Genomic DNA, 54611 nt, shown 5'->3' with positions numbered 1-54611 from the left:
CGCTCATGACCGTCGTGTACGACGAGCCGAAGTTGCCGGGGAAGTTCCCGATCGGCACGCTCGCCCGGTAGATGTTGCCGTTGTCACCGGCGAAGAACAGGTACATGTTCTGTCCGTCAGCGATCAGGGTCTGGTCGATCGGGCCGGTGCGGGAGTTGGGGATGCTGCCGGTGAACAGCGGCTGCGGCGCCGACCAGCCGTTGGGGTTGGTGGGGTCGCTCGACGTCCGGTAGATGAAGGGCCACGCACCCCACTGGTACGCCAGCACCCAGATGTTCTTGGGCGCGAAGTAGAACAGCGTAGGGGCCACCGCGGCCGGGCTCATTCCGGTCTGGCCGGCCGACGCCATGTCGGACCAGTTGGTGAAGGGCCTGAACATCATCGAGCCGTACGACGATCCCGACACGTTCGACGCGTAGACCAGGTGCTTGCCGTTGTACATCACGTCGGTGAGGTCCTTCACCGCGGTCCACCCGTTCGCCGGCTGCGCCAACGCACCCGTCGACGTCCAGCGGTACCTCGATGGAAGAGCACACGTCCCGCCCGTCGACGGGGCCGTTGTCGGGCCCGGTGTCCCGGACGGGCCGGTCCACTTCTGGTTGGTGCCGGACCAACAGGAGTACAGCTGGATCTTGGTGCCCTTGGCGGTGGCCGCGCCGACGGCGTCGAGGCACAGCCGGGACTGGACGCCGGCGATCGAGCCGTTGGCGTTGAAGTTCCACTGCTGGCCGGCGCCGCCGTCGCAGTCCCGGATCACCACCGCGGTGCCGTTGGCGGTGCCGTTGCCCATGGCGTCCAGGCACTTGTTGCCGTAGATCACCAGCTGCTTGCTTGAGGTGTACGTCCAGCGCTGGTTGCTCTGTCCGTTGCAGTCCCACAGCTGCGCCTGGGTGCCGTTTGCGGTGGCGGAGCCGTTGATGTCGATACAACGACCGGAGGGGACGCCCTTGATCGCCCCGGTACCGGACCCGGCGGTGGCACCGGAAGCGGCCTTGAGGGCGTTCACGACGGCGGTGTAGGCGGCTTTGGGGTTGCCGTTGTTGTCGAACAGCAGGGGGCTCTCGCCCCGGCGCCAGGAGTCGCTGTCACGTATGCCCCACACCGTGATGCCGGTGCACCGGGAGACGGACAGGCAGGCGTTGACCGTGTTGGTGTAGTGGGTGGCCGACGCCTGGGCGATGTCCAGTTCGGTGATCTGGACGTCAACGCCCAGGTCGGCGAAGTTGGACAGGGTGCTCCGGAAGCTGGACGGGGGACCGCCGGTGCCGAAATGGCTCTGGAAGCCGACGCAGTCGATGGGCACGCCGCGGGACTTGAAGTCCTTGACCATGGTGTAGACGCCTTGGGTCTTCGCGTCCGACCAGTTCTCGATGTTGTAGTCGTTGTAGCAGAGCTTGGCCGAGGAGTCGGCGGCCCGGGCGGTGCGGAACGCTTCCTCGATGAACCCGTTGCCCAGCACGTTCTGGAACACCGAACTGCGGTGCTGGGTGGAGCCGTCGGCGAACGCCTCGTTGACCACGTCCCAGGCGTAGATCCTGCCCTTGTAACGGGTCATCTCGGTGGTGATGTGGTTGTTCATCACGCTGCGCAGGGTGTCCGCGTCGTCGATGGAGCTGACCCACGACGGGAGCTGTGAGTGCCAGACCGTGGTGTGGCCGCGCATGCGCTGACCGTGTGCCGTGGCATGGTTGACGATCTGGTCGGCGGCGCCGAAGTCGAAAGTGCCGCGGGACGGTTCGATGGCGTCCCACTTCATCTCGTTCTCCGGGGTGATCATGTTGAACTCCCGGTCCGAGATCGCGGCGTACGTCGAGTCGCCGAGCCTCCCGGCGGCCACAGCGGTGCCGAAGTACCTGCCGGACGGGGCCGCCTGCGTGCCCAGGTTCGCGGCTCCGGCGGAGCTGGGGAGGAGCGTCACGACACCAGCCACCAGTGCCGCGGCTGACAGTCCTATCGTCAATGTCCGGCGACGCCGACCGCGTCGGTGCAAGCCCTTCACGATTCTCCTCGGGGGTTGCGGGTCGCCCTCGGCGCCGTGGTCGTACGCGGATCGGCCGGCACGGCCTGATCCGCCGCGGGACGGGCGCGGTGCGGGACGTGGCGCCGTTCCTGCCCGCCGGTCGCCCGGCGTTCGTGGGTGTGTCGTGTCATCGGAAGGCTTTCTTCAGGAGAAACGTCAACGGGGGAGCCGGGAAACCCTGCCGCCGCCGGCACGTCAGGTAGGCGGCGGGAAGGGGCCCCACGAATTGGAGGCTTTCGAACCCGCGGTCTCGTAACGAAAAATTCGCGCCGCCCGGGCGATCGCTCAGTGATGCATCTCGCAGGCGAAAAACGTTATGGCAAGCCCTGCGGTCTGGTCGTCCTTACCGAAGGGGCGCGATGCCCTGGGGACCCCGTGGTACGCGATCGTGGTGGAGGATCACCGGCCGTCGCAGCGGCGCGACCCGGTCTCACCTACTCAAGGAGCGGTCGCCCAGGGCCTGCGCACGCTGAAGGAGGCCTGATCGGCGAAGGCCCGAGTGCCGTCGGACCCATCGAGCCAGATGCCACCGTCGCGGTGGCGGAGGACTGATCCGGGATAGTTGTGAGCGTGCAGGGTCACCGACCCGGCGACCGCCCCCGGGAGCGGACAGAAGGTGGCGTCTTCACGGAACAGTTCGCTGTCGTCGTTGCCGCTCAGCCGCAGTCGCAGGTTGCGATGACGCAGGTAGCGGCCGTCGGCTGCACGGAAGGTGACGCACCGTGTGTCGGCAAGCCCCCGGATGACCGTGAAGGTGACCCGCTGCCGTGTCTGCGCGCTGCTGGATTCCGAGACGCGGCCGAGCGTCGCGAAGTCTTCGGCATACGTCAGGTACAGGGCGGGGTCGTCCACGGACTGCAGCGACTGTGCGCCCAGCGGAACAGTGCCTGCGACGGCGGACGGGCTCACGGGGGACGGCCCGGCCGAGATAGTGGTGCTCGACGGAGTAGGCGTGGGGTTGCCGGCCGTGGGAGCGGCGATGACACCCGGCTCCCGGTGCGCCGGTTCGGGCCAGGTCGCGTAGGTGGCCGCCCCGGCGATGAGCGCCGCGCCGGCGGCGAGACCCACCAGCGGGTGAGCGGTGGTCATCGCGTGGAGTTTGCCGATGAGCGAGCTGTGCAGACTGCTTCCACCCGTCGCCGTACCGAAGGCGACGGGTGCTGTGGCCAGTCCGGCGGCGTTCGCGGCCGTACCCGACAGCAAACCCTTGGCGGCCAGCGCGGCGATGAGTGCGGCCGGGATGGCCAGCGGCGCGAGGTTGAGGAGCAGCAGTTCGGCGGGAATCCGTTGTGCCGTCGTCGCCGTGCAGACCGGGCAGCCGCGGGTGTGCCGCGCGATCCGTTTGCGCCACACCGATGCGGGGAGGCCGTCCCAGCCGACGACCGTCTCGTCCAACTCCGGACAGCGCGGGTCGGTCCCCAGCGCGGCGACGATCGTCCGGCTCAGTTCCAGCTGCTCGCGCATGCGTTGTAGGCGTACTCCGACGTGGGCGACAGTGAGCCCCGTCGCGGCGGCGATGTCATCACGGCTCAGCGAGCCGGCGCATTCCTGCCACCACAGCGACAGCAGCACCCGATGGTCCGGATCGAGCCACCGGCAGGCTTCGACGACCCGAAGGCGCTCGTCCGACACGTGCAGACGCAGGAGCGTCACGTCTTCAGGTGCGGCGCCGGAGTCGGGGACATGCATTGCCTCGTCGATGACCGTGGTCCGGCCGGCGAAAACGCGTTGCCGGTGCCAGTAGGTGTTGACCTGGCGGAGCGTGATCGACACCAGCCAGGAACGGAAGCTTTCGGGAGCACGCAGGGCAGGCAGGTCGCGCACCATGCGCAGCAGGGTTTCCTGGACGACGTCGTCGACATCGGCATGCCGGCCCAGCGCTCGCCCGACGATGTTGTAGAGCAACGGCAGGTATGCGGCGGTCAGCTTCTCGCGGGCCCGGTCGTCACCGGCCTGCGCGGCGACAACCCACCCCGCGTGGTCCGCATCCATGAGCCCCATTCCCACCTCCCTCGGGCCGGCGATCCGCCGAATACGGCGCCGCGCCCTTGCCCGGATATGCAACCGTGTTTGACCGGCTGACAACCAGTCAGGAGAAAGTACCTCTGAGCTGCGCGGATTCCAGTGTCCAGGTCGGATCCGCTGCAAGAACAGGTGCACCTCCGCGGTGAGCGAGCGTACAGGGCGGGACCAGCGGCCTCCGTGGCCGCCGTCGTAGGAGGACTTCGTCAGGCGGCAACCTTTCGCGGATCCGTGGCGACTGAGGGGTGACACGAAGACGATCACGTCCACGGACCGTCCGATCACACCGCCGCATGCCGCTGCGCACCGCTGACCGAGCGGGTGCGCGCAAGGCAGGGCCGAAGCAAGGAGCTCCCATGAACGAGACGGATCCCGCCGGGCGCGGTCACGGTCGGCGCACGGGCGCGGGCGGTGCCGAGCGGCGTACGCGGGGACGCCATCGCCGGCGTTGGACGAGGTGGGGTCTGGCGCTGGGCGTGCCCGGTGTACTCGGCCCTTACCTGCTGTTCGTGCAGGCCGACTCGGAGGCCGCGACGCCGGATTCCGGCGCCTACTACGAGTTGGTATCGGTACGCAGCGACAAGGTGCTGGACGTGCCCGGGGCGGACACGTCGGACGGTGCCTGGACACGGCAGCAGAGCCGCGTGGCCGGTGCCGCGAGTCAGCAATGGCGGCTGAGGCCCACGGGGGACGGCTACTACGCGCTGGAGAACCGCAGCAGCAAGAAGGTCCTCGGAGTGCGGGATGCTTCCGGGCAGCCGGCGGCCGCCGTCGAGCAGCAGACCGACCACGGTGGTGCCGCGCAGCAGTGGAGGATCGAGGACGTCGGCGGCACGGCGGTGAAACTCGTCTCCCGGAGCAGCGGCATGGTGCTGGACGTGTGGGGCGGCTCCACCGACGAAGGGGTGCCGCTCATCCAATACATCGACAGGGGAAGCACCAACCAGCAGTGGAGGCTGGTGAAGGTATCCGGCCCAGGGGGGTACGTCTGGCACAACGCGCAGATCGTCGGTGGTGGGTTCGTCACCGGGCTGGTCTTCAACCCCGCCCGCAAGGACCTGCTGTACGCACGGACCGACATCGGCGGCGCCTACCGTTGGGACGCGACCGCCGCCCGGTGGACCTCCTTGACCGACTGGATCGGCGGAGCCGACTGGAACCTGCTGGGGACCGAGAGTTTGGCGACCGACCCGGTCGACCCGAACCGCCTGTACCTCGCCAGCGGCACCTACACCAACGACTGGGCGGGCAGCGGAGCGATCCTCCGCTCCACCGACCAGGGCAGGACGTTCCAGCGCACCGACCTGCCGTTCAAACTGGGCGGGAACGAGGACGGCCGGTCCATGGGCGAGCGGCTGGTGGTGGATCCGTCCGACCACGGCACGCTCTACCTGGGTACCCGCAAGAACGGGCTGTGGCGCAGCACCGACTACGGCCTGACCTGGAACCAGGTCGCCGGCTTCCCCGTGAAGGACGGTGCGAGCAGCGGAGTGGGCCTCTCCTTCGTGACCTTCGGCCCGTCCGGCAGCCGGACGATCTACGTCGGGGTGGCCGACAAGACCACCTCGCTGTATCGCTCCACCGACGGCGGCAGCACCTGGCAGGCCGTGCCCGGCCAGCCGACGGGGCAGCTGCCGCAGCACGGTGTGCTGTCCGGCGACGGTTCGCTGTACCTGACGTACACCAACGCGCCGGGCCCGAACGGAGTGACGGCTGGTTCGGTGTGGAAGTACACGCCGACCAGCGGGGGTTGGAAGAACATCTCGCCGTCCAGCGGCGGGTTCGGCTTCGCCGGCCTGGCGGTCGATCCGCAGCGCCCCTCCACGGTCATGGTCACCACCCTGGACCGCTGGTGGCCCTCTGACGAGATCTACCGGTCGGCCGACGGCGGCGCCTCCTGGAAGGCACTCGGCGCGACTTCGGTGCGGGACGACTCCGCAGCGCCCTACGTCGGCACCGGTATCGGTCACTGGATGGGAGCTCTGGCCATCGACCCCTTCGATTCCGGGCACGTGCTGTACGGCACCGGATCGGGGATGTGGGGCAGCCGCGACGTGACCGCGGCGGACAGCGGGCGGGCGACGCACTGGACGATCCCGGCCGAGGGCCTGGAGGAGACCGCGACTCTCGGACTGATCAAGCCCCCCGGTCTTCCCCTGATCAGTGCGCTCGGCGATGTCGGCGGGTTCCGGCACGAGGATCTGACAAAGGTCCCCTCCAAGGCGCTCTCCCGACCGTTGTTCACCAACACCACGGGAGTCGACTTCGCACAGTCGAATCCGCACTTCATGGTGCGGGTCGGTCTCGGCGGCGAGCAGCACGGCGCCTATTCGACCGACGGGGGAGCCGACTGGGCACCCTTCGCCGCGGCCCCGGTGCGCGACGCGGGCGGCGGTTCCGCGGCCGTCTCGGCGGACGGCGCCGTCGTGGTGTGGACCCCCGCGGGCCAGGTTCCGTTCTACTCGGCCAACCGGGGCTCGGCCTGGGCGGCGGTCTCAGGTCTGCCCAAGGACACGCCCGTGGTGGCCGACCGTTCGGCGCCGGACACCTTCTACGCCCTCAGCGGCGGCACCCTGTACGCCAGCACCGACGGCGGGAAGCACTTCGGCGCCCGGGCCACCGGCCTGGGCACCGGGCAGCTCAAGGCGGTTCCGGGCATCGCCGGTGACCTGTGGATCGCCGGTGGGGGCAACGGACTCCTGCACTCCACCAACGGTGGGAAGAGCTTCGGCAAGCTCGGCGGCGTGGAGCAGGCGACCGCCGTCGGCTTCGGCAAGCCGGCCCCGGGTGCCGGGTACCAGGCGCTCTACCTCAGCGGGCAGGTGAAGGGCGTCGCCGGGCTGTTCCGTTCCACCGACGGCGGCTCGGCCTGGGTCCGGATCAACGATGACCAGCACCAGTTCGGTGGCAGCGCCATCAACGTCATCAGTGGTGACCCCGACGCCTACGGGCGGGTCTACCTGGGCGGCTACGGTCGTGGCGTGGTGTACGGCGACCTGTCCTGATCGCCTCGGTCCGTGGGCGTGCGGCGGTCAGCGCCGTTCCACCCACGGGCCGGGGAGGCGGCCGTACGCGGGTACCGGAGTGCGGGCCCGGTGGGGTGGATAGCGGAGGTCCCTCGGCCGCCCGGACCTGACCGAGCACACCGGCGCCCCGTCCGGAACCACCGGCGGAGCCGGCCCTGATGCCGGCGCCAGCGGGCGGACCCGCGGCCGGAGGCCGGTCAGCGGAGCCGCGTGGGACCGCGAGGCGTCGACGGTCAAGGTCCCGTCCGTCCGTCGGCGGACGGGACTCGCCTCTCAGACGGCGCCGGTTTGCGCGACCTCCGCGACGTCGGCCACCTCGGCAGCGGCAGGTCGCGGCTTGCGGACGAGCGGGACCGTCGCGCACGCGGCGAGCAGGGACGCGACGGCGACCGCGTACCAGCCGTGCCGGAACGCGGTGACAGCGTGTCCGGGGGCCGGGGTGCCGAGGATGCCGACCAGGATCGCGACGCCGAGGACCGCGCCGAGCTGGCGGCCCATCGAGGTGACGGCCGAGCCGGTGGCGAAGCGGGCCGGCGGCAGGGCCGCCGCCGACGCCCCGGTCAGCACCGGGAGCGTCATGCCGACGCCGAGGCCGGTCAGCATCATGCCGGGCAGGAGCGAGGTCGCGTAGGCCGAGCCGGTGTCGAGCGTCGCGGCCCACCACAGGGTGCCGGTCGCGAACAGGAAGGTTCCCGCCAGCGCGATGCGGCCCGCACCGAATCTGGCAACGGCGGGCCCGATCCCCAACGCGACCGGCGGCACCAGCAAGGGACCCGGCGCGATGGCGAAACCGGTGCGCAGTGCCGAGTAGCCCCACTCGCCCTGGCACCACAGCACCGCGCCGAGCAGCATTCCGGCGAACGCGACGGTGAAGAGCGTCAGGGCGGCCGCCGCGGAAGCGAACGCCGGAACCCGGAGCAGCGGCAGCTCGACGATCGGCTCGGGATGGCGGGCCGAGCGCAGGACGAACCAGACGCCGAGCAGCACCGCGGCGGCCAGGCCGCCGAGGGTGCCGGGGCTCGTCCAGCCCCAGTCAGGCGCCTTGACCAGGCCGAGCGCGAGCGTTGCGATGGATCCGGTAAGGAGGACGGCGCCGAACAGGTCGGGCAGCGGAGCCTTCGCCGCCCCGGCGCGTGCGGGCGACGGCAGGACCTTGACGCCGAGCGCGAAGGCCGCGACCCCCACCGGCACGTTGACGATGAACACCCAGCGCCATCCGGCCTCGACCAGCAACCCTCCGGCCACCGGCCCGAGCCCGGCGGCGATCCCGCCGATCGACGCCCAGGCCCGCACCGCCCCGGCGCGCCTCTCGGGCGCCGTCGTGTCGAGCAGCAGCGCGAGCGACGTCGGCATCAGCAGGGCGGCGCCGGCGGCTTGCACGAGCCGTGCCGCGACCAGCGTCCCGACGTCGGCAGCGAGTGCGCATCCGACCGAGGCGAGGGTGAACACCGCCAAGCCGGTCAGGAAGACCGGCTTGTGGCCGGAGCGGTCGGCGACGCGGCCGGCGACTACGAGGAGTGCCGCGAAGACGATCGCGTAGCCGTTGAGGACCCAGGAGAGGGAGCCGAGGCCGCTGCCGCCGAACGAGCGGCCGATCGCCGGGAGGGCCACGTTGACGATGAAGAGGTCGAGGTTCGACATGAAGACCGCGGCCGCGACGGTCGCGAGCACGGCTCGGGATGCTCGGGACGGCCCGTGTGGGTTTGAAATTCCAACTATCATGGGCCGGAGGCTAGCCGCGTGAGTTTGAAAACACAACGGACCCGGGGGATGATGGAGACGTGACCTCGAACGCGAAGCAGGGCGAGAACGCGGTTCCGCACCCCGAAGTACCCGGCCGGCCGTGCTCCGTGGCCGCCGCGCTGCAACTCGTCGGCGAACGCTGGGCCCTCCTGGCCATCCGGGAGATCTTCTACGGCAACCGGCGCTTCGACCGGATCGTCCGCAACACCGGCGCCCCCCGCGACCGCCTCGCCGCCAGACTGCGCGCACTGGATGAGGCGGGCGTCGTCGAGCGCCGCGCCTACAGCGAGCGCCCGTTGCGCTTCGAGTACCACCTCACGGAGGCCGGCCGGGACCTCGCACCGGTGATGCGCGCGCTGCTGGCCTGGGGTGATCGCTGGGCGGTGGACACCCCGCCGGTCGCCTTCCGCCACCGTGGCGGGCCCGGCTCCGAGCACGACGCCGAGCACGACCTCGACCTGACGTCGACGTGCCGGACCTGCGGTGAGGAGGTCGGGTCGGGCGGTCTCACGATCGACGTGCGGGCACCCGGATGGGATCAGGCCGGGCCGATCGAGGACTCCTGAACCCGACAGCGATCAGGAGCGAAGCCCTGCGGACGCATCGTTCCCCATGGGGAGCCGGGACCGTTCCGCGCTCGATCCCGTGGGCGCCGGCGATAGGAGCCGTTGTCCGGTTCGCGGCCGGCGAGGCGGCCGAGCAGGTCCTCCGGACGGTCCAGGCCGTCCACCTCATCCCGGCGGTTACCTCTTCTTCTCCCCGCCCTTCCCCTTGTCCTTCTTCCCTTTGCTTTCCTTGTTTCCGGCCTGCTGCTCCATGTTCTTGGCCGCCGGCCCGTGACCCGTTTGACGGGGTTCGTCGGGCGTCGAGGCGGCAGCATCGGCAGCGGATGCCCGGTTCCGGTCCTCGGCGACCAGGGTCTCGGTGCCCGGGGTGGTGGCGGCCGGGCTCGTGGCCCCGGGTCCGGAAGGAGCGGGCGGCGGTGTGGGTGTGAGCGACGGACGCGCGGCCGCCCGGGGAGTCGTCGGTGGGCTGTCGGAGGGCGCGTGGGAGGAGTCGGTCGCCCCTACCAGGAGCACGGACGCGCCGATAACGCTCGCGGCCATCACGACGACTCCCGCGGTACGGCGGGACGGGCGGCGCGAGTGCTTCCCCGGACCGTAGTCGCGCGGAAGGCGGCTGAGCGGGACGGGGGCGCGGTGCGTGCCCGATGCCGACTTCGCCGGAACGGCGACGGAAACCGGATGCAACGCGACGCCCGGGGGCGGCTTTCGCACCGCCCCGAGGCTTTGCAGGGTCAGGTGTACGCGCGCGGCGTCCGGCCGTGCCCGCGGGTCCGGATCGGTCATCGCCGTCAGCAGCCTCCCCAGATCGCCGGGTATCCGCTCGGGTACCTCAGGGGAACGCAACAGCGGGGCGACGCCGAGTTCGGCGGGCGTGCCCACGTACTCGCGGACACCGGTGAGCGCTTCCAGCAGCGTCAGGCCGAGGGCGTAGATGTCGCTCGCCATGCCCGCCCCCTGGCCGCGGAGCTGCTCGGGAGCCATGTAGGCGAGGGTTCCGACGAGCGTTTGCGGTGCGCTGCGGGAATGGTCGTCGACGGCACGGGCGAGCCCGAAGTCGGCCAGGAAGGGTGAGCCGTCGTCACTGAGCAGGACGTTGGACGGCTTGATGTCGTGGTGGATGATGCCGTGCGCATGGACGTGGTCAAGGGCCGACGCGATCTCGGTACCGAGCCGGATGACGTGTACGGGGCTCAGAGGACCGGCGTCCATACGGGTGCGCAGGGTCATGCCGGGTATCAACTCCGTCACCATGTAGGCCCCTTGTCCGTGACGGCCGATGTCGTACACGGTGACGAGGGCGCGGTGCGAGAGCCGGGCCAGCGTCTGAGCCTCGTCACAGAAGTCATCGGCGGTGACGGTGTCGGCCCCGGGGCGGAACAGCTTGACCGCCACCTCTCGTTCCAGGACCTGGTCGACACCGCGGAACACGTCCGCCGTCCCGCCCGAACCGATGAGGGCCCGAAGCCGGTAGCGGCCTCCCAGCAGGGAGCCGAGTGGGGTCTGCGCTGTGTGGGCCGAACCCGGTCGCGCCGACATGCGGGACCTCCTCTACTCGCCGCCAATACGCCGCGCCTACCCCACGGACGACGGGCTACGCGGTCTGGCGATACCGGCGAACGGCAGCTCGTGCCGGGCGGGCGACTCCCCGGGCTTCGCCCGAGGGAGGGGCGACGCGGTCGGCCGGGACCTCGTCGCGGCCTCCTGAGCCTGACAAAACGGACGGTTCACCGCCGGGCTTCCGGGCTGATGCGGATGGTACTGGGAGGCGTGTGGGTGTTCGGGGGGACGCACGTCAGAGTGGTGAACGGGGCGGGATGGCGAGTGGCGGCGTTGTAGGGGTGACGTGGTTTTTCTAGTGAGACGAGGAGTCTCCTGTGCCCTCTGCGGTGTCACCTGAAGTCGAGTCCCTGCTGCGGCGGACGCTCGGAGAGCGCCGGATCGGGCTGGTGGCCTGGCGGCTGCTCGTGCTGCAGATCGCGCATCCCGTCGTCGCGGCCGGAATGGACCGGTACTCCACCTACCGCGCGCACCCCTGGCGGCGGATCGAGCACACCATGGAGAGCGGGAGTCGGTTGTTCTTCGCCGGGCCCGAAGAGCGGCTGTTGGAAGTGGCGCGGCTGGCCCGGACGCACCGCCGGATCCGTGGGACGGACGCGGCCGGACGGGCGTACTCCGCCGAGGACCCCGAGGTGCGCGCCTGGGTGATGGTGACGCTGTACGAGGCCATGACCGCCATGCGCGAGCTGAGTGGCGATCCGCTGTCGGCGCGGGAGCTCGACGTCCTGTACGGCGAGTTCCTGGAGGTCTGCGGGGCGCTGGGAATTCCCCGCGCAGCGGTCCCGGCGAGCGCCGCGGAGGTGGCCGCGTACGTCGATCGGCATGTGCGGGAGGTGCTGGAGTACGGCGACGAGGTCCGCCACCTGCTCTACGAGATGCTGCGCGAGGCGCCCGTACCGCGGCGGCTGGCAGGGCTGGGGCCCGCGTGGCCGGTGGTGCGGGCGGCGATCGCGTGGACGCTGACCACCCTGACCGTCAGCGATCTGCCGCCGGCCTGGCACGAGCGGTTCGGGACGTCCCGCGGGCGTGCGGGCGCCGTACTGTCGTGGACGCTGCACCACGGACTGCGTCACGCCATGAACCTCGCCCCGGACCGCGTGCGCTACCGCCACCGGTCCGAGGCCGGCGGCGCACCGCCCGCGCGCGTGCCGCGGCCGAGGGGCGTCGACTCCCGTCCGGCCCGTCTGGAGACCTTCTTCCGCCAGGTGCTCGACCAGACCGGCAACGGCCGGGTCGACTCCGCCGACCTCCAGGCCATGGTCCACACCATGTGCTGGCGGCTCGAACTGCCCGTGGAGCGGGAAGACGCCGTGTACGCCGCGTTCGAGGGCTGGTGGCAGCAGTTGCGCCAGAGCTCTGACGCCGACGGGGACGGCGCTGTGACGTGTGCGGAGTTCGTCCGCGCGATGCTGGCCGGGGTGGACGAGGACCCCGGGTACCTGGAGAGGGGGTTGGTACCCGCGGTGCGGGCGCTTTTCCGGGCGGCCGATACCGACGGGAGCGGGTACCTGGGTCCGGACGAGTACCGGGTGCTGTTCGGCGGCCCGCGAGTGCACCCGGCCGAACTCAACGACGGCTTCCGGGAATTGGACGCCGACGGGGACGGGCGGATCGACGAGGAGGAGTTCGTCGCCGCGTTCGCCCAGTTCTTCACCGCGCGCAGCGAGGCAGTCGCCGGTACGGCGCTGCTGGGACGAGCCTGAGCGGGGGAGCCGGGCGGCGGGCTTACGGGCCCGCCCGCCCGGCTCCGGCGGCACGAGGCGCCCGGCGCGCACCCACAGACCTGAGGCTCCTCGGACGCGGTGCCCTATGACCGTCCCTTCGGACCGTGGTCGGGCATGATCGTGCCACGCGAGCCCGCTCGGCCGGGAACGTCCACCAGGGGCGGTTCGCCCCAGTCGGCGGTCAGGGCCGCGCGCAGTGCGGTGGCAGGGCCGGCGCCGATGCGCTCGGCCAGAACCTCCTCGATCACGGAGATCGCGGCCAACGCACGCCGGTGCACGCGACCGCCTTCGGCGGTGACGCGGACCAGGGTGCTACGGGCCGAGGCGGGGTCGGGCACCTGCTCCAGCAGCCCCATTCCGATCAGGCTGTGCACGGCTTGGTGGGCCGTTTGCCGGGTGACGCCGACCCGGCGGGCGAGTTCGGCGATGGAGGTGCCCTCGTCGTCGAGTACGGCGAAGACGGCGGCCTGGGCGGCCGTCACCGGCTGTTCGCCCGCGGCCCGCATGGCGGTGAGCAGCGCGTCCTCGCACCAGCGCCTGGCCCGGGTGAGCAACTGGGGGAGGTTCGGGGCGGACTCGCTCATGGCTCCTCTGACAGTGGGGGGCTTGAGCATAGCGATCCGAAGGACCACCCCCGAAGTGTCAGGTAGCCTGACGATAGACATCGCTTCCCGCACCTCCGGAGGTTTCCCGTGACGGTGGAGTTCACCACCCGTTACCGCTCGCGCTCGCACATCCCCGCAGAGCCGGGCGTGCCCTACTTCATAGAGAAGGGCCTGGGCGACCGCGCCCACCTGATCACCGACCTGGTCACCGTCTACGCCGGCGGCGAGCAGACGGAGAACAGCTTCAACTTCTTCACCGTCGAAGGCCCCAAGGGCGAAATCATCCCCACCCACACCCACGCGGACACGTACGAGGTCTTCTACGTCACCGACGGCGCGGTACGCCTCTTCGTCGAGGACCTCGAAGGCCAACAGCACGAAAAGCTCCTGACCAACGGCGACTTCGGCTTCGTTCCGAAGAACTGCCCGCATGCCTACCGCATCGAGCGCCACCACAGCCGCGTCGTCGGCGTGGCTGCCGGTCCCGGCATCACCTTCGAGCGGTTCTTCGAGAACCTCGGTGCCCCGACCGAGGAGCTCGGCCTCCCCCACCGGCCGGCCCTGCCCACGCCCGACGCGTTCCGCGCCGCCGAAGAGGCCTTCGACGTCCGCTACCTCCCCCATCACCGCTGGCACTCCGCGAGCCGCGCGGTGAACGGCAGCCGCTGACGACGACGGTTCGACGGGCGGACCGGCCATTGCAGTGGATTCGCGACTGACGCGACTTCACCTGTCGGCGGCCCCGGGCCGAGGGCGCGGTGGACCCGATGGTCACGGCATCCATCGATGCCCACCGCATCTTCCGACGCCCCGTACGGGATGCGTGCTACTTGTCGGCGGTGAGCGTGCCGGCGGCGCCCCAGCTGTCCGTCGGGACCTCGTGGATCCATACCTGGACCGTCTCGGCCGGGATCTTGTACGCGTCCACGAAGGCGTCCGTGATCTGCTTGACGAGCTCTCGCTTCAGCTGGACGTCGCGGGGACCCTGCTGAACGGTGACGATGGGCATGGCGTAACTCCTCTTCCAGCGGCGGCTTCCCGGCCTTTGCGGGTCGCTCACCGGCGTGACCCCAGTCCACCCGATCGGTGGAGCCCGACCAAGGAGCAGACTGCGACCGCAGCAATCAGCTTTCGTGATCGCTGCTGTTGGGGAGGGTCGTGAGCGTGTTCAGGAGCGCCTGCAGACCGGCGGAGGGAGTGTCACGGCGTACTGCGAGGCCGATGGGCAGGGCCAGGCCGGGGGCCCGGAACGGGCGGAAGGCGACCCGGGGGCTGAGCAGTACGCGTGCGTGAGCCGCGTACACCACCGTCCACATCGGTAGGGGGCCGGTGCCGATGGTGGCGAGGATGTCCTGTAGTGATCCGGTGACGGGACCGGGCACCGGCTCGAAACCGGCCGAGTGGCAGGCTCCCACGACCAGGTCGACCAAGACCGGGTTGTTGCGGCGGGCCGTCAGACAGAGCTGGAGGCCGGCCAGGTCGGAGAGGGACACTTCGCTCTGGCGGGCCAGCGGATGGACCGCCGGCAGGGCTGCCACCAGGGGGTCGGCCCCCAGGTGCAGGATGCGCAACCCTGGGGCGGGCTCCAGAGAACGCACGAAGGCGGCGTCAAGGCGACCGTCCGCGACCTGCTCCAAGCGGTCGCGGAACGCGGCCGAAACCAGCTGTACCGTCGTATCGGGGGCCTGGGCGGCCAGGTGTCCGAGCACCCGGCTCAGGTGGTCACCGAGGCCGGTGCTGGTGCCGATGCGCAGGCTCGTCTGTTCGCGCACGGCGGCCCTGGCGCGTTCGGCGGCGGCGAGCACGGCGCGTGCCTCCGGCAGGAGCCGCTCTCCCGCGCCGGTGAGCCGTACGTGGCGCGGCGAGCGGTCGAAGAGGGTGGCTCCCAATGCCCTTTCCAGCCTTTGCACTTGCTGGCTGACCGCTGACTGCACGATGTGCAGTCGGTCGGCGGCGCGGCCGAAGTGCAGTTCCTCGGCGACGGTGACGAAGTAGCTCAGCTGCCGCAGTTCCATCTCCCGACTCTATCCGTGGGCCGCCGCCGAGCACTGCCGCCGACCAGCCTTCGCCATGCACCGCTCGCCGCACTGCGCCGGCTTTCCCGGCGCCGAGGTAACACGGGAGCGGCCCCTCGTGGTTGCCGATGGACACGCCCGCGTGGTCCGGAGAAGCCGGCGGCCGTCTTCGACTCGGCGGTGACCTGGGACTAGGGTGGAGGCATGACGGCTTCCCCCGAAACCCACCGGCTGCTGTACGGATGCATGGGACTGGGTGGTGACTGGGACGACACCCCCTACGGCTCGGCCGACGTGGAGCGCGCGGAAGCGGCGATCGAGGCCGCGTTGGACAGCGGCATCACTGTCTTCGACCACGCGGACATCTACCGCCACGGCAAGGCCGAGGCCGTCTTCGGAGAGGTCCTCGGCCGGGCGCAGGGCCTGCGGGAGAAGATCGTCATCCAGACCAAGTGCGGTATCCGTCTCGGTGACAGTGTCCGCCCCGGCATCTACGACCTGCGCGGGGAAACGATCCTCCGCAGGGTGCAGGAGTCCCTGGAGCGCCTGCGTACGGACGTCATCGACGTGCTCCTGCTCCACCGGCCCGACCCGCTGGCCGACCCGCAGGAGGTGGCGGCCGCACTGACGTCCCTGCACCGGCAAGGACTCGTACGCCGCTTCGGCGTCTCCAACATGGGCGCGCCCGCCATCCGGGAACTGCAGGACCACCTCGATCTCCCCCTGGTCGCCAACCAGCTGGAGATGAGCCTGGCACGAAGGGACTGGCTGGAAGCGGGCGTCCTCGTCAACACCGCCGCCGCCGCAGACAACGGATTCCCCCTCGGCACCCTGGAGTACTGCCGTAAGAACGACGTCCGCCTCCAGGCGTGGGGCGCGCTGGCCCAGGGCCGCTACACGGGGCGGCCGAGGACGCCGGACGACGAACGCACCGCACAACTGATCGCCACCCTGGCCGAGGCCAAGAACACGACGCCGGAGACGGTCCTGCTGTGGTGGCTGCAGCGGCACCCGGCACACATCGCCCCGGTGATCGGCAGCACCCACCCGGCCCGCATCCGCGCCTGCGCGGACGCCGCAGGACGTGAACCGGACCTCAGCCACGCAGAGTGGTACGAGCTGTGGCTGACCGCACGCGGAAACCCTCTTCCCTGACCGCGCCCAGCACGCTTGTGGCCCGACCCTCACTCACCACGGAGTCCGGCGGCACAGCCGGGCCCCGAGGTGTGGCATCAGGGGGATCGGGTGGAGTGTGAGAGCGGTGGTCAGGGCCTGAGCTGTCAGCCTACGAGGATGAGTGAATCGGGTGAGGAGTCCTCCGCGCTGTCGGACGGACAGGTCGTCGAACGGCTCGTGCCGGTGTGGCTGCGGGAGGCGCGGGTGCACGGTTCCCCCACAGCCGAGGAAGCCGGGAAGGACTGGGAGCACCACCGGCGTCTGTCGGGCGAGGCCGCGCGCGAGCTGGCCGACTGGGTGACGGCTCGTGTCACCGATACGGCATTCAACGAGGAGGAGGGCCCGACTCAGACGGGACCCACCCGCATCAGCGTCTCCGACAAATCGGCGGTCCACCGCTGGCTCACCGCCCAGGGGCACCGCCTCTGAGCGGTCGTCCATGCCGAACTCCAGGGCCGCTTCCCGCAAGGCCGGACACCAGGCTCCGTCACGTCCGTTCCCCTCCGGCGCGCCCGTACGGACCGGATCGCTCAGGGGATTCCGCGACGCCCGCATGGGGTGGCGCTGCGCGGGCAGACGTGCCCCACCTTCTGGAAGGAGCAGTGATGCTTGGTATCGCAGCCGCGGTCTTGTTCTTCATAAGCTTCCTCATCAACGCGGCGGAGATCTCGACGAACCACGTGTTCTCGTCCGGCAACTTCATGGTCCTCGGCCTGATGCTGCTCGCCCTCCACGTGGCCGGCGTAGGCAGCGCTTGGGCCACCCCCACCCGTGGCCGACGCCGCTGAACCTCGCAGTGGCCGCCGGAGTCGGTGACTCGGCATCAACCTGCCGGAGAGCAGGAGACAAAGGGGACCGGGGATCGGTCGTGCCCTCGGCAGACGGCGGCGCGGCCGATCAGCGGTTGTCGTAGACGCTGAGGCCGCCGTAGGCGGACAGGGCGCCGGCCAGGTCACCGGGTGCGTGCCGCAAGGTGGTGTTCAGGAAGGCGAGCGTGGTTGCGGCGACGACGTGCTGGCTCTCGGTGCGGCCCAGAGAGCCGACTACCGAGGGCACCGGCGGCAGGTACAGGGGGGCGTCCGTGAAAGTGAGGTGCGCGGCGCCCGGGATGGTGAGCCGGTAGCTCGTCGCGGTGCTGAGCCTGAGGACCTCGGTGAGGCGGGGTATGTAACGCGAGTCGGTCTGCGGGCCGATGGCTTGGGTGAGGGCGAGCGCCGGCTGGTGGAAGGGGCGCGGATCGGGGTCGCGGGGGTAGCCGTCCATATTGATGACGGCGGCGAACCGGCTGTCCTGGCGAGCTGCTTGGAGGGCTGCGCCGCCACCCAGGGAGTGGCCGGTCGCCGCGGCCCGGCCGGTGTCCAGACGTCCGGTCAGCGGGCCGGCGAGTTCACCTCGGTCCAGACAGTCCAGCTGAGTGAGGACGAAGCTGAGGTCTGCGGCCCGTATCCGCGTGGTTTCGGCAGCCCGTTTGTCGTCTTCGTCGTCGTCGCCGGTCGAGGCGATCTCGGTGTCGATCGTCCGGCCGTCGGTCAGGACGACGGCGGCGGAGTCGTAGGGGTGGTCCAGGGCGGCGACCACGTAGCCGTTGGCGGCCAGTTCCTCCGCCCAGGCGGTGTTCTGCGTGCGCACTCCGCCCAGGCCGGGGGAGAACAGCACGACGGGGAACCGTGCGGCCCCGTCGGCCACCGGGGCGTCGAAGACCGAATGGGTGTGGGCGCGCGGAACACCGTCGACCAGGAAACCGGGCAGCCCGGCGTAGTGCGCGAGGGCGTCGGAGACGGTGCGTGCCTCCTGCCGGGTGCGGCCGAGGTACTGGGCCGGCTGCGCGCCTGTGGGGCTCTTCCGCGCGGGGTACCAGAGCTGGACGACGACCGTGCGCCGGTCGTCGGGTGTGGCGGTGGCGGTCTCCGGACGGTTCGGGTCGGTCCACTGCATCACGCGGGTACCGACCGCGAAGCTGCCCGTCGGTTCGGGGAACACGGGGACGGGACAGGACCAGGCGGCCACCGGACCCATCGTGATCAGGCCGACGCAGACCGCCGATCCCGGCAACGCCAGCCACCACCGGGCCCGCCCCACCGGCCGGCCGAGCCGGCGTCGCAGCACGGCAACGACGGCGAACGGCAACACGAAGGCGGCGCCCGCCAGTACCGGGACCATCTGCCACCGCAGCCCCACCACGCTCAGCACGAGCACGGACAGCACGAGACCCGAGCCGGCCGCGACGGTGACGGTAGGGCGCGCCGCGGCAGGAAGCCAGCGCGCCGCCACCAACGCGACGGCGCCCAGCAGCACCAGGATTTCCAGGGGGGACATGTGCAGTCCCGTGATGATTTCGGTCACCCGGCCATCCTTGGCGCGGGACGACCCCCACCACATCACTCCCGGGTCGCCGTCGCGTGCAACCGAAGTCGCAGTCCGAGGCACGCCCTCTGCGACCAGAGTCGCATCGTCTGTGCGGCGGCGCCGGCCGTGCACCAGCACGTGGTCCCTTGGGGGCCGGTGGGCGAGGCGACCGGGCGGGAGTGCCGGCTACGAGGCCCCGGGTGGGGTGCCGGCTACGACGCCTCGTCCACGGCCAGGGCGGTACGTGCCAGCCCGCGCAGCCAGGCATGGGCCTGGTCGGTGTCGTAGCGCTGATGCCACGACAGGTAGACGCGTGCCGACGGGAGTTCGAGGGGGAGAGGGAGTACGACCAGGCCGAGGTCGGCGACCGCGGAGCGCGTGGTGGCTTCGGGGACGCTGATCAGCAGATCGGAGCCGCGCACGAACTCCAGCGCGGCCGCTTCGGTGGGCGCACTCGCCACTACGCGGCGGGCGAGGCCGAGCCGCCCCAGCGCGTCGTCGAGGCCATTGCCGAGGTTTCCGCGTCGCGAGACGGTGACGTGTTCGGCGGCGGCGTACCGCTTCGCGGTGAGGGTCCTGACGCGGGTGAGGGGGTGCCCCTGCCTCACGACGACGACGAGGCGGGTCTCGCCCACGCTCTCGCTACGGATGTCCGGCGCGCTCGGGGGGTTCGCGTTCGCCTCCAGGTCGACCTCGCCGCGCCGCAATCCGGGGGTGTCGATACCCGCTTCCGCGACGAAGCGCAATCGCACGCCCGGTGCCTGTCCACGTACCGCCGAGAGCAGTGCGGGGCCGCTCGCAGCGACCAGCGAATCGTGCCAGCGGAGCGTGAACGTGCGCTCCAACGTCGCCAGATCGAGTTCACGGCTCGGAGCCAACACCCCCTGGACCCGGTGCAGCAGCTCGTGCACCTGCTCCCGGACGGCGAGCGCATACGGGGTCGGGGTCATCGTGCGGCCCGTGCGCACCAGGATCTGGTCCCCGGTCGTGCGCCGGATCCTGCCCAGACTCCGGCTCATCGCGGGCGCGGTGACATGCAGGCGCGCGGCCGCCCCGGCCACGCTGCCCTCCTCCAGGAGTGCGTCCAGCGCGGTGAGCAGGTTCAAATCCAATTGCATGCGAGTAATCCTAGCCGTGCTTTACATGCAGTTGTTGTTAATCGTTGTGCTGGATACCTTCGAGGAAGAGCGCACGACGGAACGCACAGCGCGGCCGCGACCGGCTCAACACCCCTCCTCAGACTGGAGCACCACCATGTCCACAACGCTTCGGACCACCGGCCTCGCCTCCTCCGACGCCGACCTGCTCGCCCAGACCGCGGACACCGTGCGCGCGGCCGGTTCGGTGCTGCGCGAGCGCTTCGGCGAGGTGGCCGGCTACCGCACCCGCGAAGAGCTGATGAGCGCGCTCGCCACCAACGACGAATCGGTCCTCGCCATCCTGCGCCCCCGTCTCACGAGCCTGCGCCCCGATGCCGGCTGGGTGGAGGACGAGTTGGACGGCGGGGCGCTGCCGGCCGGCGAATGGTGGGTCGTGGACCCGGCCGAGGGCAACGTCAACCACCTGCACGGTCTGCCGGAGTGGGCGGTGACCGCCACCCTCGTGCGGGAGAACCAGCCGGTGCTCACCGCGGTCCACGTACCGCTGACCGGCGAGACCTACACCGCGCTCACCGGCGCAGGCGCCTACCTCGACGGCCGACCGCTGCACGTCTCCCAGACCGCGGACCTCGGCCTGAGCATCGTGGCCACCAGCCAGGCCCGGCCGGACGAGGACGAGACGGTGGTGCGGCGCATCGGCTCCTCGATCACCGCGATGCTCTTCGACGCGCTCGTCGTGCGCACCGCCGTGCCCGCGACCCTGCACCTGCTGGACGTGGCCACCGGCCGCATCGATGCCTTCTGGCAGTACGCCGGCGCCCGCGCGGACCTGCTGCCCGGGGCGCTGCTGGTCACCGAGGCGGGCGGACGGATCTCCGACGCCGAGGGGCGCCCCTGGACCCCCCTGAGCCAGAGCCTCCTGGCCGCCGCGCCCGGCGTCCACGCCGAGGCCGTCGCCACCCTCTCCCGCTGACGTCGCACCACAACCCACACGCACGGAAGGACCACATCATCATGACCACGATCGCAGTTCTCGGAAACGGCCGCGTCGGCAGCAGCCTGGCCACAGCCCTCACCCGGGCAGGGCACGAGGTAACCGTGACGGACCGCACGCCGGGCGCCGCCGCCGACGCTGCCCGCACGGCCCGGATCGTCATCAACGCCACCCCGGGGGACGGCTCGCTGGACCGGCTCGTCGCCCTGCGGGAGGAACTGCGCGGCAAGATCCTCGTCGACGTGTCCAACGCCACCGTCGACGGCCCGGACGGACTGCCCGCCCACCTGCTCTACCCCGGCTCGAGCCTCGCCGAGCAACTCCAGGAAGCGCTGCCGCAGACGCGCGTCGTCAAGACGCTCAACACCATGCTCTTCCCGGTGATGACCGCGCCCGCCGTGCTCACCCAGGCGCCCGACGCCTTCCTCTCCAGCGACGACCCGCAGGCCAAGGAGACCGTCCGTGACCTGCTCATCGACCTCGGCTGGCGCAAGGAGTGGATCGCCGATCTCGGCGGCATCCAGACCGCCCGCGCCACGGAGGCCGCGATCCTGTTCGTACCGCACGTGATGCGGTCCAACGGATTCGAGCCTTTCGCGATCTCGATCGCCCGCTGACCGGCCCACAGATTCACCGCTGTCCTCGACCGAGGGGATTTCAGCACAGGTCGCCGTGAGCGGGGGCGTGAGCAACGCCGCGAGACTACCCGCGTGCCCCCGCGCGCCCCCCTGGGAGGGATGGCCATGGGCCGGGAGACCCGTCGACCATGGGCGTCCGCTGCTCGGCGGGAACACGCGGCACCGACACTTCGGGGGAACCATGGCGAGACGCTGGCTGATCACGGGATGCTCCTCCGGGCTCGGACAGGCCCTGGCCACCGCCGCCGCGCAGGCCGGCGACGAACTGGCGGTCACCGCGCGCAAGACCGCCGACCTGGAGCAACTCGCCGCCGCCTGGCCCGGCCGCGTCATTGCGATCCCGCTCGAACTGAGGGACGCCGCCTCCTGCGAGCAGGCCGTACGCACGGCCGCCGACCGTCTGGGAGGCATCGATGTCCTCGTCAACAATGCCGGTGTCGGGCTGTTCGGCGCCGTCGAGGAGGTCTCCGACGCGGAACTGCGCGACCAACTGGAGACACTGGTCGTCGGCCCGTGGCGGCTCACCCGGCTGGTGCTGCCGCTGATGCGGGCCCAGGGCCATGGCCATGTCGTCAACGTCTCGTCCGTCGTCGGCCGGATGGCCTTCCCGGGGCTGGCGGCCTACGTCACCGGGAAGCACGCCCTCGAAGGAATGAGCCAAGCCCTTGCCATCGAGGCCGCACCACACGGCATCCGCGTGACCGTGCTCGAACCGGGCATGTTCGCCACCCGCTACGGAACCTCCATGGCCGAAGCCCACCACCGGGTCCCCGCCTACGACATCACCAACCGCGAGATGCTCGAAGGCGCCCGCGGCTTGGCGGAGAACCCGGAAACCGGTTCCCCCGAGGACTTCGCGGCCCAGGTCCTCGACATCGTCCGGGCCGACGCCACGCCCCTGCGCATCCCCATCGGCGACGACGCCTACGGCTACCTGGACGAGGACCACCGTGCCTACCTGGCCGAGTTCGCGGCTGCCCGCGCCCTCACCCAGGCCCCACCGACCACCACCTGACCCACCCACCATCCGGGACGGTCCATCACGTGCCGGAAGAGCGCGGCCGAAGCCGACCTGGGAACGATGCCGCAGGAAACCACAGCCACAGCGGGCACGGAGTGCGACGGGGATTGGGACAACTTCGTCGTCGTACTCCGACGCCTGCATTCGCTTGCGGGCGCGACGGGGTGATTCAGCGATGAGGCAGGGCGGCCCGGCAGCGGGGGCAAGGGGGTAGGGGAGGTACGAACGGCAAGATCGGTGGCGGTGCCGGCGGCAGGGGAGGCGCCGCGACCGTGTCGAACGGCAAGTCCCACGGCGCCGGCGGCCACGGCGGCGCGGGAGCGCACGGCACGTCAGGCGGGAGCGGCGGCCTGGGAGGCAAGTGGGAGCCCAACGTCGGCAACGCCAAGGGCGGCAAGTGGAAGGGCCTGGACGGCGGCTACGCACGCTCCGGTGGCAACGGCGCCAAGGGCACCAAAGGCGCGATTGGGCCGTCATCAGCACCTGGTAACGACCGTGTCCGGGAAGGCGGCGGCCATCCGGGCACGGCCACCCGGTCACAGAGGCTTCAACGGGGAAATGGATTCCCGGCAGGGGCCCTGATCGACTCATCCCGCACGGACATCAGCCGGCTAGTACTCCAGTGCGGTTTCGTGATCTATCCGCTGGCTTCGTGGGCTGAGCGTCGTCGGTAATGGCTGCGCCGGGCTGTTGCCTGGTGGCGTCTGCGCCAGTTCGACCAGTGCAGCAGTCTGGCAGGGGACACGACTGGTGGGTTGAGGACGGCGGTGAACAGATGGCGGATCTCCGGAACGGTCAGCGAGACCGGGTTGCTGCCCCGGGTGCGGTGATGTGGGTCGGCTGGCCGGTCGGGGGCGGCATCGGCGGCGACGGTGGCGAGGAAGGCCAGCGCGAGCATGGCGAGCGTGACGTGCCGGTGCCATGAGGTCCAGTTCCTCAGCTGGTAGTGATCCAGGCCGACTTGGCCTTTGGCGGCCTGGAAGCACTCTTCAACGCTCCAGCGGCTGCCGGCCACGCGGACGAGTTCGCCCAGGGGCACTGCGGCGGGTGACCAGCACAGGTAGAAGGCGAGTTCCCTTGTGGCGGGGTTGCGGCGGATCAGCAGATGACGGTGTTCGCCGGTGCCAATATGGATCCACGCCCAGTCGTAATAGCGTAGGCCCTTCGCGCCGTTGCCGGCGCTTTGCTGGTGCCAGGCTGCCTCGGGCAGGCGGTCGGCGACCGTATCCGCGCGAACCGGTGTGCGGCCGGAGTTGATCCGGACCCGGATGGAGCAGGCGACAGCCAGAACGTAGCCGGTCCCGTGAGTCTCCAGGACTGCACGAAGCTGCGGGTCCTGTCCGTATGCCTCGTCGCCAGTCACCCACGGTGCGTCCACCCCGGCGTCCAGTGCGGCGGCGATCATCTCACAGGCCAGGCGGGTTTGGTCGCGAACTGCACCGCGTCAGGTATCCCGGCCGCCTGGCGGCGCTCGGGATCGGTGCACCAGGAATGCTCAGGCAGGTAGAGCCGGCGGTCGATCAGCGCCCGCCCCCGGCTGGTTGCATAGGCGAGGAAGACACCGACCTGGCTGTTCTCGATGCGTCCGGCGGTGCCGGTGTACTGCCGCTGCACGCCCGCCGAGGACCGGCCCTTCTTCAGGAAGCCGGTCTCGTCGACGATCAGAACGCCACCATCGCCACCGAGGTGCTCGACGGCGTACGCGCGGACTTCGTCGCGGACGGAATCAGCGTCCCAGCAGGCGCTTCGCAGCAGACGCTGCATCGGTCCGGGACGTGCGTGACCAGCCCGTTCGGCCAGTCGCCAGCAGTTCTTCCGCTCGACGCCGGACAGCAGCCCGAGCAGGTACGCGCGGGCTGTCGCCTGCGGTTCCACGCGTCGGAACCGGCCCACGATCCGGGCCATGGCCTGGTCGAACAGCGCCCGCCACCGGACCGGGTCTCCGCTATGGCCAGCAGCCACCGCACGATCTTCAGGAGTCCACACAACCCCCGATGATCACGCGGTGGCCACTTTCGCTCCAGGCCGGTCCTGGGCAGTGCCGAACTCCTTGCTTCGGCCCGACGGCCCCTGATCGACACAATGAGCACATGGACAGCGAACCTCTGCGGATCCCCCTTGATCAGCTTCGGACGGCCTTCGAGCTGGCACTGCAACACATCGAAGCGTCAGCTGGCAGCGCAGTGGCACTCGAACACGACTACTTCTGGTCCATTCCGGGCGACGAACTCTACGACGTCCCGAACGAACCGAAAACGATCACCATCGGGCAGCTCTCCGAGTCGTGGCAGCACCTTGAGGACCTCCTTGCCGACCCGAACCGGGCCGTGGGCCACCACCTGGTCTGGCTCGCCGATGTTCTGCACGCGATCGGGCAGGACACCGCCCAGTAGCGACCACACGCGCGACGTGACGTGCAACTACGAAGTCACACTGGAGTACTAAGACAGCGTTTCTTATGGCGTGATCGTTCGTTGAATCGTGCATGGCGGATCTGATTGAGCGGCTGGTGCCGGATGAGTTGTGGGTGTTGTTCCGGCGGGTGGTGCCTCCGACAGAGGTGATACGTCCGCAGGGCGGCGGCCGGCGCCGGGCGGGTGACCGCGAGGCCCTGGCCGCGATCGTCTTCGTGGCGACCTCGGGCTGCACGTGGCGGCAACTGCCGCCGGTGTTCGGCCCGAGCTGGCAGACGGTCTACCGACGCTTCGCCCAATGGAGCCGGGCCCGGGTCTGGGCCCGGCTCCACCGCGTCATACTCGACGAACTCGGCGCCCGCGGGGAACTGGACTGGTCCCGGTGTGCGATCGACTCCGTCAGCCTCCGGGCGGCAAAAGGGGGCCACTGACGGGACCGAATCCGACCGACCGAGGCAAGTTGGGATCGAAGATCCACCTGATCGCCGACCGGAACGGACTACCTCTCTCGCTCGGCATCTCCGGCGCGAACATGCACGACAGCCTGGGCCTTGAACCGCTCGTGCGCGGGATCCCGCCGATCCGGTCCCGGCGAGGACCGCGTCGACGCCGACCCGGCGAGCTCCACGCAGATAAGGGCTACGACTACGACCACCTGCGGCGATGGCTCCGCAAACGCGGCATCCGCCACCGCATCGCTCGCAAGGGCATCGAGTCCTCAAAGCGGCTCGGCCGCCACCGCTGGGTCGTTGAGAGGACCGTGTCCTGGCTCGCCGGCTGCCGCCGACTCCACTGCCGCTACGAACGCAAGGCAGAACACTTCCTCGCCTTCGCTGGCATAGCAGCCGCCCTCATCTGCCACCGCCGCCTCACCAAATGAAACGACCTCTTAGACCATGTCCTACATGGCTGGTTGCCCGTTGTGCTCGTCATGGGGAGTGGACGGTGGGGATGGATCGTTCCGGACGGGCTGTGGGAGATAGCGAAGCCGTTACTACCTCCTGCTCGCGTGCGGCCGCAGGGTGGTGGGGTCGCGAACATCGATGATGAGGCGGTGTTCGCCGCGATTGTCTACGTGCTCGTCAGTGGTTGCGCCTGGCGGGCGCTGCCGCCGTGTTTCGGGGCGTCGAAGTCGACCGTGCATCGCCGGTTCCTGATCTGGTCCAGAGCCGGGGTCTGGGGCCGGCTGCACCAGAAGGTGCTCGAGCTCCTGGATGGCCACGGTCTGGTCGACCTGTCTCGGGCGGTCCTCGACTCCGCTCATGTCCGCGCTAAAAAGGGGGCGAACTTGCAGGTCCGAGCCCCATGGACCGGGGTAAGTCCGGTTCCAAGATGCATGTCCTGTCCGACGCGGCAGGACTGCCCTTACGCGTCGGACTCTCCGCGGCCAACACCCACGACAGCCTGGCCCTCAAGCCGATGTTGTCCCATTTCCACATGGGACACGAATCCCACGCAGCCGATTCCAAGCCCCAGCGCCTGCATGCCGACAAGGCATACGACATCCCTGAACTGCGGAAATGGCTCTGGGGCAAGCGCATCGGCGTCCGTATCGCACGGAAGGGCATCGAGTCCAGCGAGCGACTCGGGCGACGCAGGTGGGTCATCGAACGGACCATGTCCTGGCTCACCGGCTACCGCAGACTCAACCATCGCTACGAACGAAAACCAGGCAACTACCTGGCCTTTCTCGGCCTCGCCGCAGCCCTCTGCTGCTACAAACGGCTCCTCAAACTGACCATGTAGGACACGGTCTTAGCCCCTGGCGGCCACCGCAACCAGTCGGCGTAAGGGCGCCTTCGGTACGCAGTCCGCAGGCAGAAGCGGTCGGCCGCAGCGTTGGTCGTGAACTGCCCGTGGACTTGAGCGTAGCGGGCCAGAGGTCTCCGAGCGGGTCCCTGAGTGCTTCTGTGAATCGCTCGGTCACACCACCAAGCCGCCGCCCGCAACGACGTGGCCCAACGGTCAAATGGCCGAAACCACCACCGAGTGTGACCAAATCAGACCAGGAAGAAGCTTAAAGTTTGAACAGCACGCCGCGCCACGTCCAGCCCGCGCCGAGGACCACTTGCTGTAGGGGGATCCTCATGTCCTGGGTGGCGAACCGGAATGTTTCGACTTTATGTGGGCGGCCGTCCGCCCCCTGCTGCTTCTCCCACTGCCGATACACCTTGTGCGCCGGTCCGCGTCCGTACTGTCTGCGGGCTGCGTCGGCCGTGGGCTCCCACATCTCCTCAAGGACACGGACTTCGTGCTTTGCGGGGTTCAGGCGCATGCGGGTTTTGAGGGTCAGGTCCAACGGCAGGTGTTCGAACTCCGCTACTACGTCAGCGCGTTCCTCGGGGGTTCCTTCTCGCACGAGGAACCTGACGTTCGGGCCGTTGATGGCGAGGAGTGCGGCCCGCACCTCCGGCCACGGCAGCGCGGTGACTCCCCTGCGGGGATATTTGGTGCCGGTCAACTTGTCCGTGAAGCGACTCATGGTTACGCCCCCGCCCCGCTTCCTGGGCGCACGGTGCGCACGAATTCCTGGAATTCAGCCAGGACGGAGTCGTGCTGGTTTGCCGTGGTGGTCAAGGCCAGCCGGATCACCGCGCGCTCGTGTGAATCCGTGACGTCCTGCAGGGACAGGTAGACCTGGGACTGGATGAGGTCGCGACGTGCGTCTCGGATGCTGGCTGAGAAGGCCAGGTGCTGGGTCAGGGCCGGTCCATCCGGTGGGCCGACCTCTCGGCGGTGGGTGACCTCCACCGCCGAGTCGGCGGCGTGCCGCAGTCGCTCCACTGATGCGTCGGCGAGGTCGGCCAGCGTTTCGGCCTGCGTTGGGATGCCGCCGTCGATGGTGATGTTGGCGGCGAATCCTGCATCCGGGTGCGGATGCACTGCGGCGAAGGCCACTTCGTCGGTGGCGACAGCGTTCGGCTTGGCCGGAAGCCAGCCGTAGGGTAGGCGGAATTCGATCGGCACGGGCAGCGTCGCGGGCATTGGGAGCCCTCCTTCCATAAGGTTGTGCATCAGTCGAACCAGCCGCCAACCGCGTGGGCCGCATCGCCCAAGGCGTCGGCGGCGTCGTCGACGGCGTTGGATACCTTGTGGGGATCAATGGTAATTTCGAGTCCCACCTTGCCGCCGAGAAGTGGGGAAAGACCCGCGTCGCCGTCGATCTTCCACACGCCGGTCTTCTCGTCCTTCTTGTAGCCCCACCACGCCTCTGCGCCGGGGCCCGCCCACCCTTCGGCGTTGACACCGACGCCGATCCCGAACGCCTCAGCGCCCCCAGCGAGGGTCCCCTTGGCTCCCGCGAACCCCTTGGCGCCGATGGTGACCTCTTCCTTAGTCGCCTTGGCGGTGACACCGGCTTCGGCGCCGGCGAATCCCTCGGCCCTCACGTATTGGCCGACATAGCCGTAGTCGGCCCGGCCCTCAGCCAGTCCCCGTACTCCAGCTGATGCCTCAACTTTGGCGGAGGCGCCCTGGTCGGTGAATCCGTAGTTGGCTGTTGCTCTGCCTCCACCGTAGGAGTCGGCGATCCCGGAGAGCTTCAGGTCCCCCTCGGTCAACGTTGCGGCGACGGCGCCCACGGCCCTCGCGTCTATGACTGGGCGATTTCCTCGCCTATGCCGGCCGGCGCGGCCGCACCCTGATCGACCGCCGCCTCTACCTCCCCACGTCATGGACGGAGGACCGGGCGTTCGGCGCAGCGGTGGCAGAGGCCGTAGCGGGTGGGCAAGCGTGCCAGCGGGCCGCCGGCATCGACGACACGGTCACTTTCGACACGAAGGTGGTGATAGCCAAGGCCGCGGTTTCAGCTCACCAGCCCACAACCGGGCCTCGGCAGGGCAGCCGAAGCTGAGAGCCCCAGGATCCGGTGACGGCTCCACGCGGCCAGCGCGAGAATACATGACCACACTCCACCTGTAATGGTGGCAGCCCACGAGCCGACGGCCGTCTGTGCGGCGGCGAGAGGGAACGGCGCCAGCATGATCGTCGGCAGGATGACTGCGAGCCGGTTTCCGATGTCCAACTGTTTGTAGACGACTGTCAGGACGATCAAGGCAGTCGTAAGGGCGAGAGGGATCGCCGCCCAGTCCCACCAGGTCCAACAGAGGCCGTCTACTCCCTCGCATACCTTCTTCTCGCGATGCTCGACCCAGAAGAAGCACTGCACGACACCGTAGGCTAGAACCGCACCGGTAACAGCCGCTCCGAACACTTTTGGCATCACAGTCCGTGGCTCTGCGTGTGGGGTGTACATGCTTGGAGTCTTCTCTCATCGGTGGCCTGGGGCCTGAGTACACGTACTCAGGCCCCCCTAGTCATTTGTCTGTCACTTGCCTTGCAACGTCTGTTCCAGGGCATCCGCGTAGAGACGAGCCCCGGAGGGCTTGGGATGGAAGGACTGCATGGACGGCACCGGAAGGTCGTTGTCCGCCCGCTCCCGCCCGGTCATCACGATGCCGTGAATACTCTCGGGGCTACCGCAAATGGCCTTGGTATCGAAGTTGCTCCGCGGGTCGGAGAAGACCGCCCACGATCCAGAATCCTGAGCAGCTCCCTTCATCTCGGTGGCGAGGGTGTCGGCCAGGAGGCGCACCCAGTTGTATTCGCCGTCCTCATAGGCATTGGGAAGACAGCTATGGTCCTTCTCCACCAAATGCGGGTAGCCCATGAGGACGACCTTCGCGTTTGGCGCCTTGGCGTGGATGGCATTCAGGGTCTTGGAGATCTGCGGCCGTACTGAGTCGTGCAGCCACTTTGGCGCCCAGTCCCTCAGGAGACCCGTCGTACCGCCTGTCTTGTTACCGGTAGCGGGATCAACGTTGTCGAGCTCCGCATACCGGCACGTGGTGAGAGACAGGATCGGGACGTCGATGCACTTCGTGATGATCTCGCTGAAGCGGGCGTCGTTGCCGCCGATGCTGAGTGTCACCAGGCTGGTGTTCTGGTCCAGGTATCCGGCTTCGACCTGTGCCACCTCGCTGGACTGGCCCTTGGCGAGGATGTTGTAGGTGCGTGCTCCGGAGCACGCTATGAAGTGGTATTCCATCTCAGGGTCAAGATTGTCGGCCATGGCTCCGATCGAACCCGAGTTACCCGGAAGCTTTGCCTGCCTCGACCATGCCAGCTTGGATCGGTGACACTTGTCGATGCCTTTGTCGTTGAGCTTGTCGATGCGGTCGGTGTGGATTGGGACGGAGGACGGCCTCGAAGCACGTGTCGCCCCGGCGGAGGGGATTGCCTTCAAAACGGTGGCCACGGGCAAGATCCGCCGCACCACCGCGCGCCGGTGGGACCGGGCAGGTGTGGTGTTCCGGCCAGGCAGGAGCTCGGCAGGTTGAGAGGGGCCGGACCCGAGGGACGGTCGAGTCCAAGGTCCGGCCCGCCAGGCATCGGGTGTCCTCTACCTCTGCGTGGGCCAGGGAATGTCGGTCTCGGCCGGCTGGTCGTAGGCGACGTCGTCGACGTTCCAGCCGTACAGGGCCCTCACCTCGCCCATGAACCAGTGGGCGCCAGCGCGGGAGGATTCCAGGCTGCGCTGCGGGTCGGCCCACAACGCGCGGACCTGGTCCTGGACGCGGCCGTCGAGTTCCCAGCCGTCGAGGCGGACCCGGCCTTCGTTGTCGAGGACTAGGGGGGTGCGTCCTTCGAGCTGGTCCCACAGGTCAGTGGCCTGCTGGGCCGTCGTGCGGAAGCCGTTGTCGCCGAGGACGGTGCGGAGGAAGGCGGTGTAGAGGGCGATGGAGGGGATGGCGCTGGAGGCCTGGGTGACGGCCGCGCCGGCCACGACGGTGAACGCACGGCCCTCGTTCTCCTTGAGGAGGAGGGAGTCATTGAGGTCGCGGGCGGTCTGTTCCAGGTGTTCCTTGGCTGCGCCGATGGTGCCCTGCCGGTAGACCGGGGCAGTCACTTCCGAGCCGACGTAGGTCAGGGCAGCAGTGGTGAAGCCGGGGGCCAGGAGCCGGCGGGCGGCCAGGACGTGGACCCACACCGACCAGTCCTCGCCGCCCATCACCGCGACCGTCGCGCGGGTCTCTGTCACGGTGCCGGGTTCGATCCGCGTCCATGAGATGGCGGGCTCGCTGGCGGAGAAGTCGAGCGCGGGGGCTTCGTAGGCGGCGCCGAGCGGTTTGATAACCGAGTGGTGGACTTCTCCAGTGGCCGGGTCGGTGCGGCGGGGGGCGGCAAGGCTGTAGATGAGGTAGTCGACCGGCCCGTAATGCTCCTCCAGCAGGTCCGCGACGTGGGATTTGGCGTCGATGGAGAAGGCGTCGGTGTTCACGAAGCGGATGTCGTGCCCGTCGGCGGCGGCGAGGTCAGCGGTCGCTGCGGTGCGGTACCAACCGGCGCTGGCGGTGCGACGGCCGGTGTCGGGGGTCTCGAAGGCGACGCCGATGCCACGGATGCCGTGCTGGCGCAGTCCGGCCAGGAGCGTGGCCAGGCCGTAGCCGGCGGAGTGTCCGAGGATGAGTGCGACCGGGCGGCGACCGTCGCTGCGGGCGGGGATCGCCTCCCACATGCGGTGCACGGTTCGGGCTGCGCCGTCGGGGTGCGCGTTGACGATGAGGAACCCGCGTTGCTTGGGCTCGATCTGACGAAGGCTCACGGGGTATCCGTTTCGTCCGGGGCGAGGCGGGCGAGGAGGGAGCGCAGGTCCGCGATTGTGCGCAGGCGGCCGGTCTCCTCGTCGGGGATGATCACGGACAGTCGGGATTCGAGGGCGGCGATCAGCTCGGCGAGGGCCAGGCTGTCGATGCCGAAGTCCTGCTCCAGCCGTCCGGTATCAGGGATCGTATCCACAGGACCGCCGCAGGCATGTGACAGCGTGTCACGCAGAATGCGATCGCTCCTTGTGGGTTGCGGCATTGACAGCTCCTCGGTGCTCACGGGGCGGTCTCCTGGGGTCGTCGCAGCTGGGTGAGGAGCTGCTGTTCGGGGATGATCGGGAGCGGCTTCACGGCGGGCATGCCGGTGACCTGGCGGAATATGTCGCTGAGGAGTCCACAGGGCGCAAAAGCCGCCGCATGCCGTGGTTTGGGTGAACTCGTCCGGCACCAACCCGTGCAGCGAGGCACTGCTGGAACGCCGTGGGCGGGCGCGGTCGGTAGGGACCGTCGGCGGGTTCTTGAAGGCTCAGCGCTCGACGTTGATCGCGAGTACGGTCAGGACGTGCTGGACGTGCGTCTTCGCGAGGCCGCGGTAGCGGCACCGGCGTCCGCGGTGGCCGTCCACGAACTCCTCGATGCTGCCCTCGGCCCCCGAGCCCAGCTCGTAGAGCCGGCGCCAGTCGACCATTTCCATAAACTATGAATATAAAAGCGCTATGCTTGGAGCATGAGTCGTCAAGACACCACTCCTGGCGCGTCCGCCGCCATCGGGGCAGCCCTCTACGGCCTGGCCACCAGGGCCGCGAGACGCCTGCCTCGGGACATGAGCCTGACGTCCGCCGCCACCCTGGCCACCCTGGACCGGACCGGCCCGCGGCGCATCACCGATCTGGCCGCGGTCGAGGGCGTCACCCAGCCCGCGATGACCGCCCTGGTCCGGGTGATGGAGGAGTCCGGCCTGGTCGAGCGGCGGGGCGACGCGTCCGACAAGCGGGTCACGCTGGTGTGCCTGACCGAGGCCGGCGCCTCCTATGTCCGGACGCGGCGCCAGGCGGGCGTCCACGCGTTCGAGCGATTGATCGGCGAGCTCACCGGCGACGAGGTCGAGGCGCTGGTGGCGGCCCTTCCGGCGCTGAAGCATCTGGCAGAGCTCGAAAGCCAGGACCGCGAAGGGCCGAAGCAATGACCGGGCAGCCGGTCGGCGGGGCAGCGGCGAAGGCGTTCCCGGTGGCGCGTTCCGAGGCGCGGCTGCTGGTCCCCGCCCTGATGTTCATCGCTCTGGTCGTGGCGGCGGTCGCCAGCCTCGGGACGCCGCTCATCACCAGCGTGGCGACCTCGTTCCACGTCTCGCTCGGCAGCGCACAGTGGACGCTGACCGTCGCGCTGCTCAGCGGCGCCGTCGCCACGCCGGTCCTGGGCCGGCTCGGAGCCGGCCCGCACCGGCGGGCCACGATCCTCGCCACGCTGGCGGTCGTCGTCGCCGGCAGCGCGCTCACCGTGCTGCCGCTGCCGTTCGCGTGGCTGCTGGCCGGCAGGGCGGCCCAGGGCATCGGGCTCGGGCTGACGGCGCTGATGATGGGCGTGGCCCGGGACCACCTCCCCGAGGAGCGCAGCGCGGCCGTGATCGCCCTGATCTCGGTGGTCTCGATCATCGGGGCCGGCGTCGGCTACCCGGTGGCCGCACTGCTCGCCGAGCTCGGCGGGGTACGGGCCGCCTACGGCCTCGGCCTGGTCGTCACCGCCGCCGCCCTCCTGACCGCGTGGCGCTCCATGCCCAAAGCCCCCGAAGGCCGCTCCGCCCACGTGGACGTGGTAGGCGCGGTCGTCCTGGCCGCTGCGCTGCTCCTGGTGCTGTTCCTCGCCGGTGAACGGAATCTGTGGAGCCGGCACCTCGCCGTGGCGGCGGGCCTCGCCGTCGTCGCGGTGGTGCTGCTCTGCGTCTGGGCCGTCATCGAGCTGCGCAGCACGACGCCCCTGGTCGATGTGCGGGCGGTGCGGCACCCGGCGGTCGCTGGGGCGAACCTCGCCATGTTCGTCGGCGGGATCGGCATGTACCTCCTGCTCACGCTCATCACCCGGTACGCGCAGACGCCGCACGGCGTCGGCTACGGCTTCGGGCTGACGACCTTCGTCGCCGGGCTGGTCCTCATCCCGTTCTCGGTGCTGGGGTTCGTCGCCGGCACGCTCACGCCGCGGGTCCGGACGCGGATCGCCGACCCCCTGCTCCTGGCCGGCAGCGCCGTCGTGGTCGGTGGCGGGTTCGCCCTGTTCGCGGCGGCCCGGTCGGACCTGGCCGAACTGTTCGCGGCGATGGGCGTGCTCGGCTTCGGCGTCGGCGGCTTCTCGGCCGCGATGCCCGGCGTCATCCTGGCCGTCACCCCCAAGAGCGAGACGTCGAGCGCCATGAGCTTCAACTACGTCGTCCGCAGCGTCGGGTACTCCCTGGGCAGCGCCATCGGCGGCCTGATCCTCGCCGCGGGCACCGGCCCCGGCCACCTCTTCCCCGACGACAGCGCCTACACCTCAGCGGCGCTGGTGGGCATCGGCGCGATGGCGATCACGACCCTGACAAGCCTCGCTCTCGCCCGCCGACGCTCGTCCGAGACCAACCCGTAAGTCAGATGCACTCATCCCAACACTGGAGGTTCCATGCCCAAGGGCTACTGGGTCAGCGTCTACCGCACCATTTCAGACCCTGAGAAGCTGGCTGCCTACAACGAGTTGGCCGCTCCGGCCGTCAAAGCCGGGGGCGGGCGCGTCCTGTCCAATTTCGGTCGAGTCGTCGCCCACGAGGCCGGAATCACCGAACGCGTCGTTCTGATCGAGTTCGAAAGTTTTGAACAGGCGGTCGCGGCATACGAGAGCGAGGCATACCAGAAGGCGCTGGTGGCCCTCCCCGACGGCTTCGAGCGCGACTTCCGCATCGTCGAAGGCATCGACTGACCGAGGTTCAGTCGGATCTTCACTGAACCCTCTCAGGCCCGGTGCACGGGGAGGACGCCCGTGGAGGCGTCCTCCTGCTGTTTCGGGACGGGAGCCAGGGATGTGCAGCTCAACGTGCTCAGCTCGCGGCGGAGCCGCTGGAGCTCGTCGTCCTTGGCGGCCAAGACGGACAGGAGGAGCCGTTGTCGCTCCTTGAGCTGGGTGAGCTCGGTGTGTGTGCGGGCGAGTTTGCCGGTGAGCCGCTGGTTGAGGTCCTGCAGTCGGGTGATGCGGGCCTCGCGGGGGTCGGGCTGCTGGCCGGCTGCCCAGGCGGCTGCCCGCCGCTTCTCGAACTCGTCCTTGAGGTGGCCCCAGGTCCGGTAGAAGGAGGCGCGGGAGATGCCCGCCTCGCGGGCGAGCGTCTTGACGTCGCAGGCGCCGCCGGGCGGGATCTGCCCGGCCAGCAGTCGGTCGATGGCCGCGCGGATGCGCCGCTCGGTCTGGTCGCGTTGCTGGTGGCTTACTGATCGTTTCAGAATGAAGCGCTTGGCCAGAAGTGTTGGCTCCTGCGGCTCGCATAGGTTGGCAGGTCTCATCCGACGCACCGCCACGAGGATCAGCCCATGTACAACAGCACCAGGATCCGCCTGATAGAGCTCAGCGACGCCGCCCCGATCGCCGCGCATAGGGTGCGGGACTTCGAGACTTTCCGGCCATGGGAACCTGCCCAGCCGGCCGACTTCTTCACCCCGAAGGGTCAGGCGGAGCGGATCGACAGGCTGCTGGCCGGATACCGGGCCGGCACGGTCTGGCCGGGCGTGGTACTCGCCGACGACCAGGTGATCGGGCAGGTCACCGTCGGAGGCATCCTGCCGCAGCCCCACCTTCGCCGCGGTTCCGTCGGATACTGGATCGCCAGCGTCGCCCAGAATCAAGGGCACGCCGGGCGCGCCGTCGGGCTTGTACTCCAGGTGATGACGGACGAACTCGGGTTGCACCGCGCTGAGGCGTCCACCAATCTGGAGAATCTGCCGTCGCAACGGGTGCTACGCCGCAACGGGTTCAGCCCGTACGGCGTCGCGCACTCGTCTATCTTTCTCGACGGGAGCTGGCGGGACGGGCTGCTGTGGGAGCGGGTCCTGGGCGACTGACTGATCGTTTCACAACGAGTCCGTAGGCGGCGAAGGCATATGAGACTGCAGGCCAGTTCGAGTAGGCCCTGATGGAGGTCAGCACGTCTTTCGTAGCGGATGCGGAGTCGTTTGAACTGGTGAAGCCAGGCGAAGGCGCGCTCGACTACCCAGCGGACTTTGCCCAGTCCGGAGCCGTGGGCGGTACCACGTCGGGCGATCACGGGTTTGATGCCGCGTTTCCACAGCAGGCGGGCGTACTTGTCGAAGTCGTAACCCCGGTCTGCGTACAGTCGCCGGGGCTTGCGCCGAGGGCGTCCCCACAGGCCCCGGATCGAGGGAACCGCGTTCAGCAGGGGCAGAAGCTGGGTGACGTCGTGCCGGTTTCCGCTGGTGAGCGTGACGGCGAGCGGGGTTCCGTGCCGGTCGACGATCAGGTGGTGCTTGGAGCCGGGGCGGGCCCGGTCGACCGGTGAGGGACCGACGTGGTCCCCCCTTTGAGAGCCCGGATGTGAGAGCCGTCCACGGCACAGTCGTCCAAGTCCAGCAGGTCGGCGCGGCGCAGCTCGCCCAGCAGGGTGGCGTGCAGGCGGGGCCAGACACCGGCATCGGTCCAGTCCCGCAGTCGACGCCAGGCCGTCACACCGGAGCAGTCCACACTCTCTGCGGGAACGTCACGCCAGGCAACACCGGTCCGCAGCACATACATGACGCCAGCAAGCGCCGTTCGGTCGGGAACACGCAACCGTCCCGGATGGCGACGGCGCCGCTCGGGAGCAGGGGGCAACAGCCGAGCCACCCGCTCCCACAGGTCGTCAGGAACAAGATCAACACGCACCCCGGACACCCTGCCGACCAAGATCGCCGAGCGCAAGACCCACAGCTCAACTCATTCTGAAACGATCAGTTACTGATCTTTTCGTAAGTTCGGTGGGTGTGGTGGCCGTGTGGGTGGGAGGCTGTCGGGGTGGCTTATCGACCTTCCCCCTCGGTTGCCGGTTCCTCCCTTCCTCCGTTGTCACGGCCTCAGTTGGCGGAGGCGCGTCGTGTTCGGGCGGTCGAGTTGTTCGAGGACGGTGTTTCGAATGCGGAGATCGCGGGGGCGGTGGGAGTGTGCGGCGTTGGCGGTGGGTGTGGGAGCAAGGTGGTGCTTCGGCCTTGCGGAGACGGGCAGCCACCGGACGCCCACCCAAGCTGGACGACACCCAGGTCGAGACGATCCGGGCCGCGTTGGAGCAAGGTGCCCAGGCTCATGGTTTCGAGGCCGACCTGTGGACCCTGGAACGAGTCGGTGAGGTCGTCACCCGGGCAACGGGGGTGGTGTTGTCGAGGGCGTCGGTGTGGCGGCTGTTGACCGGCCGGCTCGGATGGAGCCTGCAACGGCCCGAGCGGCGGGCGGTCGAGCGGGACGAGTCGGAGATCGCCCGTTGGATCGCTCACGAGTGGCCGCGCATCAAAAAGGGGCCATGAACACACGTGCCTGGATCGTGTTCCTCGACGAATCAGGCGTCTCCCTGCTGCCTCAGATCCGCCGCACCTACTCGCCCCGAGGTCGGACGCCGCTGTTGCGGCACCGGCTGAACTGGAAGCGCGCGTCGATGGCCGGGGCCTTGGGATACCACTCCACCGACCCCGATCGAGGGGCCCGCCTGTGCTTCCACCTCAAGCCCGGCAGCTACGACACCGCCGCCCTCATCGAGGTCCTGGAGCAGATGAAGCCGTTCTACCGCGGCGAGCGAGTGGTCCTGGTCTGGGACGGCCTGTCCGCCCACTGGAGCCGGGCGATGCGGGCCTGGGTCGCCGAACAGGACTGGCTCACTCTGGAACGATTACCCGCCTACGCTCCCGAGCTGAACCCGGTGGAACTGCTGTGGTCCTCGCTCAAGAAACGGGAACTCGCCAACCTCGCCGGAGACCATCTCGCCGATGTCGCCGACGCCACCGAGCAAGGCATCCACCGCATCAACACCAACCCCCGACTGCCATGGTCGTTCCTCGCCCACACCGGCCTGACCATCCACCCACCACACCCACTGAACTTACGAAAAGATCAGTAGGGGGTCAGATCACAGGAGGCCGGCCGAGTTGGGTCATACGCCACACTGTCCGCCATCGCATGGGACGGCGCGGCGGGCACGTGGTTCGCATGCCCTCGAAGAACCCGGCCCACCAGGCTTTCAGCCCTGCCATCGGGGGCCGCTGGGCCAGGGTGTACGCGGCCCAGGAGGCGAGGTAGACCGGCACCAGGATGGCGGGCAGGTGCCGTTTCGCCAGCCAGACGCGGTTGCGTGCGGTGTTGCGGTAGTAGACGGCGTGGCGGGACGCCGCCGTCCTGGGGTGGGTCAGGACCATGTCCGCGCGGTAGTCGATGTCCCAGTCGGCGTCGAGGGCGCGCCAGGCGAAGTCGGTTTCCTCGTGGGCGTAGAAGAACTGTGCGGGGAAGTCGCCGACCTCGTCGATGACGCTCATCCGGATGGCATGGGCGCCGCCCAGGAAGGTCGTGACCCGTCCTGAGCGCAGTGGATCGGCGCCGCCGAGGCGGGGAACGTGTCTGCGCTGGGAGAGGCCTTCCTCGTCCGCGATGCGAAAGCCGACGATCCCCAGGCGCGGGTTGGTGGTGAAAGCCTCCCTGACCAGTCGCAGCGTGTCGGTCTGGGGGAGTAGGCCGTCGTCGTCCAGGACCAGAACGATGTCGACGCCCCCGTGTTCGCGCAGCCACCGCACTCCGGCGTTCCTGCCTTCGGGGATGCCCAGGTTCTGTGGTAGTTCGACGGCCGCGACCCCGTCGGGAAGGGGAGGCAGGGTTACTCCCTGACCGAGCACGACGACCTGCGCGGGATCCCCTTCTTGGGCTGCCACCGAGTCGAGGAGGGCCTGGAGTTCCTTATCCCGGTCTCCCATGGTGAGGATCACGACGCCGACGGTGGGCGTGTTCGTACGGGGGTGGTTCATGCGTGGGCTCGCAGCAGGTCGGTGGCGCGCTGGCTGAGGGCGTCGGCTCCGGGGATTCGGCGTTGTCGGTAGCCGGCCGCCGCGGATTGGATCGATCGGATTTCCTTGCGGTTCCGGTCGGAGGCCACGCCGTCCATGAAGTCGAGGGAGCGATTCCACAGGGCCACGGCTTCTTCGTGCCGGTGCTGGGCGGCGACCGACTTGCCGAGGTTGACCATGGTGAGGCCGTGCACGCGCTGGTAGGTGCCCGGCACCCGTCCCTTGAGCGCCGCGCGGTAGTGCTTCTCCGCTGCCCGGTGGTCCTTCATCTCGGTCAGGGTCTTGCCGGTGTGCGAGGCGAGGGTGGCCGAGACGGGCCCGGAGGCGGCCGCGTACGAGGGCACCTGGTCGTTGCCGGCGAGCATCGCGTCTTCGGCCGACACCAAGGCCGCCGCCGCCTTCTCGCCCTCTCCGCCGGCTCCGTACGCCCTGGCGCACGTGACTCGCAGGAGTGCTTCGGTCTGGCGGTCGACCTTGCCCGAGGAGCGCCGAAGCGCTTCCTCCGCCAGGCCGATGCAGGAGGCGGGGTGGCCGAGGTCGAGCGCCTGGTGCGTCAGGGCCCGCATCATCCACGCACCGTGCCCGTCCGGATCGGACTCGCAGGCCAGTTGGAATCCGAGCAGGTAGTAGCGTTGGGCTGCGCCTTCGCGGCCCAGGTCGTGGTGCTTCCAGCCGACCAGGCACGCCAGAGTCGCCGCCGCCCCGAAGGCGCTTTGCCGCACCGATGTGGAGCCGAAGCGTCCCTCCAGCATGGGGATGACCGTGTCGGTGAGATAGGCGATCACTGTGGTCAGCCCGTGGCCGCCGCCGAGGCGGTCGTCCACGGTGCGGAAGGTTTCGGTGAGCTGCCGGACGGTGGCGACTTCTTCCGCACCGACGCTGCCGCCGCGTTCGGCCGCCCTGAGTGTGGCGGCGACAGCTTCGTGGTCGTAGGTGAGCGGCAGACCGACGGCAGCCGTGGCGAAGGCGGCGTTGAGGAAGTCCCTGCGACGGAGCATCACGAATCTCCCGAGGTCTGTGGCGGTGGCCAACGGATCGGCCCCCAGGGCTTCCCCGATGCCTGCGCAGCCTAGACCGATCTCGGCGAGCGTGACCTTCCGCTTCATCCGTCTGGTGAGGGCCTCGGCGATGTAGGCGCGGGTCTGGCCGGTAGGGGTACCGCCTGTGACCCAGGAGTGGACGGCTGAGCGGGAGGTGTGCAGTTCCGTCCCGGCCTCGGCGGCGATGGTGCGAATTTCCCTGGCCAGGGACTCGTACGTGCACCCGGCCTCGGCGATGACGTCCGCCAGCGCGATGTTCGGATTCCGGCTGTCCGACAACTCGCACCCCTTGAACCGATCTTGAACGGATTGAACGGACTGCTCCAGTGCCCACGGTACCTGCGCACTGTGATCACCGCTTCACTGATTGCAAGGCCGGCCGCCCGCCACGTTCCACCCGAACCCGTTTCTGGAGGCATCGTGCACCACCGCTCAGACCTCGGTGCTCTCACCGGCGCCACCGTCCTGGTGACCGGCGGCGCCGGTCTCATCGGCTCTCGCATTACCGCTCAGCTGCGCGACCTCGGCGCCCGCCCGGTTGTCCTGTGCACCATGAACGCCTACCCCGAGCAGGTGTACACCGACCTGTTCGGTGTCCGGCTGGGGGACTTGGACGTGGTGCTGGGAGATGTCCGGGACACCGTGCTGGTACGGAAACTCGTCGCGGAATCGGACTACGTGATCCACGCCGCCGCCCTGGCGGACGTCGCCGCCTGCACCCGCGACCCATTGGCCGCCATCGACACCAACGTGGCGGGGACCCAGAGCGTGCTGGACGCCGTCGCCGCGACCGAGCGCGTCCGCCGGATGGTGTTCGTCTCCTCTGCCAGCGTCTACGGCGACGGGAACCCCGAGGAGACCGACAGCCCCGACCTCCTGACCATGCGCCAGTTACTGGAATCCGTCCACGGACGCATCCCGCCCCAGTTCCACGAGTTCACCCGCACGCGTCCCAAGTCCGTGTACGGCAACTCCAAGGCTTGGGGTGAGGAGCAGACCGCGCTGGTCCTCGGCCAGGTCGGCACCTCCTACGCGATCGTCCGGTACTTCTCCGTCTACGGCGAACCGCAGACCATCAAGCCCGACTCCCACTCCTGGGTCGTGGCCTGGTTCACCGCACGGGCCCACCTCGGTCTCCCGCTCCACCTCAATGGCGGCGGCAGGCAGGTGCGGGACATGGTCCACGTGGACGACATCGCTGAGGGCACCTTGCGGGCCCTGGTCAGCCCTCGCGCCCACACCGAGACCTTGAACATCGGCACCGGCGTCCCGACCAGCGTCAGGCAGGTCGCCGAGCTGGTCCAGTCCCACTACCCGAACACGCCGTTCCTGGAGACGCCGCTTCCCGCCGGCGACCCCCTCGGCGGGTACGCGGCTATTCGCCGGATGGAGAACATCCTGGGCTGGAAGCCGAAGGTCACCATCGCCGAGGGGGTGACCCGATACGTGAAGTGGCTCCAGGACACCCCGGCCGCCGCCCCGGAATGGCTTAGGAGGGAGCACACCGCGGCTTAGACGACCGGGGAAGCCCCGGCTGGTCAGTCACCGGACCATCCGCCAGCGCATCGGGCGCCGGGGGCCGCCGGACGTCCGGACACCCTCGGTGAAGCCCGCGCACCAGGCCCTCAGCCCCGCCACGGACCTGGTGCGGTGCCACGGTCAGCGCCACCCACACGCCGAGGTCCACGTCCTTCCGGGACCCCATGAACGGCGAGCTAACCCCCGACGGACCTGAGCCCCGAACCGTACGAAAGGCCACTGCAATGGAACGGATCATCCTCGGCGACTACGTCACCGCCCCCACCCGGGGGGCCATCGCCACGACACCGTACGGCAGCCTGGAAAAGTTCGAGCTCGCCGACTTCCTGGCCCAGTGGACGGGCCTGCAGCGCGAAGCCCTTGTCACACTGGGGGAGGACCGGCGCATCCATCCCTCCGCGTTCATCCACCCCACAGCGATCCTCGGCGACGACGTGATCATCGGTCCGGATGTACAGGTCCATGAGTTCACGACTGTGCGCAAGGGCAGCGTGCTGTGCGCCGGAGCCCGGGTCGGCTTCAACTGCGAAGTCACCGCCGCGTTCGTCGGGGAAGGCGCCGTGCTCGGGCACCGGATCGGCATCAACCGAACGATCCTCGGGGCCCGAGCCCACCTGTCCGCCGGAGTCACCGTGGCCGCGATCAACATGACCTCAGACATGCGGAAGCCCGACCGAGAAGTGATCATGCGGACCGGCAGTGGCCTGTACCGGTCAGGGACCACGCAATTCGGAGCCGTCATCGGCGACGACACCCAAACCGGCAACAACATCAGCATCGGGCCGGGTGTCGCCATCGGCCGCCGCTGCCAGATCACCAGCGGTGTAACACTGGCCATCCGGACCGTCCCGAAAGACTGCACCGTTACCGCCCCCCACACCATGGAAACCAGCGTCCGCCGGCGCCGGAGCACCTTCACCCGCTGATCCACGGCTGGTCACCCTCTTCCGGCCCTTCGGAGAACACGGCACCAGGGCCGCCCCGGGCGGACCCTGCCGGCTTCCTGGCGCCGCAGCATGGTCACCAGCTTACGAAATTGACGCGGGCTGAGCCCTGTGAACGGAGTTATCCAGGACGGCTCCGACGCCGTGATCACACCAGCCACCGCGAGATCATCTCACCCGTGACCAGCAGTTACGTGACAGCTCTCAACCGATCCCGGTAGCCGTCGAGGCCAAGGACAGGACCAGGGCGCCCACCGCGCCCACAGCGCCGTAGAGCCGCAGCTTGCGCCGATCATCGCATTGACGGACGTACAGCGCGGTGGCCCCGGCGAAGGCCAGACCACCGACGATGAACCATGGCCCCCACAGGTAGAGGTACCAGCCGGTCAGCGCAGCCAGATCTGGCTCAACAGAGATGACACCAGCCTCGACCAGCACACCGTGGACGACGAAGAGGCCGCCATGCCAAGTGAGCAGGATCGCTGCGACACCGCCGCAGAGCACCAAGAGCCGGCTGATCCGCGAGCCTCGCGGTCGCGTCAAGCCGATGCCGACCAGCGCCCCGAAGAGCTTCAGGAAGCCAGTTATCACCAGGACAGCCAGGAACCACGGCACTCCGTCGCGAGCGAGCTTCACCAACGACGGCGACACCGTCGACTGCGCGCCGAAAGTATTGCCCGTCGCCCAGACGAAACTGGGTACCGCGAACAAGAACCCCCACGTCGCAGCGGCGTATCCAGGCCACTTGCTCAGACGAAGGCGGACTGCCCGGCGCGGGACGGGGCGCACTGTGTCTTCCGAGGACCGCATGATTGGCATGACTCGATCATGATCCGAACGGCGACGACACGCGTCATCCGCACAGAGGATCCGCCCTCCACCACGAGAGCTACCTCTCGACGCCCGAGCTGCGAGCGGGCCGACGGACCCGGAACTGGCAACCTCAAAGATCAGTTACGGGACAGCCCTTACGACCTTGGGAGCGATTGAGATCGGGGCGTGCCGGCCTGGCGGGTCGGCTGGTGAGTGATCAGCAGGAGGTCGGTCGGGCGAGAACCAGTTCGGTGCTGGGCTTGCGTCGTGTGGGCCTGCGGGCGGAGCGGTCGGAGACGAGGGCGGCAATGGCGAGGTGGGTTTCGGGGTAGGTCTCGCGCCGACCGGTGAACCGCTGCAGTGGCCGCCACTGCTTGTACTCGGCGTTGGTGTGTTCCACGCAGATGCGCCTGGACGATTGGCGGCGGCGCTGCTCGCGCCAGGCGTGGTGCTCGCCCAGGGGCGAGTCGTCCTTCGGCTTTCTCGGCGGGGCGTCGACCTGGTCGCGGAACTCGTTTGCGAGGCCCCGGTAGCCCTCATCGACTTTGGCCTTGAGCTGGGGGTGCTGCCGGAACTGTTCGGCGATGCCCTCGGTGCGAACCGCGGTCTGGTCGTGCATGCGGCCGGGACGGACCACACCGCTGAACAGGGTGCGGCCCTGGTCGCCGCTGAAGGTGGTGGTCTTGATGGTGTTCTGCTTCTTCTTGCCGGACACGAAGGCCTTGCGGCCCGGCCGGCCTGCTTTCGGGCGCCGGACCTGGACCTCGGTGCCGTCGATCCTCAGCTCGACGTCCTCGGCCGCCGCGTAGGCGAACAGGTCCTCCAGCGTGCGCAGCCGGATGCCGGGCCGGTCGGGGACGGCGAACCCACGGGACGCCAGCAGCGGCCGTACCTCCCGGATGGCGTTGGAGAAGGTGGAGCGGTCCACCCGGTACAGCTCGGCGAGCGCAGCGTGCGGCAGCCCGAGCTGCAGGTGCACCAGGGTGACCAGCAGCCGGTTGGTGAAGACCAGCTGCTGTTTCGGTCCGGCACCCGCGCTCCGGCGCCGATCCCCGCCGCGCCGCTGGCGCAGCGCCGACTCGCGGGCGGCCTGCCACTTCGGGGCGAGTTCTTCGAGCAACTCGCCGAAGTGTGCGCGGGAGACTCCGGACAGGGCAGGATGGGAACAGGCCGCACGGGCCCAGGCTTGCCTCACAACTCGCCCAACCCGTGCGGCCGTTCTCAGGTCACGGGCTGACCAGTCGAGTCCGTCGTAGTATGCGACAGCGCTAGGGTCGTCGTATGACCGTCGACCCAGCTCAGAACATGGACCCCGCGTTGCTGCCCAAGGCTGAGTTCGCCTTTCCGGGTCCCCTGCGTGACCGGCTTGTCGCGACGATCCTCGACGGCTCCAAGACCGCGACCACCGCACTGCTCGCCCAGTACGAACATGAGGGGGAGCCGCTGCCGTCCGTCGGCCGCCGTTCGGTGGTGGTCGACTCCGATGATCGCCCGGTGGCGATCATCGAGGTGACGGAAGTGCGCGTCGAGCCTTTGGGGAAAGTGGACATCAGCCACGCGGTGGACGAGGGCGAGGGCTACACCACAGTCAAAGACTGGCGGGCAGAACACGAGCTGTTCTGGCACAGCGACGAGATGCGACAAGTACTCGGAGACCCCCGCTTCACCGTGCACGACGCCACCCCGGCGGTCCTGGAACGCTTCCGCGTTGCCGCCCGCCTGCACCCCTCGGGCTGATCAACCACTATTGCGCTCCAGGTCGTTAGCGTCCGAAGTGCTTCTGCCACTTTGTACGGCAGTCGACGGGGTGCTTCAGGGCGGGGTCCAGGAGGTGGATGCCGTCGTGGAACGCCTCGAATCCGACCGACTCCCACACCTTCGCGATCTTGGCCTGAGCTGCTTGGTAGCCAGGCTTGTCGTTCTCGAAGTCCCCGTCGGTTGGTGCTGGCTCGCAGGCGACAGCGCAGCATCCATCGGCCAGGCGGCGGATCGCCTCGGCGGCGGCGAGGGCGCCGATCCCGAATCCGCGCCACGGTGGCTCGATCCGCACCCGGTCCATGATCAGAAGGTCGCCGGCCGGCACCTCGATCCGCTCTTCGAACGCAGGTGACCAGTGCAGTCCGGGCGTCATTGCATCGGCGGGGTCGGTGCACACCGAGACGATCTTCTCGACGTCGCCGGTGTGGGAGTCGGCGGCTTCCCAGGCGGGGTCCCTGGTGTAGTCGCGGATCCGGACGAAACTCATCTCACCCAGCGGTGTGCCGTCCTGGAAACGGCACAGACTGGCGTCGGGCGGGCACTGCGGACAGTCGTCCTCTGAGTGGTAACGCAAGATGGCAACCGACCACACCTCCAGCGTGTCCTCGAACTCAAACGAGAGCGCAGGGTGTTCGAATATGTAGCGCAAGACGATGTCGCTGCCGTCGAAGGGTAGATCACTGGCCGCCCGCCGCGGGATGTAGTCCATGGCGACACCGTAGAGGTGGCCTGTGGCGACACGGAGGGGAACAGCCAAGTTCCTTCGCCTGGAGGACCTCTCCGATGCGCCGGCTCGTTTCCTGATCTTCTGCAGCCTTGATCGCCTGCGCTCCCCAGGCAGGTCCGCTCCCCCACGACGCCTGTTGGGACGCTGCCGTCAAGGCACACGGTGAGCGGGACGGCACCCGCACGCTCATCGAGGTCCTCCTCATCGGCCGACACCTGCCGCACGAACTCGCCGCCACTCTCAAGGCTGACGCGCTGACATCGGACGCCGTTGCTTTTGAAGTCGCAGTGGCAGCAGAGGCGGGGAAGTTGTCGGTCAGCGTGGAGAGCAGGCGGTTGAAGCCCGAGTGCGTTCACAGACCATCGGCAAGTAGTTGCTAATGTGGCAAGTGTATGCCGGGCTGGCATGTTCAGGGTTGCCCGGTGACGACGGGAGGGATTGCCGTGCTGGAACAGGCCGATGCAGTAGATTCGTTGAAGGGGGTCCGGCGGATTGAGGGCGCCGTGCGGGAGCGAAGCGGCTGGTACGCCGGCTACCTCTGGCTCTTTTCTTTGTGGCAGCTCGTCCTCGTTCCCGCAGTGCTGCTGTGGCACGGGCGGACGGGGACACTTGTCAGCACAATGGCGAATGCTTTCGTGGTCATGGGGTTGTCTCTGTTCGCCACGCGACAACCGGTGGTACTGCGCGGCTACGGGGGCAGGCACCTCAAGGTGATCGGAGCCTGGGCGGTTGCGTACATCCTGAGCTTGGTGCTCGGATACACCATCTTCCTGGACAGTGCCGCCTTCGCGGCCGTGGCGGCCCTCGCATGCGCATTGCCGGCTGCTGCGAACGCCTGGCGGAAGGGGCGCGCTCTATGACGTCGGAGGTATCGGCGGTTGTCGGGCAGGTCCCTCATCCGCGGCACGGCCTGGCACCCCTTCTGGCCTCGGCCGTGCGTCTGTCGATCGTCGCGGCCCTCGCCGGCGTGGAGAAGGCCGAGTTCGCCTACGTGCGTGCTCTGGTAGAGATCACCGACTCTGCTTTGTCGAAACAGGTCTCGCGCCTGGAGGAAGCGGGTTGGGTGACGGTCGAGAAGGGGCAGGTCGGACGGCGGCCGCGGACTTGGCTGTGTCTGACAGAGGAAGGGCTGGCCGTCTACCGGCGCCACGTCGCCGCGCTCGCGGCGATCGCTGGCCCGCTGCACTGATTTGGGGACAATCGCAGGCCACGGGGTGGCCCGCAATCGTCGGGCCCGAGTAGCCCTTGTCGGCCGCCTCAGCGTCAGATGAGCTATGAAGGCGGGTGTGGCGGGGTGGCTCCTTTGGTCGAGGAACCTGCGGGCCGGGCCTGCCGCACTTCCCTCACGCGCAAGCGTAACGGCGGGCGGGGATCGGGCCGCCTGTGCGGCTGCGGGTGCGGCAAGCCTGTTACGACTGGACGTGCGGATTCTGCGTACTACGGGCCGGCCTGCCGTCAGAAGGCGTATTGGCTACGGCAGGCCGACCGAGCCTCGATCCGGTCAACGGCTCGAACGACCAGCACGGACAGCCGTAACGCCGTCACAGCGGATTCGTCATGATTATCGGGGCGCCACCCTCACGTAGACCGGACAACTGGCACGGCGACGGGTGCGGCTACCCGCGCCACGAGTACCCGGGGATACCGACCGTTTGACCCGCCCCGCCCCGGCGTCTACTCCTCGCCGGGTCTGGGGCTCCACACGGTGGGGCCGCCGCCGCGCCACTCGATCAGGCGCGGGTCGTCCAGGTCGACGTCGTCGGGGTCGAGGCCGGCCCGCCGAAGGAACTCAAGAAGATCACCGGGGCCGAGGGCGCGGCCGAGGAGTTCGCCGTCGCAGCGGACCCGGCGTCCGCCCTGGGCGTCGGGTGGGTAGACGATGATGCGCGGGGCGGGGTTCATTCCTTCACCCTGCTGCGAGGTGGTCATTCCAGCATTCCGAGTGCGGTGTCGGGGCGGCATTGAGGGCAGGCGGGGACGCCTTGGGCGAGCAGGTCCCGGATCTGGTCGGCGGTGGCGGGGGCGCAGCGTTTGCCGGTGTCCCAGCACGTTCCGACGTGGACGCGTCCGGGAGGCCGGCCGGCGCCGATCTCACGCTCGACCAACCACGTGGGCGGCTCTGCGGGCGGGCGGCGCCGGGCGGCGGCTTCCTCGGCGGCTTCGGCCGCGTTCAGCGCCCGCTCGGCGCGGCCGAGCTCGCCGCGCAGGTAGGTGACCAGCGTCCGCAGACGCGGCATATCCGGAGGCAGGACGGACATGGTTCAGCCTCCGTACTGCGCCTGCCGCAGCGCCCTGCAGGCCGTGCACAGCGGGTTCCCGCCCGTCCCGTACCTGCATGTGGGGGCGTGGCACCGGGCGCAGGGTCCGGCCTGGCTCGGCGCCCACGTGACGAGCTGCGGGCGGGGCTTGGGGGTGTGCTCGGGCTCGTTCATGCCGTCTCCCGTTCCGCGGGTGTCGGAGTGTGGCTGCGGGCGGCGCGGCGCAGCTCGACGCCGCCGGCCCGCCATCCGGCGGGGGCCGTCCAGTACGAATGGGTGTACAGGCGCCCGGACAGGGCGATCAATCGGCGCCGCAGCGCGGTCAAACCGGAGGCGGGCGGGGCCTCGGCGAGATCGGTGTAAGTACGCAGCCACGCCCTTTGGAGGGCGAGCAGGTCATCGGGGAAACGGAACGGTTGCCTCACCTCTCTATTGCAACACGTGTTCGAATATTTGCGCGAGGGTCCGACCGGGTCACGACGCGGATGTGCGGTCGGCGGCGTGCTGGCGGTGGGTGCAGGAGGCGCAAGGCGGTGATCGTGGGGCGGTCACGGCGTACGCGTGGCGCAGCTCGGCGGCCGGGGGGGGGCTTGCGGCCCGCCCGTCGGGCCGTCGCGCTCGGTTCGGGTGAGGCTGGTGCTGAGTGCCGTGCGAGGGCGAGGAGGCCAGTCATGCTGCGTCCGCCGGTGGAGCCGATGTTGGCGCAGGCCGCCGAGGTGGTCCCGCCGGTGCGTCCGCTCGCTTCGGGGGTGGCGTATGAGCAGAAATTCGACGGTTACCGGGCGCTGCTGTTCACGCCGACCGATGCGGGTGGCCGGCTGCTGGTGCAGACCCGGCGCGGGACGCTGATCCAGGACCGGTTTCCCGACCTGGTGGCCGCCGGCGAGCAGCTGCCTGCCGGCCTGGTCCTCGACGGCGAGCTGGTGGTCTGGGACAAGGCAGCGGGCCGGCTGTCCTTCGAGGGACTCCAGCGCCGCACCGCCGCCCGCGGTCGCACCGCGCGCGAGCTCGCCGCGTCCCTGCCGCCTACTTCATCGCCTTCGACATCCTCCAGGCAGACGGCATCGAGGTGCTACGCCATCCGTATCGGCAGCGCCACCTGCGACTCGAAACGTTGTTTTCCGCCCACGGGCTCAAGACGCCGTGGACGTTGTGCCCGATGACCACGGACCTGATCACAGCGCAGAAGTGGCTGGAGTCCTGGACCGATGTTCCCGGCCTCGAGGGCATCGTGGTCAAAGCCATGGGCCAGCCCTACCGGCCGGGATACAGGGGCTGGTACAAACTGAGGCGGCGGGACACCACCGAGGCGATCATCGGCGCCATCACCGGCACCCTCACCCGCCCCCACATCCTCCTCCTGGGCCGCCACGACAGCCACGACCGGCTACGCCCCATCGGCCGCACGGTCCCCCTGCGCCCGGAAGCGGCCCGCCTCGTCGCCGCAAGCATCACCGCCGCCGACGAAGGCCACCCCTGGACCGGCATGCGATTCGCCTCGACGTGGGGCAGCCACGACGCCCTGGACGTCACCCTGATCGACCCCGAGCTGGTCGCCGAGATCAGCGCCGACACCGCCATCGACCACGGCGGCATCTACCGCCACCCCGTCCGCTTCAAACGCCTGCGCCTGGACCTCACCGCGCGGGACGTACCCCGGTTCGAGGCGGACACAGCCAGATCCGCAGACTGAGGCAGCACACCTCCCCACAGGCAGCGTCTGGCGTCTGCCGTCAGGACGGCATCGGGCCGTCGCAGTCCGCCGGGGCCCCCAGACGTGATCCGAGACGGAAACGCATCTCGCCCGCGGCCCGGCGAACCTCCTCCGAGCGGGTCTCACCTTCAAGGGCGCCCAGAGCATCATGATCGCTCTGGCCTCGTCCTCGGTCAGCAGCTTGAGACGGGTTTCGGTCACGGCATCGAGGAGCGCGTCGAGGAAGTCTTCGTCCATGCCACCACAACGCCCCGCAACCTTCGTCGTCACAGGCATGCGGGGCCGACCGACCGTGGGGGCGGCCTGCCAGCCGTCGGGCGTTCGCCCGGCCGGCCCCCTGTGGCGGTGGAGGTACCGGTGATGGTGCGAGGCTGGATTGAGAGCCTTCGCAAGGAGATAAGTAGATGCGCCCTATTTGGTCCGGTGCGATCAGTTTTGGTCTAGTAACGATTCCGATCAAAGTATTTCCGGCAACCGAGTCGCAGTCGATCGCGCTGCACCAGTTCCACACCGCCGACGGGGGCCGGATCCGGTACCGGAAGGTCTGCGAGGTCGACGGCAAGGAGCTGACCCAGGCAGAGATCACCCGCGGATACGAAACAGCAGCGGGCACTATCCCGGTCACGGACGAGGACCTGGACGCATTGCCGCTGCCCACGGCGAAGGCCATCGAGATCGTGGCCTTCGTGCCCACCGAAGCGCGCGGGTTCGCGGATTCCCTCAAGAGGAAAGGGGAGAACCTGTACGGCCACCCCAGGATTCAGTGCTGGGGCATGTGCAGGTTCGATCGTCGCTCCTAGGGTCAGAACGTGTCCTGGCGATCACGTGCAAGCCAGAGGCAGAGGGTTGCGGCGGTGGCAGTGTCGGCATGTGCTGAGCCCGCGTTCGCCGTGGATGGGCCTGGGCGACACCCAAGGCCCGATCCACCAATCCGGTCATGTTCGATGGCGGCGCGGAAACCGGCATGACCGCTGAGGTAGCACCGTTCAATGAGGCCGCAGACGCGCCGCTCCAGCCGATTCAGAAGGTGGGAACCGGCAGCGGTGGCGCACCGTCGTGTTGACCGTGAGACTCTCCCTTCCCCAGAACCAGGCCGAACGGCGCGGTCTGCGCCTATGGCACATCTGGCTCGTCCTCCCCCTGGTCTTCATCACCGCAATAGCCATCGGGGGCGCCGCCTTCTACGCAGGGTGGGACCTGCTCGGCGCCAGAGGGCTCAAGCCCGAGCCAAGCCTCGACTCCAAAATCCTCTTTGACCTGGTGAAGCTTTCCTTAGGCGTGGTCGCCGGGGCCGGCGCCCTCGTCGCCCTGGTCGTGGCCTACCGGCGCCAACGCGTCGACGAGGACGGTGCGCTGCGGGACTCCACCCGCCTGCACACCGAACGCTTCACCACTGCTGTCTCCCAGCTCGGCCAAGAATCCGCCGCAGTCCGCCTCGGCGGGGTGCACGCCTTGGCCGGCCTCGCAGACGACGCCCCCACCCGCGACCTACGCCAAACCTGCATCGACGTCCTGTGCGCCTACCTCCGCCTGCCCTACACCAACCAGGCCGACCTGGAACCCGGCGACACCCAGGGCCGACACGACTACCTGGCCATGCGGGAGGTACGGCACACCGTCATCCGGCTCATCCGTGACCATCTCCGCCTGGAACCTGGGCACAAGCACTCCTGGCAGGGCCACGACTTCGACTTCACCGGAGTCGTGTTCGACGGTGGGAGCTTCACGAACGCGGTGTTCTCCAGCGGCACGGTCACCTTCGAGGGTGCAACGTTCTCCGGCGGCCTGGTCGACTTCGATGGCGCGCGGTTCTCTGGCAGCAAGGTCAACTTCTTCCACGCTATGTTTTCCGGCGGCACGGTCGACTTTGGCAATGTGTCGTTCTCGCACGGCGCGGTCACCTTCCACGGGGCCGACTTCGCGGGCGCCACAGTCACCTTCGACAGTGCGCTGTTCGACAGCGGCACGGTCGACTTCACCCACGCAGAGTTCTCCAGCGGCACGGTCACCTTCGATGGCACTGCCTTCGGCACCACAGTCCCCTTCAAGGACACGCGCTTCTCAGGCGGCGCGGTCACCTTCAAGCGCGCCCTGTTCATGGGCGGCGAGGTCACGTTCGAGGGCGCAACGTTCTCCGGTGCCGTGGTCGACTTCAACGATGCGATGTTCTCCGGCAGCGAGGTCAACTTCAGCACAGCTTCCGGTGAACCACCGGCTGGCCTGGTACCGCCCAGCGGTGCGCCTCAGCCCACCGAACTGCGTCTCCCCGCTGCCTGGTGCCCGGCTGAGCCCTGAGGTCCCGGCCCACCACGGCTGGTACGTGCCCGCTGTGAAGGCTTGCCGGGCGCTCAGCGGGGGAGCCGGCTGGTGCGTTCGGGGTGAGCGGCGGTGATGTAGCGCATCGCGGTGATGGTGCTGATGCCGAATAGGCGGATCAGGTGCAGCGGGTCGGTGCTGGTGCGGGCTTCCTCCAGGATGCGGTCCTGGCGTACGGCGTCCAGGCGCATGCCCTTGGGGAACACCGCGCGGACGGTGGTAACGTCCACGGGCCCCGCGGCTGCGGTCAGGGCGGTGCGTCCGGTGGCCAGCAGGTACGGGTTGGTCGAAGCGGGCCAGCGCCGGTGGCGCTCGGCGAGCCAGTCGGCAGCCAGCCGCAGGGTGAAGGGCTCCAGCAGCACGGTGCGCATCACCGGCCCGCGCCGGAGAGCCATTCGGCCGCGAGCGAGGTCGACGTCGGTCAGCAGCAGGGCCCGGATGTCCTCCCCGCCCAGGGCGTGGACCGCGACCAGCGCCACGACCAGCCGCCCGAACGCCGAGGGCACACCGGCGAACAGGTCCGGGAGCCTTTCGGAGCGAACGGGCCGCGGTAGGCCCCGGTAGCCAGCCACGCCCAGGGTGCGGGCCGGGTCCCGGAAGATGATCCGCTCCTGCTTCAGGGCCCGGAACAGGCTGCGCAGGGCGGTGGCCAGCTGGCGGCGTGAGGCGCCGGTCCGCGTTCCGGCCGCCGCCACCACGTCGGCCGGGATGACTTCGCGCAGGCTGCCGAGCCCGCGGTCCACCCACCCGGCCAAGATCGGAAGGAGCGCGGCCAGGTAGCGGCGGATGCACCGGTGGGAGCGCGCGGGGTGACTGCGGCGGCCCTGGCCTCGGAGGACGTCCGTCCAGGCCTGCACCTCGGCGCCGATCCCGGCCGGCAGGTCGGCGATGGTGGCCTGGACCCACGCCTGGTCCCGGTCCCGCCGCAGGTCAGGGGCCTCGGTCAGCAGGTGGTGGGCGGCGAGGAACTCGCAGGCCGCCCGGGCGTGCAGGCCCTTCCCCGCGCGGGCCAGGTCGTGGACGTCGTGCTCCCAGACCGGGGCGCCCGCCCCCAGGAAGCGCAGCAGCAGGGCCAGGGTGCGCTGGGCCTCGCGGCCCGAGCCGGGCCGGCGCCGCTCGCGCCGCTGCCTGTCGAACGCGGCCAGCAGGGCCTGGGCCCGCTCCGAGAGCTCCGGCAGCTCCTGGCCGCCGTGCACCCGGTCCAGGACCGGCGTCCAGTCGCGCCGCATCTGGAACAGCACCCGCTGACCGTACGGCACCAACGCCGCCGCCTCCCGTCGTCCCGGCGCCTCCTCGCCCGCGCGGGCCGGTTGGGCTCGTCCCTGGGCCGCCGCACGGATCACGATCGCCAGCTGCCGGCCGCCGGCCCGGCCGGGGTCCACGTGGCAGGGACGGCACCGCCCGCCGCGCAATGGCGCCTGCGCGCGCCCGCAGTTTGCGCAGCTCCCGCGAGGCTCCAACCGCCAGGCCGAGCATGGGCGGCACACGTGCTCCGCAATGCCGCTCATCCACCCGTCGCAGTCCCGGCAGGATCTCGGCACCGGCCACGACCGTCCCACGGCCGCCGGCACGTACGCGGCGACCGGCCGCACGGTGCCCGCCTCGACGGCGCGGGCCGCATCGCCTTCCAGCAGGCCGGCCCGGTCCAGGATCAGCCCCACCGCCGTGCCGAGCTCTGGCAGGTCGGCCAACACCCGGTCGGGAACCTGCTCGGTACCCTCGGCGTCCCGCACGGCTAGGGCCAGCCGGATCATGGGCGCCGCCTTGTACGACCACGTCCGGGCCAGGCCGTACTCGGCGGCGAATGCCAGCGACTGAGCCCGTGCTTGTGCCTCACCGGCCAGGACCCGGCCCCGCAGGGCCGTCGCGGTCGACGCGGTCAGCGTGCGTCGGCTCCAGAACAACGCCTGTTGCCCCGGCGCCCCCAATGGCAGGATCCGGTCCCGGTCGTTGGCCTCAGCCGGCTTCAGGCTGCGCTGCCAGGTACTGGGGGCCGCGCCCACGGTGCCGGGCCGGCGCAGCGCTCGCGCCGCCCCCGACTGCCCGACGCCCAGGCCCACAACCAGCTGGAGCGCCCGCGGCCGCGCCACGGCGGGGGCCAGTACCCAGTCGGCGTCGTCCTCCAGACGGATCGCGCGAAGGCACGCCCGGCACAGGCCATCGCTGTTGAGGTGCACCTCGCGCTGACACCGAGGGCACACGCCTCGTACGGGATTGGCCTGCCGCCACTTCCCGCACGCCTCGCACGCCCGGTTCACGTCCACTGCCGTCCAGCTCAGGCACTCCCCGCAGCTGGACCACACCGGCTCGCAGCGCATCAGCTCGGCGGCAGCGAACGCGGACCGCCGCTACGCCGCCGGGGCACCGGCCCCACCGCAGCCGCGACCTCGCCACCAGCCACCCGAGTGGCCGGCTCGGGCACCGACTGGGCGACCGCGACCGGCTCGGCCTGCAGCAGGTCGGCCACCGTACAGTTCAGCGCGGTGCAGATCAGGTCCAGGTCGTCCAGCCGCAGCGTGACCGGCGTACCGCCCCACAGCGCCGCGACCTTGCTCAGCGAGGGCGTGAACCCCACCGCGCGGAACGCCTCCAGCACCTCGGTCGGCCGCCACAGGTCCCGCTGTGCTGCCACCATCCGCAGATTCCACTTCACCGCAAGTTCCCCTTGTCCATCACCAGCCGCGCCGCCGCCCGGGAACTGGCCGCCACCTGGGCCACCTCCGGATCCGACTGCGCGGTCGCCAGATACCGCAGCGTCGTGGTGGCCCAGTCGTGCCCGAGGACCTTCTGCACCTCCCACAACGTCATCCCGCGCTCGTAGTTGTGGGTCGCGCACGCATGCCGCAGCAGGTGCGGGTACAGATCGCTCACCGGCCCGGTCAGATAG

Annotated in this window: 56 protein-coding genes and 5 pseudogenes (2 of these 61 running past the window's edge); 29 read left to right on the top strand and 32 right to left on the bottom strand. The window is 69.5% G+C overall.

From position 1 onward, the window contains the following. Together ACIA6C_RS30195 and ACIA6C_RS30190 are read right to left on the bottom strand one after the other, a co-directional pair. Nucleotides 1-1999, bottom strand: the 5' portion of a protein-coding gene (locus ACIA6C_RS30195; protein WP_399280645.1) for a non-reducing end alpha-L-arabinofuranosidase family hydrolase. It extends 368 nt beyond the left edge of the window; the window shows 1999 of its 2367 coding nt (coding positions 1-1999); the start codon lies at nt 1997-1999; its stop codon lies off the left edge, out of view. A 459-nt stretch (nt 2000-2458) separates the two neighbouring features. Continuing rightward, nucleotides 2459-4021, bottom strand: a complete 1563-nt coding sequence (locus tag ACIA6C_RS30190; RefSeq protein WP_399280643.1) for a sigma-70 family RNA polymerase sigma factor — start codon at nt 4019-4021, stop codon at nt 2459-2461. 377 nt (nt 4022-4398) lie between these two features. On the opposite strand from ACIA6C_RS30190, the gene ACIA6C_RS30185 reads away from it, so the two are divergent. Continuing rightward, complete coding sequence (locus tag ACIA6C_RS30185) at nt 4399-7047, top strand: RICIN domain-containing protein (RefSeq protein ID WP_399280641.1); 2649 nt, start codon at nt 4399-4401, stop codon at nt 7045-7047. 294 nt (nt 7048-7341) lie between these two features. On the opposite strand, the gene ACIA6C_RS30180 is transcribed toward ACIA6C_RS30185, so the two are convergent. Next, complete coding sequence (locus ACIA6C_RS30180; RefSeq protein ID WP_399280639.1) at nt 7342-8739, bottom strand: MFS transporter; 1398 nt, start codon at nt 8737-8739, stop codon at nt 7342-7344. Nucleotides 8740-8849: 110 nt separating this feature from the next. On the opposite strand from ACIA6C_RS30180, the gene ACIA6C_RS30175 reads away from it, so the two are divergent. After that, complete coding sequence (locus ACIA6C_RS30175) at nt 8850-9377, top strand: winged helix-turn-helix transcriptional regulator (protein WP_399280637.1); 528 nt, start codon at nt 8850-8852, stop codon at nt 9375-9377. A gap of 177 nt (nt 9378-9554) precedes the next feature. On the opposite strand, the gene ACIA6C_RS30170 is transcribed toward ACIA6C_RS30175, so the two are convergent. Continuing rightward, nucleotides 9555-10913, bottom strand: a complete 1359-nt coding sequence (locus ACIA6C_RS30170) for a serine/threonine-protein kinase (RefSeq protein ID WP_399280635.1) — start codon at nt 10911-10913, stop codon at nt 9555-9557. A 338-nt stretch (nt 10914-11251) separates the two neighbouring features. Here ACIA6C_RS30170 and ACIA6C_RS30165 point away from each other — a divergent pair, with 338 nt between their 5' ends. After that, nucleotides 11252-12637 carry an oxygenase MpaB family protein gene (locus ACIA6C_RS30165; RefSeq protein WP_399280633.1) on the top strand — a complete coding sequence of 462 codons (1386 nt, stop codon included), beginning with the start codon at nt 11252-11254 and terminating at the stop codon, nt 12635-12637. Between the two features lie 104 nt (nt 12638-12741). Here the strand turns inward: ACIA6C_RS30165 and ACIA6C_RS30160 are convergent, their stop codons facing one another. Further along, nucleotides 12742-13242 carry a MarR family winged helix-turn-helix transcriptional regulator gene (locus tag ACIA6C_RS30160; protein ID WP_399280631.1) on the bottom strand — a complete coding sequence of 167 codons (501 nt, stop codon included), beginning with the start codon at nt 13240-13242 and terminating at the stop codon, nt 12742-12744. Between the two features lie 108 nt (nt 13243-13350). Here ACIA6C_RS30160 and ACIA6C_RS30155 point away from each other — a divergent pair, with 108 nt between their 5' ends. After that, entirely contained in the window at nt 13351-13932 is a 582-nt protein-coding gene (locus ACIA6C_RS30155; protein ID WP_399280629.1) for a quercetin 2,3-dioxygenase, read from the top strand. Nucleotides 13933-14089: 157 nt separating this feature from the next. Here ACIA6C_RS30155 and dmpI read toward each other — a convergent pair whose 3' ends face one another. Both dmpI and ACIA6C_RS30145 read right to left on the bottom strand, forming a co-directional pair. Then, nucleotides 14090-14272, bottom strand: a complete 183-nt coding sequence (gene dmpI / locus ACIA6C_RS30150; protein ID WP_361127287.1) for a 4-oxalocrotonate tautomerase DmpI — start codon at nt 14270-14272, stop codon at nt 14090-14092. Nucleotides 14273-14387: 115 nt separating this feature from the next. Then, nucleotides 14388-15278, bottom strand: a complete 891-nt coding sequence (locus tag ACIA6C_RS30145; protein WP_399280627.1) for a LysR family transcriptional regulator — start codon at nt 15276-15278, stop codon at nt 14388-14390. Between the two features lie 204 nt (nt 15279-15482). Between ACIA6C_RS30145 and ACIA6C_RS30140 the strand changes: the two genes are divergently transcribed. The 3 genes from ACIA6C_RS30140 to ACIA6C_RS30130 all read left to right on the top strand — a co-directional run bounded on the left by ACIA6C_RS30140 (nt 15483) and on the right by ACIA6C_RS30130 (nt 17242). After that, nucleotides 15483-16433 (top strand): aldo/keto reductase family oxidoreductase, encoded by a 951-nt coding sequence (locus ACIA6C_RS30140; RefSeq protein WP_399280625.1) that lies wholly within the window; start codon nt 15483-15485, stop codon nt 16431-16433. Between the two features lie 138 nt (nt 16434-16571). After that, nucleotides 16572-16883 (top strand): hypothetical protein, encoded by a 312-nt coding sequence (locus tag ACIA6C_RS30135; protein ID WP_399280623.1) that lies wholly within the window; start codon nt 16572-16574, stop codon nt 16881-16883. A gap of 176 nt (nt 16884-17059) precedes the next feature. Continuing rightward, nucleotides 17060-17242 (top strand): hypothetical protein, encoded by a 183-nt coding sequence (locus tag ACIA6C_RS30130; protein WP_361127299.1) that lies wholly within the window; start codon nt 17060-17062, stop codon nt 17240-17242. A 109-nt stretch (nt 17243-17351) separates the two neighbouring features. On the opposite strand, the gene ACIA6C_RS30125 is transcribed toward ACIA6C_RS30130, so the two are convergent. Together ACIA6C_RS30125 and ACIA6C_RS30120 are read right to left on the bottom strand one after the other, a co-directional pair. After that, nucleotides 17352-18833 (bottom strand): alpha/beta hydrolase family protein, encoded by a 1482-nt coding sequence (locus tag ACIA6C_RS30125; RefSeq protein WP_399280621.1) that lies wholly within the window; start codon nt 18831-18833, stop codon nt 17352-17354. Between the two features lie 179 nt (nt 18834-19012). Then, on the bottom strand, nt 19013-19918 hold the full coding sequence (locus ACIA6C_RS30120; RefSeq protein ID WP_399280619.1) for a LysR family transcriptional regulator: 906 nt from the start codon (nt 19916-19918) through the stop codon (nt 19013-19015). 136 nt (nt 19919-20054) lie between these two features. Here ACIA6C_RS30120 and ACIA6C_RS30115 point away from each other — a divergent pair, with 136 nt between their 5' ends. The 3 genes from ACIA6C_RS30115 (at nt 20055) to ACIA6C_RS30105 (ending at nt 22547) form a co-directional block, all read left to right on the top strand. Continuing rightward, nucleotides 20055-20873 (top strand): inositol monophosphatase family protein, encoded by an 819-nt coding sequence (locus ACIA6C_RS30115; RefSeq protein WP_399280617.1) that lies wholly within the window; start codon nt 20055-20057, stop codon nt 20871-20873. Nucleotides 20874-20914: 41 nt separating this feature from the next. Then, nucleotides 20915-21511, top strand: coding sequence for an NADPH-dependent F420 reductase (locus tag ACIA6C_RS30110; RefSeq protein ID WP_399280615.1), 597 nt, complete (start codon nt 20915-20917; stop codon nt 21509-21511). A 202-nt stretch (nt 21512-21713) separates the two neighbouring features. Further along, nucleotides 21714-22547, top strand: a complete 834-nt coding sequence (locus ACIA6C_RS30105; protein ID WP_399280613.1) for an SDR family oxidoreductase — start codon at nt 21714-21716, stop codon at nt 22545-22547. Nucleotides 22548-23164: 617 nt separating this feature from the next. On the opposite strand, the pseudogene ACIA6C_RS30100 reads toward ACIA6C_RS30105, so the two are convergent. Then, nucleotides 23165-24458, bottom strand: a pseudogene (locus ACIA6C_RS30100) (IS701 family transposase). Between the two features lie 185 nt (nt 24459-24643). Between ACIA6C_RS30100 and ACIA6C_RS30095 the strand changes: the two are divergent. The 3 genes from ACIA6C_RS30095 to ACIA6C_RS30085 all read left to right on the top strand — a co-directional run bounded on the left by ACIA6C_RS30095 (nt 24644) and on the right by ACIA6C_RS30085 (nt 26713). Then, the gene (locus ACIA6C_RS30095; RefSeq protein WP_399280611.1) at nt 24644-24946 is read left to right on the top strand and encodes a hypothetical protein; all 303 of its coding nucleotides are present in this window, start codon (nt 24644-24646) and stop codon (nt 24944-24946) included. A gap of 92 nt (nt 24947-25038) precedes the next feature. After that, a protein-coding gene (locus ACIA6C_RS30090) for an IS5 family transposase (protein WP_399280609.1) occupies nt 25039-25847 on the top strand; the annotation gives its coding sequence in 2 pieces (ribosomal slippage) (nt 25039-25386 and nt 25389-25847; 807 coding nt in all). A 51-nt stretch (nt 25848-25898) separates the two neighbouring features. Further along, nucleotides 25899-26713, top strand: a protein-coding gene (locus ACIA6C_RS30085) for an IS5 family transposase (protein WP_399280698.1) whose coding sequence is annotated in 2 segments (ribosomal slippage) — nt 25899-26241 and nt 26241-26713 — 816 coding nt in all. Because the reading frame shifts where the segments join, the coding sequence is not laid out codon by codon here. 271 nt (nt 26714-26984) lie between these two features. Here ACIA6C_RS30085 and ACIA6C_RS30080 read toward each other — a convergent pair. Genes ACIA6C_RS30080 through ACIA6C_RS30070 form a run of 3 tightly spaced genes read right to left on the bottom strand, consistent with a single transcriptional unit; the run spans nt 26985 to nt 28548 of the window. Further along, a complete protein-coding gene (locus ACIA6C_RS30080) occupies nt 26985-27449 on the bottom strand; it encodes a hypothetical protein (protein WP_399280608.1) in 465 nt (154 codons plus the stop codon). A 2-nt stretch (nt 27450-27451) separates the two neighbouring features. After that, the gene (locus ACIA6C_RS30075) at nt 27452-27952 is read right to left on the bottom strand and encodes a hypothetical protein (RefSeq protein ID WP_399280606.1); all 501 of its coding nucleotides are present in this window, start codon (nt 27950-27952) and stop codon (nt 27452-27454) included. Nucleotides 27953-27981: 29 nt separating this feature from the next. Continuing rightward, nucleotides 27982-28548 (bottom strand): hypothetical protein, encoded by a 567-nt coding sequence (locus ACIA6C_RS30070; protein WP_399280604.1) that lies wholly within the window; start codon nt 28546-28548, stop codon nt 27982-27984. Between the two features lie 17 nt (nt 28549-28565). Here ACIA6C_RS30070 and ACIA6C_RS30065 point away from each other — a divergent pair. After that, nucleotides 28566-28772 (top strand): annotated as a pseudogene (locus tag ACIA6C_RS30065) (hypothetical protein); the annotation flags it as partial. Here the strand turns inward: ACIA6C_RS30065 and ACIA6C_RS30060 are convergent. From ACIA6C_RS30060 to ACIA6C_RS30040, 5 genes are all read right to left on the bottom strand, one after another. Beyond that, nucleotides 28773-29135, bottom strand: coding sequence for a hypothetical protein (locus ACIA6C_RS30060; protein ID WP_399280602.1), 363 nt, complete (start codon nt 29133-29135; stop codon nt 28773-28775). A gap of 159 nt (nt 29136-29294) precedes the next feature. Next, nucleotides 29295-30038, bottom strand: coding sequence for an SGNH/GDSL hydrolase family protein (locus ACIA6C_RS30055; protein WP_399280600.1), 744 nt, complete (start codon nt 30036-30038; stop codon nt 29295-29297). 330 nt (nt 30039-30368) lie between these two features. After that, entirely contained in the window at nt 30369-31571 is a 1203-nt protein-coding gene (locus tag ACIA6C_RS30050) for an enoyl-[acyl-carrier-protein] reductase FabV (RefSeq protein ID WP_399280598.1), read from the bottom strand. Next, nucleotides 31568-31852: a phosphopantetheine-binding protein gene (locus tag ACIA6C_RS30045; RefSeq protein WP_399280596.1), complete on the bottom strand. Its 285-nt coding sequence runs from the start codon at nt 31850-31852 to the stop codon at nt 31568-31570. The genes ACIA6C_RS30050 and ACIA6C_RS30045 overlap by 4 nt, the downstream gene beginning before the upstream one ends. Before the next feature lie 246 nt (nt 31853-32098). Further along, nucleotides 32099-32266, bottom strand: a complete 168-nt coding sequence (locus tag ACIA6C_RS30040; RefSeq protein WP_399280594.1) for a transposase — start codon at nt 32264-32266, stop codon at nt 32099-32101. A 129-nt stretch (nt 32267-32395) separates the two neighbouring features. Between ACIA6C_RS30040 and ACIA6C_RS30035 the strand changes: the two genes are divergently transcribed. From ACIA6C_RS30035 to ACIA6C_RS30025, 3 genes are read left to right on the top strand one after another with little or no spacing between them, the layout of a single operon-like run. Beyond that, nucleotides 32396-32758: a MarR family winged helix-turn-helix transcriptional regulator gene (locus ACIA6C_RS30035; RefSeq protein ID WP_014173936.1), complete on the top strand. Its 363-nt coding sequence runs from the start codon at nt 32396-32398 to the stop codon at nt 32756-32758. Further along, a complete protein-coding gene (locus ACIA6C_RS30030) occupies nt 32755-34188 on the top strand; it encodes an MFS transporter (RefSeq protein WP_399280592.1) in 1434 nt (477 codons plus the stop codon). Before ACIA6C_RS30035 ends, ACIA6C_RS30030 begins: the two co-directional genes overlap by 4 nt. A 33-nt stretch (nt 34189-34221) precedes the next feature. After that, a complete protein-coding gene (locus ACIA6C_RS30025; protein ID WP_399280590.1) occupies nt 34222-34515 on the top strand; it encodes a DUF1330 domain-containing protein in 294 nt (97 codons plus the stop codon). Between the two features lie 32 nt (nt 34516-34547). Here the strand turns inward: ACIA6C_RS30025 and ACIA6C_RS30020 are convergent, their stop codons facing one another. Continuing rightward, the gene (locus tag ACIA6C_RS30020; protein ID WP_399280588.1) at nt 34548-35090 is read right to left on the bottom strand and encodes a hypothetical protein; all 543 of its coding nucleotides are present in this window, start codon (nt 35088-35090) and stop codon (nt 34548-34550) included. A gap of 27 nt (nt 35091-35117) precedes the next feature. Here ACIA6C_RS30020 and ACIA6C_RS30015 point away from each other — a divergent pair, with 27 nt between their 5' ends. After that, nucleotides 35118-35645: a GNAT family N-acetyltransferase gene (locus ACIA6C_RS30015; protein ID WP_393274138.1), complete on the top strand. Its 528-nt coding sequence runs from the start codon at nt 35118-35120 to the stop codon at nt 35643-35645. Between the two features lie 17 nt (nt 35646-35662). On the opposite strand, the pseudogene ACIA6C_RS30010 reads toward ACIA6C_RS30015, so the two are convergent. Further along, nucleotides 35663-36462, bottom strand: a pseudogene (locus ACIA6C_RS30010) (IS5 family transposase); the annotation flags it as partial. 320 nt (nt 36463-36782) lie between these two features. Here ACIA6C_RS30010 and ACIA6C_RS30005 point away from each other — a divergent pair. Both ACIA6C_RS30005 and ACIA6C_RS30000 read left to right on the top strand, forming a co-directional pair. After that, nucleotides 36783-37094: a winged helix-turn-helix domain-containing protein gene (locus ACIA6C_RS30005; protein ID WP_399276257.1), complete on the top strand. Its 312-nt coding sequence runs from the start codon at nt 36783-36785 to the stop codon at nt 37092-37094. Further along, nucleotides 37091-37681, top strand: a complete 591-nt coding sequence (locus tag ACIA6C_RS30000; RefSeq protein ID WP_399280585.1) for a transposase — start codon at nt 37091-37093, stop codon at nt 37679-37681. Before ACIA6C_RS30005 ends, ACIA6C_RS30000 begins: the two co-directional genes overlap by 4 nt. A 4-nt stretch (nt 37682-37685) precedes the next feature. On the opposite strand, the gene ACIA6C_RS29995 is transcribed toward ACIA6C_RS30000, so the two are convergent. Beyond that, on the bottom strand, nt 37686-38576 hold the full coding sequence (locus tag ACIA6C_RS29995; protein ID WP_399280583.1) for a glycosyltransferase family 2 protein: 891 nt from the start codon (nt 38574-38576) through the stop codon (nt 37686-37688). Then, nucleotides 38573-39934, bottom strand: a complete 1362-nt coding sequence (locus tag ACIA6C_RS29990; RefSeq protein WP_399280581.1) for a tetratricopeptide repeat protein — start codon at nt 39932-39934, stop codon at nt 38573-38575. Before ACIA6C_RS29990 ends, ACIA6C_RS29995 begins: the two co-directional genes overlap by 4 nt. Before the next feature lie 141 nt (nt 39935-40075). Here ACIA6C_RS29990 and ACIA6C_RS29985 point away from each other — a divergent pair, with 141 nt between their 5' ends. Together ACIA6C_RS29985 and ACIA6C_RS29980 are read left to right on the top strand one after the other, a co-directional pair. Next, nucleotides 40076-41170, top strand: coding sequence for an NAD-dependent epimerase/dehydratase family protein (locus tag ACIA6C_RS29985; RefSeq protein WP_399280579.1), 1095 nt, complete (start codon nt 40076-40078; stop codon nt 41168-41170). A 248-nt stretch (nt 41171-41418) separates the two neighbouring features. Then, nucleotides 41419-42120 carry a transferase gene (locus ACIA6C_RS29980; RefSeq protein ID WP_399280577.1) on the top strand — a complete coding sequence of 234 codons (702 nt, stop codon included), beginning with the start codon at nt 41419-41421 and terminating at the stop codon, nt 42118-42120. A gap of 44 nt (nt 42121-42164) precedes the next feature. Here the strand turns inward: ACIA6C_RS29980 and ACIA6C_RS29975 are convergent. The 3 genes and pseudogenes from ACIA6C_RS29975 to ACIA6C_RS29965 form a co-directional block, all read right to left on the bottom strand. Further along, nucleotides 42165-42299, bottom strand: a pseudogene (locus ACIA6C_RS29975) (IS5/IS1182 family transposase); the annotation flags it as partial. A 43-nt stretch (nt 42300-42342) separates the two neighbouring features. Next, the gene (locus tag ACIA6C_RS29970) at nt 42343-42849 is read right to left on the bottom strand and encodes a DUF3995 domain-containing protein (RefSeq protein ID WP_399280575.1); all 507 of its coding nucleotides are present in this window, start codon (nt 42847-42849) and stop codon (nt 42343-42345) included. Between the two features lie 319 nt (nt 42850-43168). Next, nucleotides 43169-44071, bottom strand: coding sequence for a transposase family protein (locus tag ACIA6C_RS29965; RefSeq protein ID WP_399280573.1), 903 nt, complete (start codon nt 44069-44071; stop codon nt 43169-43171). Nucleotides 44072-44232: 161 nt separating this feature from the next. On the opposite strand from ACIA6C_RS29965, the gene ACIA6C_RS29960 reads away from it, so the two are divergent. Further along, nucleotides 44233-44688: an ASCH domain-containing protein gene (locus ACIA6C_RS29960; RefSeq protein WP_399280571.1), complete on the top strand. Its 456-nt coding sequence runs from the start codon at nt 44233-44235 to the stop codon at nt 44686-44688. Between the two features lie 25 nt (nt 44689-44713). Here the strand turns inward: ACIA6C_RS29960 and ACIA6C_RS29955 are convergent, their stop codons facing one another. After that, complete coding sequence (locus ACIA6C_RS29955) at nt 44714-45418, bottom strand: hypothetical protein (protein ID WP_399280569.1); 705 nt, start codon at nt 45416-45418, stop codon at nt 44714-44716. Between the two features lie 440 nt (nt 45419-45858). On the opposite strand from ACIA6C_RS29955, the gene ACIA6C_RS29950 reads away from it, so the two are divergent. Further along, the gene (locus ACIA6C_RS29950; protein ID WP_399280567.1) at nt 45859-46296 is read left to right on the top strand and encodes a hypothetical protein; all 438 of its coding nucleotides are present in this window, start codon (nt 45859-45861) and stop codon (nt 46294-46296) included. Beyond that, entirely contained in the window at nt 46293-46625 is a 333-nt protein-coding gene (locus tag ACIA6C_RS29945; RefSeq protein WP_399280565.1) for a winged helix-turn-helix domain-containing protein, read from the top strand. Before ACIA6C_RS29950 ends, ACIA6C_RS29945 begins: the two co-directional genes overlap by 4 nt. A gap of 485 nt (nt 46626-47110) precedes the next feature. Here ACIA6C_RS29945 and ACIA6C_RS29940 read toward each other — a convergent pair whose 3' ends face one another. The 3 genes from ACIA6C_RS29940 to ACIA6C_RS29930 all read right to left on the bottom strand — a co-directional run bounded on the left by ACIA6C_RS29940 (nt 47111) and on the right by ACIA6C_RS29930 (nt 48119). Continuing rightward, on the bottom strand, nt 47111-47365 hold the full coding sequence (locus tag ACIA6C_RS29940) for a hypothetical protein (protein WP_399280563.1): 255 nt from the start codon (nt 47363-47365) through the stop codon (nt 47111-47113). Continuing rightward, nucleotides 47362-47694, bottom strand: a complete 333-nt coding sequence (locus tag ACIA6C_RS29935) for a DUF6233 domain-containing protein (RefSeq protein ID WP_399280561.1) — start codon at nt 47692-47694, stop codon at nt 47362-47364. The genes ACIA6C_RS29940 and ACIA6C_RS29935 overlap by 4 nt, the downstream gene beginning before the upstream one ends. A gap of 170 nt (nt 47695-47864) precedes the next feature. Next, nucleotides 47865-48119, bottom strand: coding sequence for a hypothetical protein (locus tag ACIA6C_RS29930; protein ID WP_399280559.1), 255 nt, complete (start codon nt 48117-48119; stop codon nt 47865-47867). A 246-nt stretch (nt 48120-48365) separates the two neighbouring features. On the opposite strand from ACIA6C_RS29930, the gene ACIA6C_RS29925 reads away from it, so the two are divergent. From ACIA6C_RS29925 to ACIA6C_RS29910, 4 genes and pseudogenes are all read left to right on the top strand, one after another. Then, on the top strand, nt 48366-48857 hold the full coding sequence (locus ACIA6C_RS29925; RefSeq protein WP_399280557.1) for a hypothetical protein: 492 nt from the start codon (nt 48366-48368) through the stop codon (nt 48855-48857). Then, on the top strand, nt 48764-49387 hold the full coding sequence (locus tag ACIA6C_RS29920; protein WP_399280555.1) for an ATP-dependent DNA ligase: 624 nt from the start codon (nt 48764-48766) through the stop codon (nt 49385-49387). Before ACIA6C_RS29925 ends, ACIA6C_RS29920 begins: the two co-directional genes overlap by 94 nt. A gap of 425 nt (nt 49388-49812) precedes the next feature. After that, a pseudogene (locus ACIA6C_RS29915) lies at nt 49813-50106 on the top strand (Ku protein); the annotation flags it as partial. A gap of 367 nt (nt 50107-50473) precedes the next feature. Then, nucleotides 50474-51703, top strand: coding sequence for a pentapeptide repeat-containing protein (locus tag ACIA6C_RS29910; RefSeq protein WP_399280553.1), 1230 nt, complete (start codon nt 50474-50476; stop codon nt 51701-51703). 53 nt (nt 51704-51756) lie between these two features. Here the strand turns inward: ACIA6C_RS29910 and ACIA6C_RS29905 are convergent, their stop codons facing one another. The 3 genes from ACIA6C_RS29905 to ACIA6C_RS29895 all read right to left on the bottom strand — a co-directional run. After that, the gene (locus tag ACIA6C_RS29905; RefSeq protein ID WP_399280551.1) at nt 51757-53901 is read right to left on the bottom strand and encodes a hypothetical protein; all 2145 of its coding nucleotides are present in this window, start codon (nt 53899-53901) and stop codon (nt 51757-51759) included. A 140-nt stretch (nt 53902-54041) separates the two neighbouring features. Then, a complete protein-coding gene (locus tag ACIA6C_RS29900; protein ID WP_399280549.1) occupies nt 54042-54377 on the bottom strand; it encodes a helix-turn-helix domain-containing protein in 336 nt (111 codons plus the stop codon). Continuing rightward, nucleotides 54374-54611: the 3' portion of a site-specific integrase gene (locus ACIA6C_RS29895; RefSeq protein ID WP_399280547.1), read on the bottom strand. It continues 857 nt past the right edge of the window; only the last 238 of its 1095 coding nucleotides appear in the window; its start codon lies off the right edge, out of view; it ends in the stop codon at nt 54374-54376. Before ACIA6C_RS29895 ends, ACIA6C_RS29900 begins: the two co-directional genes overlap by 4 nt.

The organism is Streptomyces sp. NPDC051578 (assembly GCF_044454045.1).
Classification (GTDB): domain Bacteria; phylum Actinomycetota; class Actinomycetes; order Streptomycetales; family Streptomycetaceae; genus Streptomyces.
This window is presented reverse-complemented; position numbering and strand designations above follow the sequence as displayed.

Coding starts and splice junctions, on each gene's coding strand:
- ACIA6C_RS30190 (WP_399280643.1), bottom strand. CDS start 4,021: ATGGGGCTCATGGATGCGGACCACGCGGGGTGGGTTGTCGCCGCGCAG.
- ACIA6C_RS30185 (WP_399280641.1), top strand. CDS start 4,399: ATGAACGAGACGGATCCCGCCGGGCGCGGTCACGGTCGGCGCACGGGC.
- ACIA6C_RS30170 (WP_399280635.1), bottom strand. CDS start 10,913: ATGTCGGCGCGACCGGGTTCGGCCCACACAGCGCAGACCCCACTCGGC.
- ACIA6C_RS30160 (WP_399280631.1), bottom strand. CDS start 13,242: ATGAGCGAGTCCGCCCCGAACCTCCCCCAGTTGCTCACCCGGGCCAGG.
- dmpI (WP_361127287.1), bottom strand. CDS start 14,272: ATGCCCATCGTCACCGTTCAGCAGGGTCCCCGCGACGTCCAGCTGAAG.
- ACIA6C_RS30145 (WP_399280627.1), bottom strand. CDS start 15,278: ATGGAACTGCGGCAGCTGAGCTACTTCGTCACCGTCGCCGAGGAACTG.
- ACIA6C_RS30140 (WP_399280625.1), top strand. CDS start 15,483: ATGACGGCTTCCCCCGAAACCCACCGGCTGCTGTACGGATGCATGGGA.
- ACIA6C_RS30135 (WP_399280623.1), top strand. CDS start 16,572: ATGAGTGAATCGGGTGAGGAGTCCTCCGCGCTGTCGGACGGACAGGTC.
- ACIA6C_RS30130 (WP_361127299.1), top strand. CDS start 17,060: ATGCTTGGTATCGCAGCCGCGGTCTTGTTCTTCATAAGCTTCCTCATC.
- ACIA6C_RS30125 (WP_399280621.1), bottom strand. CDS start 18,833: ATGTGGTGGGGGTCGTCCCGCGCCAAGGATGGCCGGGTGACCGAAATC.
- ACIA6C_RS30120 (WP_399280619.1), bottom strand. CDS start 19,918: ATGCAATTGGATTTGAACCTGCTCACCGCGCTGGACGCACTCCTGGAG.
- ACIA6C_RS30115 (WP_399280617.1), top strand. CDS start 20,055: ATGTCCACAACGCTTCGGACCACCGGCCTCGCCTCCTCCGACGCCGAC.
- ACIA6C_RS30110 (WP_399280615.1), top strand. CDS start 20,915: ATGACCACGATCGCAGTTCTCGGAAACGGCCGCGTCGGCAGCAGCCTG.
- ACIA6C_RS30105 (WP_399280613.1), top strand. CDS start 21,714: ATGGCGAGACGCTGGCTGATCACGGGATGCTCCTCCGGGCTCGGACAG.
- ACIA6C_RS30095 (WP_399280611.1), top strand. CDS start 24,644: ATGGACAGCGAACCTCTGCGGATCCCCCTTGATCAGCTTCGGACGGCC.
- ACIA6C_RS30080 (WP_399280608.1), bottom strand. CDS start 27,449: ATGAGTCGCTTCACGGACAAGTTGACCGGCACCAAATATCCCCGCAGG.
- ACIA6C_RS30075 (WP_399280606.1), bottom strand. CDS start 27,952: ATGCCCGCGACGCTGCCCGTGCCGATCGAATTCCGCCTACCCTACGGC.
- ACIA6C_RS30055 (WP_399280600.1), bottom strand. CDS start 30,038: ATGGCCGACAATCTTGACCCTGAGATGGAATACCACTTCATAGCGTGC.
- ACIA6C_RS30040 (WP_399280594.1), bottom strand. CDS start 32,266: ATGGAAATGGTCGACTGGCGCCGGCTCTACGAGCTGGGCTCGGGGGCC.
- ACIA6C_RS30035 (WP_014173936.1), top strand. CDS start 32,396: ATGAGCCTGACGTCCGCCGCCACCCTGGCCACCCTGGACCGGACCGGC.
- ACIA6C_RS30030 (WP_399280592.1), top strand. CDS start 32,755: ATGACCGGGCAGCCGGTCGGCGGGGCAGCGGCGAAGGCGTTCCCGGTG.
- ACIA6C_RS30025 (WP_399280590.1), top strand. CDS start 34,222: ATGCCCAAGGGCTACTGGGTCAGCGTCTACCGCACCATTTCAGACCCT.
- ACIA6C_RS30020 (WP_399280588.1), bottom strand. CDS start 35,090: ATGAGACCTGCCAACCTATGCGAGCCGCAGGAGCCAACACTTCTGGCC.
- ACIA6C_RS30015 (WP_393274138.1), top strand. CDS start 35,118: ATGTACAACAGCACCAGGATCCGCCTGATAGAGCTCAGCGACGCCGCC.
- ACIA6C_RS30000 (WP_399280585.1), top strand. CDS start 37,091: ATGAACACACGTGCCTGGATCGTGTTCCTCGACGAATCAGGCGTCTCC.
- ACIA6C_RS29995 (WP_399280583.1), bottom strand. CDS start 38,576: ATGAACCACCCCCGTACGAACACGCCCACCGTCGGCGTCGTGATCCTC.
- ACIA6C_RS29980 (WP_399280577.1), top strand. CDS start 41,419: ATGGAACGGATCATCCTCGGCGACTACGTCACCGCCCCCACCCGGGGG.
- ACIA6C_RS29960 (WP_399280571.1), top strand. CDS start 44,233: ATGACCGTCGACCCAGCTCAGAACATGGACCCCGCGTTGCTGCCCAAG.
- ACIA6C_RS29955 (WP_399280569.1), bottom strand. CDS start 45,418: ATGGACTACATCCCGCGGCGGGCGGCCAGTGATCTACCCTTCGACGGC.
- ACIA6C_RS29945 (WP_399280565.1), top strand. CDS start 46,293: ATGACGTCGGAGGTATCGGCGGTTGTCGGGCAGGTCCCTCATCCGCGG.
- ACIA6C_RS29940 (WP_399280563.1), bottom strand. CDS start 47,365: ATGACCACCTCGCAGCAGGGTGAAGGAATGAACCCCGCCCCGCGCATC.
- ACIA6C_RS29935 (WP_399280561.1), bottom strand. CDS start 47,694: ATGTCCGTCCTGCCTCCGGATATGCCGCGTCTGCGGACGCTGGTCACC.
- ACIA6C_RS29925 (WP_399280557.1), top strand. CDS start 48,366: ATGCTGCGTCCGCCGGTGGAGCCGATGTTGGCGCAGGCCGCCGAGGTG.